Source organism: Pseudanabaena sp. CCNP1317 (genome assembly GCF_034931345.1).
GTDB lineage: Bacteria > Cyanobacteriota > Cyanobacteriia > Pseudanabaenales > Pseudanabaenaceae > Pseudanabaena > Pseudanabaena galeata.
Genome location: NZ_JAYGIF010000062.1, coordinates 1 through 53551, shown reverse-complemented (window position 1 = coordinate 53551; position 53551 = coordinate 1). Strand labels below are relative to the sequence as shown.

Sequence of the window (53551 nt, the reverse complement as noted above, 5' to 3'; positions counted from 1 at the left end):
CTACATTACGGGCTTGGTGTCCCTAGGGGTTGAACGAGTTTATCTCTGCTTTTGCTTTTTCGGATTTGAGTAAAGATTTTATCCTTTACTTTTCTTCCTAGATACAAGGGGTTGAGCATTTGCGCCAATATTTATAAATTATCACTGCAATCTCTATACGCAAATGCTCTACCCTCTTTGCTTTTACCGATCGCTTATCCCTGCGGTTTGGGGATTGTCGTTGATTTGCGAAGGTTAAGGGCAGAGCATTACCGATTTAAATGGATTGTAAAATTCATAAATTGTGGTGGTAATGCTCTGCCCCTACGGGATTTTGTTGTTTGAATTATGAAATTAATCATCAAACGTATATCACAGAAAAATTCAAATTTGTGGGGATTTAGGGGTAGAGCATTTGCGCCGATGTTCATAAATTATCACCGAAATCTCTATACGCAAATGCTCTACCCTCTTTGCTTTTACCGATCGCCTATTCCTGCGGTTTAGGGATTGTCGTTGATTTGCGAAGGTTTAGGGCAGAGCATTACCGATTTAAATGGATCTTAAAATTCATAAATTATGGCGGTAATGCTCTGCCCCTACGGAATTTTATTGTTTGAACCATCAAATTAATCATGAAATGAATATTGTTAAAAATTAAGATTTGTAGGGGTAGAGCATTTGCGCCACAATTCATGAATTATCACCGAAATCTCTATACGCAAATGCTCTACCCTCTTCACTGTTATCTCAAACCATCAATTATACGTTTTAGTTCCCTAATCCGATCCCTAGTTTGACGTTGATCAATCCTTTTAGTTGATCGAATTGTAAATGAAGAATCTTTTGTTTTTTGTCTAATCTCCAACTCTCGCAAAATCTCTGTAACTGAATTGGGTCTCTCCTTTACCCTGTATGCAGTCATCCGATCCAATAACTTCCCAAACTCACCACTCACCACCTTCCCATTCAAAAACTGTCGCCATTGATATTCATTCTCCAAAACGTCATAGAGCGTAAACGGTTCCACATTCGTGAGCAAATGCAAACAAGTCACACCCAACCCAAACAAATCACTCTGAAACACCGACTTACCCAACATTTGCTCAGGAGCGCCATAACTCGGCTTCCCGATCCGTCCCCGTCTTTGCCAATAACGTCGCCGTTGCGTGCTTAGCCGCCCCAAAATCCACCAACACCAACTTTTTGTCACCGCGCCGCCGAATGATATTATCTGGCGAAATATCGCGATGAATTACCGACTTGCCATGCACAAACTCCAAGATTTGCAGCACCTCCACCAACACATCCCGCACCTGCTGCTCACTAAAAGCACCAACTCGCGCTAGTTCCTGCTCCAAAGTCTCACCATCGATAAACTCTTGGATGAGGTACTGCTTACCCTCATGAATTGTGAAAGATAGCAGTTCAGGAATTTGCGGATGCTTACCCAAATCATCAAGCCGCTTTGCCTCCTGCTCAAATAACCTGATGGCGACATCCAAAGTCCCTTGACTCGCATTAGGATTGATCGCCTCAAAAGCAAACTGCTTAATCACACAACGCGGCTGTGATGGCTTCGACTCATCCTGAGCCAAGAAAGTCTTACCAAATCCCCCCTGTCCAATTACCTTCAAAGCACGATAACGCTCTTGAATTTGCAACTTAGCGCCACATTGAGTGCAAAACTTGGTTGTTATTGAGTTTGCGCGATCGCAAGCAAGACAAAGACAGTTACTCATGCTGAATGAAATTTTTTGGAAAGCTATCTTTGATAATTATGACATTTAGATAGGATGATGATCCATCCTCATCAATTACCTCAAAGCGATCGCTGTACAAATAAACTCCAACAAAAAAGAGGAGCAAACAATGTTAGCTCCTCTTTTTTGTCAAATAAGCTCAGTTATTAGTTGAACTATTGGACAACCACTTTGCCTGCCATACCAGCACCACGGTGAGGAGAGCAGTAGTAAGAGAACTCACCAGCTTCGTTGAAGGTGGACTCTAGCTCAGCCTTAGGCTTTTGAGCCAACTTCTTGTGAGAAAGTTCTTCATGACCATCAAACACAATGTTGTGAGGGAAAGCTTTGTTATTGACCCATTTGATGGTATCGCCAACTTTGATTGTGACCACTTTAGGATCAAAAACAAGCTGACCACCATCAGAACCCATCTTCACGGTGACGGTATCCGCCGCCGCAGGAGAAGCTGTCATGAACAAGCTACCAAAAACCAACAAAAGGCTAGCGATCGCTAGACCTAGCTTTTTCGCAAAGGAAGAAATATTCATAATTAACTACCGACTAAAATTCAACTTGACCTGCACTAATTCGACTCGACTCGAACTAAAGCAACTAAAACACGTAGAGAAAAGCTAAGAGCATCAGCTTTTTGAAACTAACCTGTGACTCGACTAAAAGCACAGATTTCTAGTTTAATAATATACCTTGCCGCCGCCCCAGCCGATACCTTTAACCTTAGGTTCGTAGAGGATATAACCTGCAATTAGCTTGAGGTCATTGTCAGTAAGACCACGCATGGTGGGGAAAATATCCGTACTCTTGAGACTGGGGTGAACGTCGTAGATTTCAGTTACACCATCATAGGTTGTAGGATTCTTCATGAAATCTACCAAACCAAGGACATTGCTACGTACTGGATAAGCACCAGCCAAGGATTCAGGGGAAAGGTTAACGTTAGGATTGGTAAAAGTTGCACCGCCCAGATGACAGGTAGCACAGGCATTAGAGAATAATTTCTTGCCCTTAGAAATGTCTTTTTGAGTCAAGACAATGTTGGTAGTTTCGTTAAGGGGAACAGTACGCAGTTCGATGGGAATATCGGCGGCGCTGACGCTAGAAGTAAAAAGCTGGAAGGCTAGCATTACAAATGCGATCGCCACCGCTAAATATTTAAAAGAATTTTTGTTCATAATTACGGACATAACTTAATTTATCTAAGTTTATCTAAAAGAATTTAACCTAATCTCAAAGATTTATTGCGATTTTGCGATCGCGATTACTCTTTAGATTTTTTAGGGATTTTTGGAAGAGATTTTAGAATTTTGGGCTTCGGATGCCATGATTACCGCTTTTGCGTCTTCCAAAGCGAGTTTGGTTTCAGCATCTTGGTATGCGATCCCAAGGCGATCGCACAATTTAAATACAGACTCAAGGGTGAGTTTGTAGTCTTCCGCGATCTCAGCGATCGAATAATCAGCAAAGCCCATAACAATACTCTTATCTAGTTAATTCTAGAGACGTTTGTGCTATTTTCTCATGCAAAGGGGAGACAAAACCTAAAAAGTAAAGGCGGCGCATTACGCCGCCTTTACTTTTTAGGACTTAACTAAAATGGCTTTAACTTATATAGCAAAGCAAGTTTTTCTTACAACCCAAAACCCAAGAAGCGAGTGGCGGCGCGAAGCGCCGCCACTCGCTTCTTGGGTTTTGCTAACTCTTGCAATTAACGAGCAAACGAACCACAAGAAAATTTTTGAAAGTGTTGCAAGGCAACACTTTCAAAAATTTTCTTGGTTTGGGTTTGAGCGCGAAGCGCTGTTAGATAATAAAGACAGTAGTAAACAGTGAACAACAATGACAGACGCTTCTAATAATTCACCTGTTGATTTACCTGTTGATGTTGTAGTTAAGGCGGCGATCGCCGTTACCCAAGCACCTAGTGAAATCGAGATCAATCGTGAAATTGCGATCGCAGGAACCGCAGATTTTTCTCAAGTTTCACGGATTCTGGTCACCTTGCCCAACGAGGCTACCGTTGCGGTGCAACTTAATACCACAACAGGAACTTGGCAAGCAAAAATTGCGGCAGGTTTCCCCACTGCATCAGCTACGTTTTTGAGGGTGCGGGCTATAGGTGCAAATAATCAGCTTTTGACAGAGTTAATCGTTAATATTTTAGTCAAACAGCCGATAATTTCATTGGTTACCAAACAAGCGACGATCTTTAAAACTTCACCTGCGGATTCTTCAACCTTACCACCCAATGCAAAGGTCGAAGTGATGGCTGGACAAACCTTTGAAGTGTTGCGTTATGGCGCTGTCGATGGACATATCAAGGTTTTACTAAAGCAACCGATCGCCCCTGTTGGAGAATTTGGTTATTTCTATGGGCTGCATGTGGATTTACTTGCACCGATTACGCTCACGGTAAAGCAAGACACAGTTTTTAAAATCTCCACAGCATCTTCGATGGCTCTGGCTTTTACTCAGAAGGTATCGGTGAAGGCGGGAACAGAGTTGATGTTGGATGGGAATTATGCGATCGCCGATCACCATATCAAAGTCAAACTTGCACAGCCCTTAGCACCTGTAGGACAAGATGGGTTCTTTTTTCTGCCCCATGTCGAATTATCAAAATTAGGTGAATCCCTCGATTTTGCTGATCCTGATGATGTTAGCAATATTCAGATCAAGGGGGCGATCGCCACGGTAATCACTGACACTTTTTTGAAAGCCTCTTCACAGGATGCCAGCAGACTTTCCAATTCGCAAAAGATCATGGTCAAGGCGGGTACGACCTATCCGATTAGTGGCTATGCTGCGGTTAATGGTCATTTTCGGGTGAAGTTTACCTCTGAGGTTCCGCCCCTTGGGACTGTGGGCTTTTTCTTTGAGCGACATGTCAGCATTACCAAAAATGGCAAAGCGATCGCCTTTGATCCAGACATGAAAACTCTGACCGTCAGACAGAATACAGTATTCAAAAAACGCCCGATCGATTCGCGCCAGTTAGCCGCTAGTGAGTTAGCACCTCTCACCGCAGGCGATATTTTTGGGGTTGAAAGCTATAGTCTCTCCGATATTCATTTTCAAGTCACCTTAAACGAAGATGTACCACCCCTAGGAAAGTCTGGGTTTGTATTTACAGGGCATGTCAATCTCAGGCAAGGCAATAGGGCGATCGAGTTTACGCCCAAGCGCAAGGTTTTAGGTGTTCCCTATTTTTCGCAATTAGATAACCCCCGTGATCCTTTTGTGACCTGCAATGTTACTTCGATCGCGATGGTGTTGGCTTTTCATGGCAGGCGATCGCGCAATCCGCGCCAACAACTAGAGGATGAGCTATATCAATGGATCATCGATCGCTACGGTAGACAGGCGCGTACTGACAATTCAGTTATGCAAAAGCTGTACCAAGCCTATGGATTTGGGGGTGGCTTTAGTACATCTCGCACATGGGCACAAATCAAACAAGAGATCATCGAAAATCGACCTGTCGTCATTGGTGGCTACTTCACCCACGGTGGACATATCATTTGTATCATCGGCTTCGATGAATTTGGCTACATTGTCCATGATCCCTATGGCAATGCCCTCACAGGTTATCGCCAAACTGAGGGGAAAAGTTTGCGCTATCCCTATAACTACATGCGCGACATGTGCGGAGTGGATGGCGATGTCTGGGCGCATTTTATTTTGCCCCGCTAATTTAGAGGAGTCGCTTTGCGACCCCTCTAAATTAGGCGTTAATATACTTGACGCACCCCTCATCCCCCAGCCCCTTCTCCCGCAGGAGAAGGGGAGAAATATTAGATTTCTTGTTCCCCTCTCCTGCGGGAGAGGGGCTAGGGGTGAGGGCTTAGCGCTTTGGTGTGTCAAGTATATTAACGCCTTTTAATTAGGCGATCGCCGATCCATCAATTACATCTTGCCAACGTCCGTTACCCACTGCTCGAATCGCTTCTTTAAGTTGAATATCTCCTGTATAAATCGCTTTACCGACGATCGCCCCTGACACACCAACGGACTCTAGCGAGAGCAGATTGAGTAAATCCGTAATCGAACTAACCCCACCTGACGCGATCACAGGTACATCAACATTTTCGGCAAGTTGACGTAACGCTTCGATATTGGGCCCTTGCATCGTGCCATCACGATGAATATCCGTGTAAATAATTCCTGCGATACCGACAGAAGTCATCCGTTTGGCGAGATCCACGGCCATTATGTCTGAGGTTTCCAACCAGCCTCTGGTCGCCACCTTGCCATCACGAGCATCGATGCCGATCATGATTTGCTCAGGAAATTCTGCACAGATATCGGCAATCAGTTGCGAACGCTCCACAGCCGCCGTTCCCAAAATCACCCGACTCACGCCAGAGTTCAGCACTGACACGATACTTTCGCGATCGCGTAAGCCTCCACCCATCTGCACTCGCATCGGAATTGAACGGGCGATCGCCTCAATTACCTTTAAATTTTTGGGCTTACCTTCCTTGGCTCCATCCAAATCAACCACATGCAAATACTTAGCTCCTTGACTATACCAGCGTTGAGCAACCTCTACAGGGTCTTCACCAAATACTTCAGACTGTTGATAATCCCCCTGATAGAGCCTAACGCAGCGTCCATCTAAAATATCAATTGCAGGAATTACGTCCATAACTTTTACCCACGATCCTAGGAGTCTAATTTTAACTAGATTTAGCGATCGCGGTATAGTACAAATCAAGGAAAAACTAATTTATCTACTATGAAATCGCCTAAGCAGTCAGTATCGCAACGATTAATGTCTATTGGTATCGTGATTAGCGTTGTCTTTTTGCTGATGGCGATTCTTGCGCCGTTCCTGCAAGCCATAGGAGTGTTAACTAATCCCAGTGAATTTCTCAGCAATCCGATCCATCAGCCACCATCCCCACAACATTGGTTTGGCACAGATTTACAGGGGCATGATGTATTTACAAGAACGATCGCAGGGGCAGGTGTGGCATGGCAAGTAACGATCGCCTCAACAGTAATTAGCTTAGCGATCGGCTTACCATTGGGGATGCTAAGCGGATACAAGGGAGGTTGGTTGGATCGCGGTTTAGTATTCCTGATGGATGCGCTGTATACCTTGCCCAGTCTATTGCTCTCATTAACGATCGCTTTTGTGGTCGGTGCTGGTGTCTGGAATGCGGCGATCGCTCTCAGTGTTGCCTATATTCCTCAATATTTTCGGGTGATTCGCAACCAAACCGTAAGTACGAAAACCGAAGTTTATATCGAAGCGGCTCAAGCGATCGGTGCGGATACAAAGACGATTTTAATCAAATATCTCGCTCCTAATGTGATCCAAAGCTTACCCGTAATTTTCACTCTCAATGCTGCTGATGCGATTCTGACTTTGGCAGGTTTAGGCTTTTTGGGTTTAGGCATTCCTGAAGATGTTCCTGAATGGGGGCATGATCTCAAGCAAGCTCTCGATGCGCTCTCGACTGGAGAAAATATCTGGTGGACAACGGTTTTCCCTGGTTTGGCGATTACTTTTATGGCGATCGGTTTATCGCTAGTAGGCGAAGGCTTGACTCAGAAATTTAGTAGCAAGAAAACTGAAGGTTAGCTATAAATTCATCTCAAAGAAAAGACTTGAGTTTCGATTAGAGTACTTAATGACAAAATTTTTCTATCTCTCAGCAATTTATGAAAATAGACTCGAATGATCTAAATACTCAGATAGAGTGCATTGTACAAGACTTGCCGTTACCACCTCGTTCCAAAGATATCTATCGACTAAGAATTGGAATGGACGATGGCAGAGTGAAAACAACTCGTGAAGTAGCTTGGATTTTTAACATTAGTGACTCAACAGTTCGTCGTGAGTACAAAAAAGCAGGGCAGAAAGTTCTTGAAATACTTAGTCAACAGCAGTTTGAACAAGAAATAGCAATTATTGACGTATCAGATGTCATTGAAAAAGCGCAAGAGTTAACACCTTACTTAATCGCATATCTCAAGAATCATGAAAATGATTTGAGGAAATTACCTTGGCAATTGTTTGAACATCTTGTTGCTGAGTTTTTTGCAAGTTGGGGTTACGACGATATATGTCTCGTCGGTCGAAATCCCAAAACAGCAGCAGATATTCTTGCAATGCGAAAGCCTGATGCTTCTGGAGTTAAAATTCGTTATTTTATTGAAGTCAAGCGGTGGAAGAATCGCGTTGGCGTTGAGGTCGTTGATCGAGTAATCGGCGCTCTTTTGACTGAGCGTGAGAAATTTGGATGTCATCTTGGAATGATTGTCACTACTGCTAACTTTAAGACTATGGAAAAATATAATCCATTACAGTTATCAATGATGGGGATAGAACTTCGAGATGGAGATGATGTTCTCCGTTGGCTTCAGGATTATCAATTTAATCAAAAAGGACTTTGGCTCCCCAATCCTTTCAAAGTGTAAATTGTAGCGATCGCCAATTTCGTAGTGTGATTATTTGGAGGACTACCTATGACTGTTGATTCTCAATTAGCTGAAAAGGGTTTAGACGCTAAAGTTTTAGGAACAAATAGATTGCAAGGAATCGCAGAAAAATATAGATTACAAGGATTTGAAGTTGTAATTGAGCCTTCTAAATCCCTGATTCCTTTTGACTTGGAAAATTATTGTCCAGATCTTATTGCGAGAAAGGGGTCGAATGAAGGTTGCATAATCGAACTTAAAAACTCAATTGCTAAAATCTCAGTCGATCGCTATCGAGAAATTGCCGAAATAGTAGCTCAGCATCACGGTTGGAGATTTTTATTGATCACTGGAGAAGATGTCTCTTCGGAAGATCCCAAAAATGATAGTGAGTTAATGACTTGGGATCAAATGTTGCAACGCCAAAAACAGGCTCAAAAGTTTTTAGCGATCGGAGAAGTGGAAGTAGCTTTTTTATGTTTATGGGGGATTTTGGAAGCGGCTATGCGTCGTCAAGCTAAGCAAGTTGCAATTCCGATAGAACGTTTTCCTGCTAGCTCTTTGATTAATCATTTATATTCTCAAGGTGAGCTTTCGATGGAGCAGTTTGATCAAGTGAGAGTAATTCAAACTGTACGCAATCGCCTCATACACGGCTATCAACTGCCTAATCTTGATGAACCTACAAAACAATTGCAAATGCTTGTTAATGAATTAATTGCAATGTGGAAGATCTAAGAAGTCGTTAGGGACGAGCGATTTAATAATGTACCAAAAAAGTAAATCTGGAAATCTGAGGTTTCGTTAAGTTAGTGGTACTTTATTTTCCCGCTCGTCCCTTAGCCAGATCCAAATGTAAACAAGGAAATAAATTCAAAATCATTGAATGGTATACTCTAGGAGCGATTTCGACAAATTACATTTGGGGAAAGACTTATGAACTTGTTTGATCTTCCACTGCTTCAGGGAGAAGCATCTCCGCAAAGTGGCGTTCCTAAAAATATGAGTAACGAGGAAATGCTCTTATATGCCGCATGGTTGCACGGCGTTGAAGCAAATAGTACTGTTCATCGTTTAGCTCTATTTTCCTTTATTCAGTCACACGTAGCAAACAAAAGTGATGAATCATTGCAAACAGTGGTAGAGAAAAGCAACTTTTGGCAGGGAGTTGGAGAAGGTCATTATCAACTTACAGTGGAAGGAGACAAAGAAGTAAAGCGTAAATTTGGTGTGAATTCACATCTTGCTAAGTTTGGCTATGAATATAGTTTCTTACGACGATATAGAACACGAGATATAAAAGTTATCGTTAATGTAAGTAGCCGAAAGTTGATTCCTTGTATTGACAACCTATCTATGACTGGGGTTGAGGCTAATAGAATCTTGAGCAGTCTAGGTGTTGATTTGCCGAAAACTGGCACTTCTCAGCCTCGTAAGGTTTTAAACTGGATTCTTCAAAACAATGACTATATATGGAGTGTGAAATACGCAGACTTACCTAAAGCAATAGTGAAGGTAATTTCTCCCGATCATCTAGTTGAAAATTTTGATAGTGTAGTACCTCCTCCTACTTCCTTTAAGGAAGAAGACGATGAACTAGTGTTCCCTGAAGGAAAAGAAGTTTATCAATTACACAGGTCAAAAGAAAGAAATAAGGCTGTAATCGATTTGGCAAAAAAGAAGGCGAAAGATCGCGATCCTTTGCTATGCTGCTCAGTCTGCGGTTTCTCTTTCTCGAAGGTATACGGCGCTATAGGAGAAGATTTTATAGAAGCGCATCATACTAAACCTTTATCAGAAATCACAGGAGAAGTAGAAACTAAAGTTGAAGATATAGCTTTAGTATGCTCGAATTGTCACAGGATGCTTCACAGAAAAAGACCTTGGCGCTCAATATCAGATTTACAATCAATTTTGAATAGCAAGTAACTTTGTAGTGCGATCGCGTAGGGTGCGTTAATGAAATGTAACGCACCCTTTTAATGTCAATTAAATGAACCTTTTCCTAACTTTTACATAACAAATGTTTGTGCGTTACGCTTCGCTAACACACGCTACGGGAATGGTTATTCGTCCCAAATGTCTTGGGGCTTTTCTGGGATTTCTGTGACTCCCCAATCGGGTGGATATTGACCCTGTGCAATAAAACGATGAATGCTGGAAAATTGCCAATCTTCAGCTTTTACACATAATCCATGTCTTACAGGATTGTAATGAATATAATCGCAATGTAGCGCATAATCTCGCTCATCTCGGATTAGATGCTCCCAAAAACGACGCTGCCATAGATTCTTTTCTTGTCGTTTTTGTCGCGATCGCGAAACTTCTGCATTAATTCCTAATTGCTCGCCATAGTGCTTGGTGACGTAAGTTTTGATTAATCGTAATCTCACCGAAAAATCCTTATCCCCTTCGGGTAAAGTCCACAAACAGTGGAAATGCTCAGGCAATAGAACAAAAGCATTTATTTCAAATGGATATTTCTCGCGAACTTTAGCGATCGCCTCTCGCAACGCTTTACGCCCCAAATCACTACAAAGCCAAGGAATTCTCTGATAGGTAACTTGGGTAATAAAATAAGTTCCGCCTGTAATTGCTGGTCTTCGATAATTTGACATCACCTTTAATCAAATCGAGTAGGGTGCGTTAATGAAATGTAACGCACCTTAAATGCTAAATGTTTGAGTGCGTTACGCTACGCTAACACACCCTACGTGATTTGATTTGTATAGCGATCGCTGATTTTCTCAGAAAGATTAATGGCTATATAATTTGTATAGGGATGTATAGACAAGGAAACAAATATTGTGAGTCAAGCAGAAATTACAGAATCTTTGCAAACTAGCACAGGTTTTTATAGCCTATTTCAAACCTTACCATTAGAAATCCGACAAGGCTTTCTACAACTTTTATTTCAAAATAATTCCACCGAATTAGAGGACTCTATCCTATATTTAGCTTGTAAAAACTCCCGCAATGAAGGCTTTTAAACAGCCTCTGGTTTTTAGTTTATGCCTAGCTTTTACAGCGCTTTGCGCTCAAGCCTAAGCCAAGAAAAACTTAGAAAGCGTTGCTTTGCAACGCTTTCTAAGTTTTTCTTGTAGCTCGTTTGCTCGGCAGTTGCTTTATGTCCATCTACTTAATTTCCAAAGCAATCATTCCTAGTGGAATTGTAATTATACAAGTTGTTCCTAATCCTTCACCGCTATGGATTGTAATATTTCCATGATGTAAGTCCACACATTTTTTGACAACAACTAAACCTAATCCAGTTCCAGAGATTGCCTTGACATTTTTACCCCGATGAAACGGCTCAAACAATTGCTTTTGATCTTCCCATAAAATCCCAATACCTTGATCTTGAACTTTGATCATGAAATATTCTAATCCAAACTCTAGAGAAAGAGAAATATTGCCACCCTGCGGCGAATATTTAATCGCATTGGAAAGTAAGTTAGAGAGCATCGATCGCAATAATTTTTCGTCCAGACATACGTGCTGCGATTTACCATGACAACTAAACGTAAGCTGGTGTTGATTGCCCGCATTGAGTTGCATTTCCTCGATAAAATGACGGCAATATGCTTCTAGGGCGATGGGTTTAGGATTAAAGGCGAGTTTACCCGTTTCAGCGCGATTGATGGTCAAAATATCATCTAGCAACTGCACCATATTCCTCACCGCATCTTGAATCCGATGTAAATTGCGTAATCGCTTTTCCGTATTGTCCCATTCCTGCTGAGAATTTTCGAGAACTTGCGCTGCTGCTAATGCTGTACTTAACGGCGTGCGAAACTCATGGGAAGCCATTGAGAAAAATCTTGTTTTTAAGGCGCTTAGTTCCTTTTCTCGTTCCAAGGCAAGCCGAATTTCATCTAGACGTTTTCGTTCGGTGATATCGCGAGCATTCACCATCATCTGCATGACATCGGTGCTATCGACAAAGGGCTGACTAATAGCTTCCAGAATTCGCCAAGTTCCATCTTGGTGCCGATGGCGAAATTCAATGGGAATTTGTAATTCCTGTGATGCGATATTAGTCAAGTGATCGATTGCGATCGCCCAATCATCGGTATGGATAAATCCCTGTATATTTGCGCCCACGAGGTCGGTAACACCATAACCCAAAACCTTGACAACCGACGGACTAACATAACTGATTGTGCCATTAATCTCCAAAATCATGATGATATCTAAGGCATTTTCGATTAGCGATCGGAAGCGTTCTTCACTTTGGCGCAGCGCCTGCTCGACTTTTTTGCGCTCAGTTGTATCGCGTTGCACCGCAATCCAATGGGTATACCAACCCTTAGCATCAGCCACAGGCACTAAACTAAACTCGTTCCAAAATTCTGAACCATCTTTGCGATAGTTGATTACTTCAACTGTGACGGATTCCCAAGCGGATAGAGCTTGACGGACTTTCTGTAGTTCTGCGCGATCGGTCTTGACACCTTGCAAAATCCTTGGGGTTTGTCCTAATACTTCGTGGGGTTGATAGCCAGTAATACTTGTAAATGCTTCATTTACATAGATAATCCGATGTCCTAGCCCCTTAGTTGGTTCCGCTTCAGTGACGATGATCGCATCATTGGTATTGACTACAACCGATTGAAGTAAACGCACTTGTGCAGCTTGCAGTTTTTGTTCCGTGATGTCGGCGATCACCGCCACGATACCATTGATTTGTCCATTGTTATCGAGTAGAGGTGCTGCTGAGAAGACAATATCGATCGCCGATCCGTCCTTTCTTTGACGAGTCATTTCTACTCTAGTATAGGTTTTACCTTGCAGCAGACTACTTTGCAGAGTTGTCAAATCTTCTAGTCGATCGTCTAATAGAATTGGACTAGGGCGATCGATCACTTCTGCTTCTGTCCACCCAAACATTTGTTCAGCCGTTGGATTCCAGATCTTAACCTTCCCTTCTAAATCCAGCATAAAAATTGCACGAGGGGAAGCACTGACAAGGGCTTGTAATGTTTCATTGGTATGGCGTAGAGCGATTTCAGTACGCTGACGCTCAGAAATTTCTGCTCTTAGGGACACATTAACCGTGGCAAGTTCAGTGGTACGCTGTTGGACACGCTCTTCTAGTTGCGTATTGAGATGTTGTAATTGCCGATAAAGTTCTGATTGTTGAATGGCGATCGCAACTTGGGTGGCGAGTTGCTTCATTAGTTCCACTTCCCAATTTTCCCATTGACGGGGGAGATCGCATTGATGGGCAATCAAAAGACCCCAAAGATAGGGCTGTGAGTTTTGTGAATGATCGCTTTGACGATTTTCCTGAATGATTGGTACGACTAACTTTGCTTGAACTCCAAATTGCTTCACAAAATCCGCTAGACAGGACTCTATATCAGCCTGTTCGATATTGCCAATAGAGCGAGCTTTGCCCAAGGAGTAGGCCTGATGATATTGCTTAGGAAAAACTTCTTCGGGAAATACCTGCCCTAAAATGCTGGGATAGGGCGATAAAACAGTTTCATGAATGGCGCTACCAGTGCCATCGTCCCAGAGACGATAGATTAAGACGCGATCGGCTTGCAGAAATAGTTGAACTTCTTTAACGGTTGTGGCGAGAACTTGATCGAGATTGAGGGACTGGCGAATTTGATGGGCAATTTGCGTAACTAGTCTTTCGCGATCGCTTTGCTTGCGTAATAATTTTTCTGTTTGACGACGGCGAATCTCCTCTTTGCTCCAGAAGAAATAACTGATCAACACAAGCAGAAAGTTAAGGCAAATTCCAATCGCATACAAACTGGTCATACTTTCAACTATCCCAATTAAGGATGTAGTGCAAACGCGCTAACTTAAACACAAATAGTGTTAAAAAAGCCTTGCAACGCAAGGCTTTTTTAGGATTATTTAAGATTATAAGGTCTACAACCCAAGTAAAACTGCTATTATCAGTAAACCAACAAACCCAGCCCCAGCATAGGTAATCCCTGCGCCGATCTTGCCGATAATTGCGGGGGGGGTCTTTTGCCAATCCCAACGCAGATAATCCAATCTAGCAGCGCCTCTATTGCCTTTAAAGACTTGTTTCGGCAAGCGATCGCGATAGTCCGCACCATACCTTGTCATGTGAGCAAAGGTAACATCGCCCTTAGTGCGCTGAGGCAAGATCCGCCGACGTTGGTAGGGAACGATGCTATCACCAAAATTATTGAGATATTCTTCGCTATTGAGCAGTTCATCCACAAAAGCTTGGATGCCTTTGGTGGCAATCACAATCGACCAAGCAATCTTTTCGCGATCACTATAGACATTACGACCCAGAATTCGCTGAATGCAAATCTCCGCAAAGCGATAGTTATTATTGCAGTCAAAGGTTAACCGTCTGAAGGAGTCAGATAATACTAAGCCGCGAATAAATCCCCTCACCGTAATTTGCCCCGATCGCAATTGAGACTCTAGGTTTACTTGACGGTGGCTTGCTAACATCTGTTGTTCATTACAGATTTGACGATAAGCCGCACTGATTAGGAGATCTAGCTCAAAGCCAGATAGCAAATTGTCAGTGCTATAAATCCGAGGTTGCTCATCACCTGCGACTTCAAAACCATCTACGCGCTGATTTTGGGATAAGGGTTTATATTCTAATAAAGGAATTGACATAAATATTATTTTGATTATTTTGTGGAATTAAGAGTTGAATTAATTAATATGGCGACTTCTCACAAGCCTTTCTCACAATGAGCCTTGATAATCCCATATCAAAAGTAAGGAAACTGGTTAGGAAACTGTAAAGAAAACGGAAAGATTGTTCCTAGGTAATAAATCTTGATATTGTGTAACATTTATTTGAATTGGCTAGCCTCAATTTGTGATAAATCGATTTGCTTAATCTAGGTAGAATCGTATTTTGGTAACAAATTTTTGTAGAATCAGGTAAGTTTGACCGCATCTCCCCAAAAAATCCATTCTATGAGGATTCTTCTAGTTGAAGATGACATCCGCCTTGCCGAAACCTTGGCAGAAGCGTTAACTGACGAGCGCTACGTTGTGGATATTGCTGCTGATGGAAAATCTGGGTGGCATCAAGCTCAGTCTCTAGACTACGATTTGATGATATTAGATCTGATGTTGCCAGAATTAGATGGTATAAGTCTTTGCCATCGCTTGCGATCGCACGGTTTCAACTTGCCTATCCTCATGCTCACCGCCTGCGATACGATCAATGATGAAATTAACGGGTTAGATGTAGGAGCCGATGACTACATTGTTAAGCCAGTGGATTTACAAAAACTCTTTGCGCGAATTCGCGCTTCGTTGCGTCGAGGCAACCTAAGTGCATCACCAATTTTGGCATGGGGGCAATTACATCTCAACCCTAGTACTTGTGAAGTAGGCTATGGTGAAAATCCGATCCATTTAACCCCAAAGGAGTATGCCCTTTTGGAATTATTACTACGCAATGGTCGGCGAGTCTTGAGCCGCAGTGTGATGATTGAGCATGTTTGGTCTTTAGAATCACCCCCAGAAGAGCATACCGTCAAAGTGCATATTCGCAGTCTCCGCCAAAAGTTAAAAGCCGCAGGAGCTAACGAAGATTTGATTGAGACAGTTCACAGTATGGGCTATCGACTCAATCGTAGCTAAGTAAGCCTGAGTTAGACAAAAGCGCAAATAGGTAAAAAACATAGAGATATTGCTAAAATTAATACCTAGAGTCACTTTGTTAGCTTAGGGTATAGATTAAATGACCAGTCTGTTTCTGGAACGTCTTCACAGCAGCGATCGCCCCGTAATTGTTTTTGATGGTGCGATGGGTACAAACTTGCAAGTGCAAAACCTCACCGCCGAAGACTTTGGCGGTGCAGAGTATGAGGGTTGCAACGAGTATCTGGTGATGACGAAACCCGAAGCAGTAGCCAAAGTACATCGGGATTTCTTGGCAGCAGGGGCAGACGTAATCGAGACGGATACCTTTGGCGGGACATCAATCGTCTTGAATGAGTATGACCTCGGACATCTCGCCTATGAACTTAGTAAAAAAGCTACAGAATTAGCTAAGTCCGTCACCGCCGAATTTTCGACCCCTGAAAAACCACGTTTTGTCGCTGGCTCGATCGGCCCAACCACCAAGTTACCAACTTTGCTGCATATCGATTTTGATACGATGAAGCAGTCATTTATCGAACAAATCGAAGGTTTGTATGATGGCGGTGCAGATTTACTACTAGTTGAAACCTGTCAGGATGTACTGCAAATTAAAGTTGCGTTAAATGCGATCGAAGAGTTTTTTGCCAAAGTAGCTAAGCAGGGCAAACCTCGAATTCCCGTAATGGTATCGGTGACGATGGAAACTACTGGCACAATGCTAGTTGGCTCCGATATTTCGGCAGTAGTAACCATTTTAGAACCCTACCCTATTGATGTGTTAGGACTGAACTGTGCAACTGGCCCCGACTTGATGAAAGAGCATATGCAGTATTTAAGTGCTCATTCTCCCTTTGCTGTATCCTGTGTTCCCAATGCAGGCTTGCCTGAAAATGTAGGCGGTCATGCTTTTTATCGACTCACTCCTGAAGACTTGCGAGGACATCTTCAGCATTTTGTTGAAGATTTAGGTATTCAAATTATCGGTGGTTGCTGTGGCACGACTCCCGCTCACATTAAGGCTTTGGCGGATGCTGCAAAAAACCTTAAACCCAAGCTCAGAGAGCCTCTCATAGTCCCTTCAGCAGCTTCTATTTATAGTTCTCAACCCTATATTCAGGATAATTCTTTTCTGATTGTCGGCGAGAGATTAAATGCCAGTGGCTCTAAAAAAACTCGTGATTTGTTGAATGCGGAAGATTGGGATGGGTTGGTAGCGATCGCGCGATCGCAGGTAAAAGAGGGAGCACATATCCTTGATGTGAATGTGGACTATGTGGGACGCGATGGCGTGCGCGATATGCATGAACTGGTATCGCGCCTAGTGACCAATGTCACTTTACCTCTGATGCTGGACTCCACCGAATGGGAAAAAATGGAAGCAGGGCTGAAAGTTGCAGGTGGTAAATGTATTCTCAACTCTACTAATTATGAAGATGGTGAAGAACGTTTCTGTAAAGTCGTTAGTCTCGCAAAGCAATATGGAGCAGGGATCGTCATTGGGACAATCGATGAAGAGGGGATGGCGCGAACTGCGGAGAAGAAATTTGCGATCGCTTCCCGTGCCTACAAACAGGCTACGGAAGAGTTAGGAATGCCACCTAGTGAGATTTTCTTTGATACTCTCGCTTTACCAATTTCCACAGGGATTGAAGAGGATCGCCAGAATGCGGCGGCTACAATTGAATCTATTCGGCGCATTAAGGAATCAATGCCTGAAACCCATGTGTTACTGGGTGTTTCCAATGTGTCCTTTGGTCTCAATCCAGCCTCTCGCGTGGTGCTTAATTCCGTGTTTTTGCATGAAGCGATGAAAGTGGGTATGGATTCATCCATCGTCAATGCCAGTAAGATTGTGCCGCTTAATCGGATTGGCGATCGCGAAAAAGAAGTAGCGAGACAGTTAATCTATGATGAGCGTCAGTTTGATGGTGATATTTGTATTTACGATCCGCTCGGCGAGTTTACCAAACTATTTGAAGGTGTTTCCGCAAAGCGCGTCAAGGTTGATAAGGCTGATACTCCCATTGAGGAGCAACTCAAAAACCATGTTATCGATGGCGATCGCATTGGTTTAGATGACGCGCTCACTGAAGCCCTCAAGAAATACGAGCCTCTCGATATCATCAACAAATATCTCCTTGATGGCATGAAAGTAGTCGGAGAACTGTTTGGCTCTGGACAAATGCAACTTCCCTTTGTATTGCAATCTGCGGAAACTATGAAGTCTGCCGTTGCCTTCCTAGAGAAGTTTATGGAGAAGGTCGAAGGTTCAAATAAAGGCGTATTCCTGATCGCTACAGTGAAAGGCGATGTCCATGATATTGGCAAAAACCTTGTCGATATCATTCTCTCCAATAATGGCTACAAAGTTGTCAATATTGGTATCAAGCAACCCGTTGAGAATATTATCAAAGCCTACGAAGAGCATAAAGCTGACTGTATCGCCATGAGTGGTTTGCTGGTGAAATCCACTGCTTTTATGAAGGATAACCTGCAAGAATTTAATAATCGTGGCATTACTGTGCCTGTGATTTTGGGTGGTGCGGCACTAACACCGAAGTTTGTCTATACCGATTGTCAGAATGTCTATCAAGGCAAGGTGATCTATGGCAAAGACGCTTTCTCTGACCTCAACTTTATGGACAAATACATGCCCGCTAAAGCTGAAGGTAAATGGGAGGACTCTAAGGGATTTTTAGATGAGAGTTTAGCCGTTGATGACTTAGCGATCGCTAATGATAATGGGATAAGCGCATCTGAGGAGAAAGCTAAACAAGAAGCTCTACTAGCCGAGCGCTATCTCGATATTGAGCGCTCTGAATCTGTAGATATAAATATTCCTCGACCTACGCCTCCATTCTGGGGAACTAAAATCCTCCAATCTGAAGATATTCCCTTTGAGGATCTGTTCTGGAATCTGGATATGCAAGCTCTCATTGCTGGTCAATGGCAGTTCCGTAAACCTCAAGATCAATCCCGTGAAGAATATGACGCATTCTTGCAAGAGACTGTCTACCCAATTTTAGAAACTTGGAAAGCTCGAGTCATCCATGAGAAATTGTTAGTGCCAACTTCAGTGTATGGCTATTTCCCTGTATTAGCTGAAGGTAATACAGTCTACGTTTACAACCCTCAAGATCTCAATAATATTCAAGCAGCAGAGCCGATCAATTCCTTTGTATTCCCCCGTCAGAAGTCTCTGCGTCGTCTCTGCATTGCCGATTTCTTTTCACCTAAGGATTCAGGAATTATTGATGTACTGCCTTTGCAAGCAGTCACTGTCGGACATATAGCAACTGAGTTCGCTCAAGGGCTATTTAAGGCTAATCAATACACCGATTATCTCTATTTTCACGGCTTAGCCGTGCAGATGGCAGAAGCGATCGCTGAATGGACACATACACGCATTCGCCATGAGTTAGGTTTTGGAGCCGAAGATCCCGATAATATCCGAGATATTCTTGCCCAACGCTATCATGGCTCTCGCTATAGTTTCGGCTATCCTGCTTGTCCTAATATGCAGGATCAGTACAAGCTTTTGGATTTACTTGATGCGAAGCGTGTTGATTTGATCATGGATGAGAGTGAACAACTCTATCCTGAACAGTCAACGACTGCATTAATAGTGCATCATCCGATCGCCAAGTATTTTAGTGCTTAGCAGAGATTGGGGCTTGCAGACCAAGCCCCTACCTGTACAAGAATGTCAGAGCGCGATCGCTACTTCACTTCTTGCAAATCTGGCTCCTTCTCTACTGGTTGAATCGTTGTTAACGTTTTGGGCTGAAGTACAGGAGGATTGGCAAGATAATCAGCAAGTTGAGACTCGATCTGTTCACGCACAATCGAACGATATTCGAGGAAATGCTCACCTTGGGCGCAAACCGAGAGATAGCTGGTGACCACGTTTGGATAACGTTTCATCAAGTCAAATAGGTTGCTCCAGAATTGGAAACGGGTTTTGCGAACAAAACCTTGTCTCCAGCAGAGGATCAGTAAGGCTCTAATCGCAGTCCAATCAGTTTTCTTCTTCTGATCGGTTTTCTCTCGCTTGATGCGCTTGTACTGAGACTCACCTAGAATCAAGAAATGTCGATAGGTGCGATTGAGAAAGACAAGGGGATCGTAAAGAGTCCAAAAAGCATGAACATACTCTGTCGCAATGTCTTCTAAAGGACGAGTAGGCATGAAGTTCATCAAAGTGGTTTGATGCCCATTGCTATTCTGGGTAATCATTCGCCCTTCTTTATTCAACCGATGCCATAGCCCTGTGTCAGGCAAGGCTTGCAGCATACTAAAAAGAGCCGTGGGAACCGCAGTTTGCTCGACAAATTGAACAATGCGATCGCCTGCTCCTTTCTTTTCACCATCAAAGCCGATGATAAAACCTGCCATTACTCGAATTCCTGCTTTGGCGATATTAATCACTGATTCTGAAAGCGGATCGCGATTATTTTGGAACTTCTTAGTGAGAGCAAGGCTATCAGTATCAGGAGTTTCAATTCCAAGGAATACCGAACCAAAGTTGCATTCCACCATCATTTGCATCATTTCAGGGTCTTGGGCAAGATCGACCGAGGCTTCCGTGGCAAAGGAGAAGGGATAGTTACGTTCCTTCATCCAAGGTTTTAGCTCTTGGAGCATCACCTTCACGTTGCGCTTGTTGCCGATAAAGTTATCATCAACCATGAAAATACTGCGTCTCCAACCGAGATCGTACAGCCGTTGCAGCTCAGCAAGGATTTGCGCGGGAGTCTTGGTACGCGGTTTACGCCCATAGAGAACGATGATGTCACAAAATTCACATTGGAAAGGGCAACCACGGGAAAATTGTACAGACATTTCCGCATAGCGGTTCATTTCTAGGAGATCAAAGCGTGGGATAGGCGTATCTGTAACCGCAGGTTTTTCGCCATTGGCTCTCAAAATGCCTTTGCGATCGCCTCTTTCGATAGCCGCCACAAACATCGGTAAAGTAATTTCGCCTTCGTCAAGAATTAAGAAATCTGCACCTGAAACTTTGGCTTCTTCAGGCAAGGCTGTGGGGTATGGTCCTCCAACTGCCACTAATTTACCGCGCTTTTTCGCCTCTTGAATTTGAGCAAGAAAATCATTTTTCTGTACAATCATTGCTGAGAGGATCACCACTTCAGCCCATTCCCACTCGGCTTCGGTGATATCTCGCACATTGCGATCAACTAACTTAAATTCCCAAGTTTGGGGCAAGATCGCAGCAACAGTAACCATACCAAGGGGCGGAAGCTGAGCCTTAAAACCAACTAATTCCAGTGTTTTCTCAAACGACCAAAAGCTTTTTGGAAATAACGGATAGACGAGTAAAACACGCATTATTTATAGTTGGGGGGTTGTTTCTAATTAATTGTGAACTGTACATATTATAAAGGGCGGCGCAATGGGTAGCCTTTGGATTGAAGAAAAGATTCTTACAGCGCTTTGCGCTCAAACCCAAACCAAGGAAATTTTTGAAAGCCTTGCAACGCAACGCTTTCAAAAATTTCCTTGTGGTTCGTTTGATCGGTAATTGCTATAAATTAACCTCAGTTCGGGTTAATTTCAAACTAGCTCCTAGAGAGGGTTCGCAGCGCGAACCCTCTCTAGGAGCCAAAACAGTAAAAGCCTCGCTTCGCGAGGCTTTTACTGTTTTGGCTTTTAAAATTTTGTAGCTTATCTCGAACTCACGTTAAATTAAGTTTTTGCTAAATTTCAACAAAGTTTCCAGATTGGTAAATAATTTGTTTGATTTTAAGTTTTTTTTCGATGATGAATCATCACCGCATCATCAATTGCTGTAAAACAAAAAGGGACGCTTTGCGTCCCTTTTTGTTTTTTACTTCAGGATGGCACTAAAGTCAGCGAGTTTGCGGCTGTAGTTGCGGATAATACCTAGCAGATTCAGGCGGTTTTGACGTACTTGTGGATCTTCAGCCATGACCAGCACATCATCAAAGAACTTGGCTAGAATTGGGGCGATCGCCTTAATACCCTCCATCAACTGCTCATCACTAGGCTGACTGGGTAAAGCGGCGATCGCCTGATACAAGTCCTGTTCTGCTGGTTCGGTTAAGGTTTCAGGCTTGATTACAGCTTTCACGTCAACGGTCACGCTATCGAGATCACCCTGAACCGCAAGGCGAGAAGCTCTCACAATTGGCTCATAAATGGCGCTAAGGGTTGCCCCATCACGGGATTTTTGCAGGAAGTGGGCGCGTTCTTTGATACGCGTGAGATTACTTAAACCTTGCAAGGTATAGGCGAGATCCTCAGTACCTGAAACTGCATTCACAAGATCGTATTCAATGCCCTGATCCGCCAAAATCGTCTCGTAGCGTTGCTTAAACCATTTATAAAGATTTTCAAGGACAGTTTCCGCAGGTTGCGCTAGTAAATTTTTCTCGGCATAAATGGCGATCGCCTCCTGCAAAAGTTTGGGCAAATCAAGGGCAAAACCGCTTTCCCATGCAATTTGGACAACACCAGTGGCGGCGCGGCGCAATGCAAATGGATCAGAGGAGCCTGTGGGAACAATACCTAAGCCGAAAATTCCGACGAGGGTATCAATGCGATCGCTAATGGCGATAATCTGCCCCGTTAAGGTTGTGGGCAAAGTGTCGCATGCACCTTTGGGTTGATAATGCTCACGAATGCCCGTCGCCACCGCCACAGGTTCATTACTGGAGAGGGCATAGTAATAGCCCATTTGTCCTTGCAGTTCAGGGAATTCCTTAACCATCTGCGTAACTAGATCGGCTTTGGCAAGTTGAGCAGTGCGATCGATCAGCGCATGATCGGCTTCAGTGATTTCTAAATTGGCAATTGAGGCACTTACGGATTTAGCGATCGCCCTAATCCTATCTACTTTCTCCGCAACCGAGCCAAGTTGGGCTTGGAATGTGACTTTTTCTAGTAGTGGCAAGAAAGTTTCTAAATGTACGGCGCGATCGCTATCGTAGAAAAATTTACCGTCGGAAAGCCGCGCTCTAATAACGCGACCATTGCCCGCCGCAATCAAACGTGATTTATCGGGGTCACCATTGGAAATCGTGATAAATCGTGGCAATAATTGATCAGGATTTTTGCTCGAATGCACAGGGAAGTAGCGCTGATGACTGACCATTTCGGTCTTAATTACTGGCTGCGGCAGTTCTAAAAACTCACGCTCAAATTCACCAATGACGGCGGTGGGAAATTCCACTAAGTAAGTAACTTCTTCTAATAAATCCTCAGAAATTTCCGCTTTACCACCAAATAATTCCACAATGCTATGAATTTGGGTAAGAATATGCTTTTGGCGTTCTTTGCCATCGACTAAAACAAAAGCTTCGCGCAGAGTCTCGACATAATCTTTGGCAGTGTCAATCACTACCGATCGCGGATGCAATACGCGATGCCCTTGACTGAGGCGATCGCTCTGCACATTTTCTAAAGCGATCGGCAACAGCTTGGAATTAAATAATGACACCAACCAACGGATCGGACGGGGAAACTTGAGATCACCATGTCCCCAACGCATCAAACGCTTACCTTCCAAACCTGTAATCCAAGTCGGGGCTAATTCTTGCAAGATATCCGCTGTCTCACGACCAATAATTTGCTGATTAGCAAATACAAACGCGCCCTTATCCGTCTCTTTAATAACAATATTTTGTAAATCTATACTTTTAGACTTGGCAAAACCCAACAAAGCCTTAGTTGGCTCACCTTGAGGATCGCCATTTACAAAGGCTGAGCCAACTGCTGGCCCCTTAATCTCAAGACTGCGATCGCTTTGTTGTGTCGGCAAACCCTCGATAAGTACAGCCAAACGGCGAGGTGTACCATAGACACTGACCTTACTCGTAGTTAGTTGGTGTTCATCTAAATTCTTGGGGATGCGCTCTTGCCATTGGCGCAAAGCATCAACAATAAAGCTAGCAGGTAGCTCTTCAGTACCAACTTCTAACAGAAAACTTGCCATAACCACGAGTTGAGGGACACTCTTCAGTTTAACGCTTTGGCGTATAAAAAACTAAAACTTAGACAAGGTGTTGACTACAAAGCTTGATCGCACCTTTATGGGTTTTAATTTTATTGCATAGTCCACTTAGCATAAAATAGCAAGAGATTAACTTTTATTGAGCAGGGATATTTAAAGAGGCAAAACATGGGGCAAACACTCGAAGCTGTAGCGATTGACTATCACACAGAAAACTATCGCGATGCCTACAGTCGAATCAATGCCATTGTCATTGAGGGAGAAGCTGAGGCGTACAGCAACTATCTCCAACTAGGAGAGCTACTGCCCGAATTCACTGAAGATTTTACCAGACTTGCCAAGATGGAGGATCGCCACAAAAAAGGCTTTATCGCCTGTGGTAAAAACCTCAAGGTCACTGCTGACATGGACTTTGCAGAAAAATTCTTTTCTGAATTGCACGGCAATTTTCAAAAGGCCTTTGCTACAGGGGATATCGTTACCTGTCTGCTGATCCAATCACTCATCATTGAGTGCTTTGCGATCGCTGCCTACAACATCTATATTCCCGTAGCCGATCCTTTTGCACGCAAGATCACCGAAGGCGTAGTCAAAGACGAATACTTGCATCTCAACTTTGGTGAAGAATGGTTGCAAAATCATTTTGACGATTCCAAAGTAACTCTAGAGCAAGCCAATCGTCAAAACTTGCCCATTGTCTGGAAAATGCTCAACCAAGTCGAAGCCGATGCCAAAGTTCTTGGCATGGAAAAAGAAGCTTTGGTTGAAGACTTCATGATTCAATATGGCGAAAGTCTGGGCAAAATCGGCTTTAATACTCGCGACATCATGAGAATGTCTGCGATGGGTTTGGTAGCGGCTTGATTTAGTTGGTAATTGGTAATCGGTGATTGAAAATTAGCTTTTTAGGTAAAGACGTAATAAATACTACTTTTCTAAAAGCCAAACACCAATCACCAATTACCAATCACCAATCACCGCAAATTAATAACTGACAACTGTAACTGGTAACGCAATCGATGTTTGGTCTTATAGGGCATTTGACAAGTCTTGAACACGCTCAGTCTGTAGCAAGGGAATTAGGCTATCCCGAATACGCCGATCAAGGTTTGGAATTTTGGTGTAGCGCCCCGCCCCAAATTGTCGATCGCATCAAGGTTACGAGTGCCACAGGTCAGCAGATCGAGGGACTATATGTAGAGTCCTGTTTTTTACCTGAAATGTTGGCAGGCAGTAAAATCAAAACTGCCATTCGCAAGATCCTCAATGCAATGGCTCTTGCTCAAAAGAATGATGTGGATATCACTGCTTTGGGAGGATTCTCCTCGATTATTTTCGAGAATTTCAATCTTAGTCAGATGTCGAGTGTGAGAAACATTCAACTAGAATTTAATCGCTTTACTACGGGGAATACGCATACCGCCTATATCATATGTCGTCAGATCGAAGAAGCAAGTCGTAAATTTGGGATTGACCTAGCTAAAGCCACGGTCACAGTCTGCGGCGCAACAGGTGACATCGGCAGTGCGGTTTGTCGATGGCTGGATGCGCGGACTAATATCAAAGAATTATTGCTAGTTGCTCGTAATCGGGAGCGATTGCAGGAGCTACAAGCTCAACTTGGTCGCGGTAAGGTTTTAGAGATTGATGAGGCGCTACCGCAGTCTGACATTATTGTGTGGGTGGCGAGTATGGCTAAGGGGATGGCGATCGACCCTGCCACCCTCAAGCATCCTTGCATCCTGATTGATGGCGGCTATCCTAAAAATATGTCTACTCTGGTTCAAGAAGAAGGTATTCATGTGATTGATGGGGGCATTGTTGAGCATAGTCTGGATATTGATTGGAAAATCATGAAAATCGTAAATATGACAGCTCCTGCCCGTCAGCTTTTTGCCTGTTTTGCGGAAGCGATGCTTTTAGAATTTGAAGGTTGGCACACTAATTTCTCTTGGGGACGCAACCAAATCAGTATCGAGAACATGGACAAAATTGGCGAAGTGTCAATCAAACATGGATTCAGACCATTAATCAGCTAAAAAGTGGCGGCTCTGCCGCCACTTTTTAGCTGATTAACTGATAAATAAAATATCCATAGGAGTATCTTGTTGCTTGCCAATAGTCCATAGCCGACTAAAGTGTGTCGGATGCTATAGCAAAGCAAGTTTTGCTTAGGACATACATCCCAAGAAGTGAGGTGCGGCGCAAAGCGCCGCACCTCACTTCTTGGGGTTTGATTTATACTAGCTACTACCAAAACATAAAATGGCTATGCCATTTTGTGTTTTGGTATAAATTAATGTGAGTAACTTAGTGGCTCATCACTAAATTATTAACTGGGAAGGTAGTATGATCAGACTTAGGGATAAGGGGGAGTTTAACTAAACTAAGATCTGTGACATTTAAGCCATAAAACTTATTTTTAGATGATATAAAAATATTGTCTGAAAAGCGATTATATGACTTTCTAAATATTAATTCCATGATAAGTAGCTCATTCTACTTAAACCCAAAAATTAGAGCTTTAGACATCCGATGCTCGGTTATCTAGAGCTTCCCGCTTTTTTAGTTTACCTATGTCTAAATACTTATTTAATCCAAGTTGCTACCTATTATCCCAAAGCTCAAAATGGGTGCGCCATTTTATGTCTTTAAAACCCTTACAGGGTTTGGCTTTTAATTCTCTAAAGTGTTGTCACACTTCCGTGAATTGGTATTAGTAAGGTGGGGCTTGCCCCACCTTACTAATCTTATTTAGATATTTTATATAGATATTTTTTTTGGTAAATACTCTTGAACATATCTAACCCAAAACTACTTGAACTGAAGTCAGCAATTGTTCATAACCCTTTAGTCGTTACGCCCCATGCAACCGTTATGGAAGCGATCGCCCAAATGGTTAGTGCGCGATCGCCATACCACGAGACTAATGGTTTTACGCCTCTACTTAATCAGTACAACGCAGAACTGAGGGCAGGTTGTGTTCTGGTAGTAGAAGATGGCAAAGTGGTTGGGATTTTTACTGAGGCTGATGTAGTCCGCCTTAGCGCCCAAATGTTACCCCTAGATTGTTTGATCATCAGAGATGTCATGACCTCAGCGATCACTTTGCGCGAGTCAGACTGCACAGATTTATGGTCAGCCATCAACTTTCTTCGGCAACATCATTTACGCCATCTGCCCATCGTGGATGAGCAAGATCGCATCGTGGGAATGCTCACCCATGAAAGTTTGTGGCAAATCTTTCAATCAATTGGCGTTGATCTAGAGAGACAAGTAGAAGATCGAATTGTCTCCTTACAGATGATTGCAAAACGCGATCAACTAGTCGCAGAAATTGCCGATCGCATTCGTAGTTCCCTCAATCTCCAAGAGATTTTGGATATTTGTGTTACAGAAGTCCGTGCATTTTTAGAATGCGATCGCGTGTTGGTATATCAATTTCAATCTGACTGGAGCGGGATCATCATTGCTGAATCCGTTACAAATAAGTTATTTAAGTCCTTGGGCAAACACATTCAAGACTCTTGTTTTCAGGAGAAATCTTCCAACCTATACAGCCACGATCATCCAGTCTTTGCCAACAATATTTACACCGCAGGCTATACCCCCTGCCATATCAAGTTGCTAGAACAGTATCAAGTCAAAGCAAATCTTGTCGTGCCAATTCGGGTATTAGGACAACTATGGGGGCTTCTGATCGGACATCAATGCCAAGAAGATCGCAATTGGCAGCCAGAAGATGTGAGACTATTGCAGAGGATATCTGTTCAATTTGCGATCGCCATTCAGCAATCAAACACTTATCAGCTACTCCAAAATGAACTAACAGAACGACAACGCGCTGAAGAGTCATTACAGCAAATTGAAGCCCATCAACGCGCCTTAATCAAAGCTATTCCCGATCTATTCATGCGGATGAATCGGGATGGCATTTACTTAGAATTTGCGCGGATTCCTGAAACCCATCGGATTATTGGCGATCGCTCTCAATTAGAGGGAAATCATATATCCAAAACACTTCCTCCTGATATTGTCAAACAACGCCTCGAATTTGTGGAGCGTGCTTTAGAAACCAACTCTATCCAGATTTATGAGCAGGACTTTTCCGATGGCGATAAGATTCATATTGAGGAGGTACGCATCTTTCCCTATGACGAAAATGAAGTTCTACTATTAGTACGAGATATTAGCGATCGCAAACAATCGGAAAATGAGTTGCGGCACACTGAAAAACTCTTCCGAGAAGCCCAACGAATCGCGAACTTAGGGAATTGGGAATTGGATCTACGGACTAACTCTCTTTGTTGGTCAGATGAAATATTTAAGATTTTTGAGATTGATCCACAGCAATTTGACTCAACCTATGCGGGGTTTCTCAGTGCGATTCATCCCGATGATCGGGATATGGTTAATGCTCTCTACCAAAAACATCTAGTTGATCGCACTCCCTACAATGTAGTCCATCGTGTGCTCCTATTTGATGGATATATTAAGTATGTGCAAGAAAAATGTGAAACCTTTTACGATGCAGATGGCTCGCCGATTATGTCCCGTGGCACAGCCCAAGACATCACTAAACTGAAGCAAGCAGAAATCCGACTCCATCAACTCAATCAAGAGTTAGAAGCTAGAGTGGAAGAACGGACGCATGAACTTTTACAAGTGAGCAGTTTACATCGCGCTATTCTCGATAGTACCAATTACGCAATCATTTCCACTAATTGCCATAACATTATTCAGACCTTTAATGCTGGTGCGGAGAATATGCTGGGTTACCGTGCTGACAAAGTGGTTGGCATAAATAATCTTCAAGATTTTTACGATTTTCAAGAGTTAATTGATCGAGCCGCTTCCCTCTCTGTAGAACTTAGACAAGATATTTCTGAACAAGAAGTATTGGTTGCTAAAGCAAGACAAGGACTAGTCAGCGAAGAAGAATGGACAGTTATTTGCAAGGATGGCTATCGTCTTCCCATATCGCTATCAGTCAAGGCTATCAAGGATCACAATGATTGCATGATCGGTTTTGTCTGTGTTTTTAGAGATATTAGCGCTCAGAAAGCAGCCCAGCACGAGCATCAACTTGCGGAGGCGGCTCTGCGAGACAGTGAAAACCGTTTTCGACAGGTGTTTGAATCGAATGTTGTGGGGATGATGTTTACGAGCTTTGATGGTCAGGTTGACGAGGCTAACGATCGCTTTTTAGAGATGATTGGCTATAGACGAGAAGAACTCGATACTAAACAAATAAATTGGGCAACCATTACTCCTCCTGAATATCAACAGCTAGATCTAGATGCGATCGCCTACTTAAAAATGTATGGCAAAATCGATCCTTGGGAAAAAGCCTACTACCACAAGAATGGCACTCTTGTGCATGTACTCATTGGTGTAGCCATGCTGACAACAGATGATTGTGTTTGTGTAGTGGTTGATATCACCGATCTCAGGCAAGCACAGCAAAAACTTGCTGAGACTAATCATGAGCTAGAAGTCTCCAACGAAATTCTGGTTCGTGCTACGAGGCTTAAAGATGAATTTCTGGCAAATATGAGTCATGAACTCCGCACTCCTCTTAATGCCATTCTTGGCATCACCGAAGGTTTACAGGAAAAAGTCTTTGGAGCAATTAATCCACAACAACAGAGAGCATTACTCACAGTTGAACGTAGCGGTAACCATCTGCTAGAGCTAATTAACGATATCCTCGATCTCGCAAAAATCGAAGCAGGCAAGGTAACTCTAGACTATGCATCTAGTAATATTAGTCAGCTTAGTCAGGCCAGTTTGGTATTTGTCAAACAGCAGGCAAGGCAAAAGAATATCAATCTGAATATTAAGTTGGCTCCTGTTTTACCTGAACTAATGGTTGATGAACGTCGGATTCGTCAAGTATTAATCAATCTGCTGAACAATGCCGTGAAATTTACTCCAGAAGGAGGCAGCATTACCTTAGAAGTCTCCCTAAATGAGGCGATCGCTTCTTGTGAGAAAGATATTACGCATTGGGTCAAGTTCGAGGTGATCGATACAGGTATAGGTATTTCTCCTGAAAACTTAAAAACTCTATTCCAACCTTTTATCCAAGTTGATAGCGCTCTCAATCGTCAATATGATGGCACAGGGTTGGGCTTAGCGCTTGTTAAAAGAATTGTCGAACTGCATGGTGGTCGTGCTAGTGTCACCAGTGAGGTTGGTGTGGGTAGTTGCTTTGCGATCGAGCTTCCATTCAATGAATTGGTCTTACCGCTTCCCAAAAAGTCATTGGCTAATATTTCATCACCTAACATTTCCGTCAAAAATGATGATGAGACAATCTCTCTTCCCTTAATTTTGCTCGCAGAAGATAACGAAGCGAATATTATGACAATTTCTAGCTATCTTCAAGCCAAGGGATATCGAGTCATTCTTGCTAAAAATGGACAACAAGCGGTGACTCTAGTACAATCAAAGCAGCCCGATTTGATCTTAATGGATATTCAAATGCCAGAGATGGATGGACTAGAGGCAATCAAGTATATCCGCAACAAACATGTTATGACCCCGATTATAGCCCTTACAGCTCTGGCGATGACAGGAGATCGCGAGAAATGTCTGCAAGCTGGTGCTAATGATTATTTGAGTAAACCGATTAAGCTCAAGCAACTGACCACAGCGATTCAACAGTTTTTAAACTAAATAGATGTTAGGTAGAATGCTACGCTGAGATTAGGGCTTGGAGACCAAGCCCCCTACCTTTACAAATATAGCTATAGCCACCTGTATCAGGACAAGTCAAAACCCAAATAATGTGAGGTGGCGCTTCGCGCCGCCTCACATTATTTGGGTTTTATGTCCTAACAAGAATGGCTATAGCTATATGTAGGGATTTAGTCTGCAAATCCTCTTTTAAGAAGACACGGAAACATGATAACGATCTTTGTTCCATGTAACATCAGTAATACCAATTCACACAAGTGTTGCTATACTTTCGTGAATTGGTATCAAATATTTTTCGGGAAAGCACTATCAATTGCGTAAATTGCGTAATTTTTAACCTTAATGTTTACCATAGATACTAAGCTTAATGAACTAAAGCTAGCAATAGTTAGTAATCCTTTAGTAGTTAATTCTAACGAGCGCGTCATTGATGCGATCGCTCAAATGATTGTCGTGCAGGACAAAGGTCTTCGTCCAAGTCATTTAGAGCAACTGTACCTAAAGGCAAGATCAAGCTGTGTATTGGTGGTAGAAGATGGGCAGGCGATCGGAATTTTGACTGAGCGGGATGTAGTGCGATTGACGATTGAGCGTCAACCGCTTGATCGCTTGTTGATGCACGAGGTAATGAGCCAGCCAATAGTTACGGTCTATGCTAAAGAATCGCTCAATGCTGTACAGCAACTAATGGAACAGCGAGATATCCATAGACTAGTGGTCATAGGTGATCAGAATGAATTAGTGGGGATTGTGACCCAGACGCTCTTACTCCAATTTCTAAATTTGCCAGAACTAGTCAGATTAGAAGCTGAAGCTTTGATGGTAAGTCAGCGAACTGCGCTAGAAGAAAGTAATGCCTTATTAGTAAGGACAAGTGAAGATTTGCAATGCACGATTGAGGAGTTGAGAAGCAGTACTGAAGAACTAATTGAGAAACAACATCATCTGGAAGACGAACAGGTACGCTACCACAATTTATTTATCTTTTCTCCCGATGGCTATCTCGTTACTGACGTATCTGGCAACATTAAAGAGGCAAACCAAGCAATCTTAAACCAATTAGCGATCGACCGTGAGTTGATTGTAGGTAAGCCATTCATTGTTTTTTTTGCCCCTAACCAAAGCGAGATTTTCTATGGCCGACTCAATCATCTGCTAACGTCAGTCATTACTAATGCAAATTGGGAAACTACGCTGGTATCTCGACAGGGAAATTCTTTTCCTGTTGAAGTTACTGTCACAAAAAATATTAGTCTCGCTACTAAGGAAATTCAATTTTTCTGGATTGTCCGTGATATCAGTGATCGCAAACATGCTGAAAAAGCATTGCAACAACAACTTTCGGCGATGGAAGCAGCAATCGATGGAATTGCGATTTTACAAGAGAATAAATACATCTATTTGAACCAAGCGCACCTAGAAATGTTTGGTTATAAAAAGGCTGAAGAGCTTATAGGCAAATCTTGGACACAGTTGTATGCACCAGAGGAACTTGCTCGATTTGCACGGGAAGTATTTCCTGTACTAGGACGCGATCGCAGTTGGCGAGGAGAAGCGATCGCTATCCGTAAAGATGGAACTACTTTTACTGAGGGATTGTCGCTCACCATTACAGAGGATGATTTGTTGATTTGTGTATGCCGTGATATTAGCGATCGCAAACAAGCCGAGCAAATCATTCGCCAACAATTGCGTCAGCAGCAAATGTTGGAGGCTCTCACTCAACAAATTCGTGAATCATTAAATATCCCTGAAATCTTGGCAGCAGTAACTCAACAGGTCAGAGATTTGTTTGATGGCGATCGCGTGATCATTTTTCAACTATTTAATGATGGTCGCAGCCAAATAGTTGAAGAATCTGTGAGCGATAATTTTCCAAAACTCAAATCCCGTAGTTGGGAGAATGAAGTTTGGGCGCAGGATATTCTCGATTGTTACTGGCATGGCAAACCTCGCATTGTTCCTGATGTCATGAATGATGTCTGGACAGATTGCCTCATTGAATATTCCCTCGAAGGTCAGGTTAAGTCCAAGATCGTCGCCCCAATCCTCCAAGATTTGCATGGGATCGAAACCCATCAATGGGTTTCACCTACGACAACTAAAAAGATCTGGGGTGTTTTGGTTATTCATGCTTGTCAAACCAAACGAGTATGGCTAGAGTCTGAGGCGCAACTGCTACAACAAATCGCTAATCAATTAGCGATCGCCATTCAACAAGCCAGTTTGTTTGAACGATTGCAACAAGAACTATCGGAACGCAAACAAGCGCAACAACAATTAATCGAAACAAATCAACAACTAGCCATATCTAACCAAGAACTAGCGCGTACTACTCGTCACAAAGATGAGTTTCTCGCCAATATGAGTCATGAACTTCGCACTCCTCTCAATGCAATTCTGGGCATTACGGAGGGGCTAATGGATGAGGTCTTTGGTTCACTTAGTGAAGAGCAGAGAAGAATATTACCAATCATTGAAAGGAGCGGCAATCATTTACTAGAACTAATCAATGACATCCTCGATCTCTCCAAAATAGAAGCAGGTAAATTGGTCTTGGATTGCTCCTTAACCGATGTTAATCGGCTTTGCCAGTCCAGTATGATGTTTGTCAAGCAGCAGTCCATGCAAAAAAAACTGCATTTAATTATGGAGGTCGCGCCTGTCCTTCCTGAAATGATGATCGATGAACGTCGCATTCGCCAAGTGTTAATCAATCTGCTCAACAATGCTGTGAAATTTACGCCAGACGAGGGGCAAATCACTTTAGAAGTGACACTCGAATCTGTAAATGCAGATAATGATATTAAACCCACTCACTGGTTACATTTTGCTGTCATCGATACAGGTATCGGCATCGCCCCTGATGCTCTAAAAACACTATTCCAACCCTTTGTCCAAATCGATAGCGCTCTCAACCGTCAATATGATGGAGCGGGGTTGGGGTTAGCGCTAGTCAAACGCATAGTCGAACTACATCATGGATACGTTAATGTCACTAGTGAATTAGATGTTGGCAGTCGTTTCACCATCTCACTCCCCTATGACAGCACCTCGATTCCTTTTCCTCAAGCATCACCAAAGTTAGATTCAGAAGCGATCGCCTTAACTAATGACCCGACCGATTCTTCGCCGCTAATTTTGCTAGCCGAAGATAATGAAGCGAATATCATGACAATTTCTAGCTATTTAGAAGCCAAGGGCTATCGGCTGATTATTGCCAAAAATGGACTGGAGGCAATTAACTTGGTGTTGTCAGAGCAGCCAAATTTAGTCCTAATGGATATCCAAATGCCTGGTATGGATGGACTTGAAGCGATCAAACAGATTCGCGCTCAGAATTTAATTGATGTCCCAATTGTTGCGGTGACGGCACTTGTCATGGAAGGCGATCGCGAGAAATGTTTGGCGGCTGGAGCCAATGAATATCTCAGTAAACCGATCAAACTCAAACAACTAGCCACTTTAATCCAACAGTTTCTATAGTAGTAAAAGATTTACTGAAAACCCAAAATAAAAGTGGCGGCGCGAAGCGCCGCCACTTTTATTTATAGCTAGCTTTTTTCGGTAATTCTTCATGAGGATACGAGAAACTCTAGCTGTAGCTGACTATATAGTAAATTTATAAAGCTCGATCAGCTTTATAAATTATAGGTATGACTCAAAAGATTGCATTTCTGGGTTTAGGCGTAATGGGTGGTGCAATGGCTGCCAACTTAGTCAAACGAGGATATTCGGTACTAGGTTGGAATCGCACTAAAGAGCGTCCCACAATCTCTACATTTACGAGTGTAGGCGGCACATTAGCTAATTCCTTAGAAGATGCAGTCAGTTTTGCCGATGTGGTTTTTTCTTGCCTCGGTGATGTCCCTGATGTCAACGAGGTGTTAATCGGCGATCAGGGAGCCATGCATTTTGCCAGAGCCAACACCTTATTTATCGATACCAGTACCATCGGCAGTGATGCAGCAAAAAATATTGGCAATGCTTTAATGCATGACGGTTTGAGATTTTTGGATGCACCAGTTTCAGGCGGCGATGTGGGCGCACGCAATGGTACATTGACTTTTATGGTGGGTGGAAATCCTGAAGATTTGCAAGAATGCCTACCTCTATTTGAAGCCATGGGTAGCAATATCAAACATTGCGGGGCGATCGGTAGTGGTCAAGCCGTCAAGCTCTGCAATCAAACTCTTGTATCTGTGTATATGATGGCTCTCTGCGAAACCATGCAGATTGCCGAGAAAATGGGTGTTGATCCCCAATTAGTAGTTGATGTCTGTGGTAGTGGGGCGGCTGGCTCATGGGCTTTAAATAATCTAGGGCTGAAAGTTGCCAAGGGGGATTATCAAGCGGGTTTTGCCATCAAGCATATGCTCAAGGATTTGCGACTGGTGCAAGAAATCAGCGATCGCCAAAATCTTGATTTTTCCGTAGATTTACCTGCGATCGCCTTGGCCATGCAAAACTTCTATAAAGTGAGTCAACTCGATGATGGGCAAGGTGCAGAGCAAGGCACACAAGCGATGATTCGCGCTTATCTATAAGGCTTTGCGTACTTTCAAAAGTAGTGGCGGCGCTTCGCGCCGCCACTACTTTTAGGGTTTAAATCTTAAATTGTTAAAAATCTATCAAACTCTAGCAAGTATGCTTTGATACAATGCGAAACTAATCCCATAAAGATGCCTCCGCTCCTCCAGAAAACATGCAACTGGCAAAAAGACTTCGTAATATTCAGCCTTCCTTAACTCTAGCGATCGACGCAAAAGCTAAGGCAATGAAGGCTAGTGGAATTGATGTTTGTAGCTTTAGTGCTGGCGAACCAGACTTTGATACACCCGACCATATCAAGGCTGCTGCTAAGACCGCACTCGACCAAGGCAAGACTCGTTATACTGCTGCCGCAGGTATACCCGAACTCAAACAGGCGATCGCCGCCAAGCTCCTGCGCGATAATCAAGTAACCTACAAGCCCGAACAAATCATCGTTACTAATGGTGGTAAGCACTCGCTTTATAACTTGATGATGGCAATTCTTGATGAGGGGGATGAAGTGATTATTCCTGTGCCGTTTTGGGTGAGCTATCCCGAAATGGCAAAACTTGCCGATGCAACTCCAGTATTTGTGATTACCACTGAGGAAACTGGCTACAAAATCACCCCTGAGCAATTAGAAGCAGCAATTAATCCCCAAACCAAACTTTTTGTGCTGAATACGCCTTCTAATCCCACAGGGATGGTCTATTCACCTGCGGAAATTAAGGCTCTTGCTGAAGTTTTGGAACGACATCCCCATGTGTATATCGTCTCCGATGAGATTTACGAAAAGATTCTCTACGATGGTGCAACCCATATCAGTATTGCTTCAGTAAGTCCCGCAATGTACGATCGCACCTTAATCAGTAGCGGTTTTGCCAAAGCTTACTCGATGACAGGTTGGCGAGTTGGCTATTTAGCGGGTTCACCTGAAATCATCAAGGCAACGACGATGATTCAAGGACATAGCACCTCAAATATCTGCACCTTTGCTCAGTATGGAGCCGTAACTGCGCTCAATGATTCCCAAGAATGCGTAGAAACAATGCGGAAAGCTTTCGCTGAGCGTCGTGATGTCATGTATGACCTGTTAACTTCCATTTCAGGACTGACTTGTCCTAAACCCGATGGAGCCTTCTATCTCTTTCCTAGCATTAAGTCTTTTGGAATGCCTTCTCTTGAGTTTTGCGACAAACTACTAGAAGAGTTTCAAGTAGCTGTAATTCCGGGAATTGCTTTTGGTTTAGATAACTGCATTCGACTGTCCTATGCTACTAATTTAGAAACGATTCGTGAAGGTTGCGATCGCATCCGTCAATTTGCTGAAAAACATTTTTAATCCAAAATGTCAAAAAGGAGGCGGCGCAAAGCGCCGCCTCCTTTTTGGGCGAATTCTTTTTAAGAGAATAAAGTGATGAACAAAATATACTTCGCTATAGCTATTTTGCTAATCCTTGTCAGTGGATCTTTTGGGCTAATTTTCTGGTTGCAGAACAATAATCAACCATCAGCCATCACTGACTCTCCAACCGATCGCTATGGATTGAATATGTATTCTTCTAGTCCCATATCAAATCGTGATCTCAACAAGCCCTTAGTCGTATTTTTTGGGGACTCCCGTGCGGTGGCTTGGCCAGCGATCGCCAATATCCCCTTTGAATTTGCCAATCGCGGCATCAATGGACAAACGACTGACCAAGTACTAGGGAGGCTATCAGCCCATGTTGCCTCGTTATCACCCCAAATCGTCGTTGTCCAAGTCGGTGTGAACGACCTAAGAGATATTGCTGAATTCCCCAATCAATCACAGAATATAGTCAATAATTGCAAACAGAACATTCAAAAAATTGTTGATCGATTAACTCAAGAACTACAAGCAACCGTAATTCTGTCTACGATTTTCCCGACTAGTGAGTTATCTCAATCGGTTCGAGCTTATTGGCCAGAAGAAGCCGATCGCGCAATTATTGAGATTAATCAATTTATCAAATCCCTCAAAAGCGATCGCGTTATTATTTTAGACGCAGCAACACTTTTAGCGGATGAGAGTGGCAAGGTTCGCCCAATCTATAGCCGCGACATTCTGCATCTCAATAACCAAGGCTATACAATGCTTAACGAGGAGTTATTGAAAATACTCACCAATTACAAAAATATAGCTGTCGCCAAGAAGTGAGTGGCGACAGCTATATTAATTCACGAGGATTGGATAGTTAAATAGTTAAACAGATGTCTAAATTTTACGATCGCATTACGACCGAGTTGCAAACATTCATCGAAGCTCAACATATTTTCTTTGTGGCAAGCGCTCCGAACGAGGGGCGGGTGAATCTATCTCCTAAAGGAATGGATGCTTTACGCGTAATTAGCGAGTCCGAAATCGCCTATCTTGATCTCACAGGAAGTGGTAATGAAACCGCCGCCCATCTCCTCGAAAACAGTCGAATTACAGTCATGCTTTGTAGCTTTACCGAAAAGCCTCTCATTCTGCGCCTCTATGGTCAAGGTGAACCAATCCGCCCCAGAGATGCAGCATGGCAAGAATATTTATCGCTATTTCCTGCGATCGCGGGTACTCGCCAAATTGTGCGCGTAAAGGTGGAATCTGTACAAACATCTTGTGGTTTTGCAGTTCCCTTTTATGAATTTTCAGGCGATCGCCAAGTTTTAAAAGAATGGGCTGAGAAAAAAGGTGAGGAAGGTGTGTATGAATATTGGGAAAAGAATAATCAACATAGCATCGATGGCTTACCAACTGGACTATTAAAATAATCAAGGCAGACAGCATCAGTCCAAATTATGATTAACTCTGCTAGACTGGCTTTCTAGTTCGTAAGATTAATTGTATGAGTGTCCCAGCCAAAATCTCTGAGTTAGTTCAGCGCTTTCAGCAAAATGAGACTGAATATCGTTCAATTAGCTATAACGAAACTCAGACAAAAAACGACTTTATCACCCCATTTTTTGAAGCGTTGGGTTGGGATATTCGTAACGAAAAAAGATCCTCTGAAGCATATCGAGAAGTGATTTATGAGTACAGCGTCAAAATAGGCGACACCCATAAAGCCCCAGACTATTGCTTTCGGATTGGTAAATCTCCTCAATTTTTTGTAGAGGCAAAAAAGCCATCCATCAATATTGCTCAAAATACTAAACCTGCATTTCAACTTCGACGTTACGGTTGGTCAGCAAGTTTACCCGTTAGTATTCTCACAGATTTTGAAGAATTTGCAGTATATGACTGTCGCATTCAACCGAATGTTAAAGATCTACCAACTGTCGCTAGAATCCTCTATTTTAAATACACAGACTATATAGATAAATGGGATGAAATAGCCGCCTTATTTTCGCGAGAGGCGGTTTTGGCGGGTTCTTTAAACCAATTTATTACTTTACAAACAATCCATAAAGGCAATCAAACCGTTGATGATGCTTTCTTGAATGAGATTGAGAATTGGCGTAGTATTTTAGCTGCAAATCTGGTGTTTTATAATCCTGAAATTACATCTCGTGATCTCAACTTCGCCGTACAAATAACTATCAATCGCCTCATCTTTTTACGCATTTGTGAAGATCGTGGAACTGAAAACTATGGCAGATTAGAAGAACTACAACAAGACAGTAATGTTTATGATCGCTTATGTCAAATTTTTCGAGAAGCTGATGATCGCTATAATTCAGGCTTGTTTCATTTTAAAGATGAACGTAATAGACCTGATTTTGATAATTTCACCTTAACTTTAATCATTGGTGATCTTCCATTAAAAAATATCATCAAGAATCTCTACTATCCCAGTCCCTACGAGTTTTCTGTAATTCCCATTGAAATTATTGGACAGGTGTATGAGCAGTTTCTTGGGAAAATAATTACTCTAAGCACACTCGGTGTCACTGTAGAAGACAAACCCGAAGTACGAAAAGCGGGAGGCGTTTACTATACTCCAGTTTATATCGTTGATTACATTGTTAAAAATACTGTTGGCAAATTATTAGAAGGTAAAACTGCTAAACAAGCCGCGAAATTAAAAATTCTTGATCCTTCTTGTGGTTCAGGTTCTTTCTTGATTGGAGTATATCAATATTTACTAGAATGGTATCGCGATTATTATTTAAAAAATCCTACTCGTAATTCTCCCATTTATGAATCAATATCTGGGTGGCAACTGACGACAACTGAAAAGAAAAAGATTTTATTAGACAATATTTTTGGTGTAGATATCGATGCTCAGGCAGTTGAAGTCACTAAGTTATCTTTGTTATTAAGAGTTTTAGAAGGTGAATCTCAAGAAAGTGTTACTAATCAATTAAGGCTATTTAAAGAAAGAGCATTACCTGATTTAGATAATAATATTAAGTGTGGTAATTCCTTAATTGACTCTGGCTTTTACGACAAAGTGCAGATGAGTTTGTTAAGAGAAGATGAAGTCTATCGAATTAATGTGTTTGATTGGCAAAATGAATTTTCATCAATCATGAAATCAGGTGGCTTTGATGCAGTAATAGGTAATCCACCCTATATTCGCATTCAAACTCTAAAAGAATGGGCAGCAAGAGAAACCGAATTTTACAAGCAAACTTACTTGGCGGCAAGCAAAGGAAATTATGATATATGTGTTGTATTCCTCGAAAAAGGATTAAGCCTATTAAATAAAACAGGTAAATTGGGATATATCTTACCTCATAAATTTTTTAATGCCCAATATGGGGAACCAATTCGCAAAATTATTTCTACTGGCAAACACCTATCAGAAGTTGTCCACTTTGGCGATCAACAGGTTTTTACAGGTCCAACCACTTACACTTGTTTAATATTTTTGGATAAAGTAGCTGCTTCTGAATGTGAAATTAAAAAAATAAGTAATATTTTAGAATGGTGTGAATTCGCTAGTTCAATAGACACTAAAATAGACGTGGAAACTATTACTTATAAAAATTGGAATTTTCCTGTTGGCAGTGATTTAAGTTTATTTGAACGGTTAAATAAAATGCCTGTCAAGGCTAAAGATATAGTAGATAAAATCTCTCAAGGTATTCGCACTAGTGCAAACAAGATATATGTTTTAGATTTAATTGAAAAAAATGAAAAATCTGTTGTTGTTTATTCTAATAAAATTGACAGTACATTTGAAATTGAATCCCAGTTAGTATCTTTGTTTTTAAAAGGGAAAGAAATTAAAAAATATAGAACAATTCCTTCTAATCAAGTTGTGATCATTCCTTATCTTTTAGAAAAAGGATCTGCCAAACTCATTACTGAAAATGAGATGTTGTTATCATTTCCAAAGACATTTACATATTTGTTGCAAAATAGAGAATATCTATCAAATCGTGAAAAAGGAAAGATGAATAATTCCAATTGGTATGGATATGTTTATCCTAAAAATCTTGAGTTGATGAAATCGCCTAAAATACTTGTGCCAGATATAGCAGATAGAGCTTCTTTTGCAATGGACAAAATTGGTGAATATACTTTTACTAGTGGCTATGGAATTACTTTTAAAAATACGATTAGGGAATCACCCGAGTATATTTTAGGACTTTTGAATAGTAAGGTATTGAATTTTTATATAAAAAATGTAAGTACTCAACTTCGTGGGGGCTTTTTTCGCTATTTTACGCAATTTATCGAACAGCTTCCTATTCGTTTAATTGATTTTGAGGTAAAGAACGATCGCGAAAATCACGATCGCATGGTTTCTCTAGTGGAGCAAATTACGTCACTCCATAACAAGCTCAAGCTAGTCAATTCGCCAAATGAAAAAAACATGATTGAGAAGCAGATCGAAGTGATTGATTGCCAAATTGATCGCTTGGTTTATCAATTATATGAATTAACAGAACAAGAAATTGCGATCGTTGAACAAAAGGAATCCTAGGTAACTGAAATATAAACCTTAAATACTAGTAGCGTTATTTTAGCTTTTTTTGATTAATACAACGCTATATATGTGCTAAGCTCTAAAGTATTTTGCAATTGTTTATGGTACAAGAACTCAAACTGATCTCCAAAGAGGTCAGATTCCCCGATAGCGCTCCTGCCGCATATCCTGTATTTTTCAGGACATATAGCCGTAAATATAATAACAAACGCGAAAGCTGGGCTGAAGTATGCGATCGCACACTTACAGGTTTAAAAACTTTAGGTAAGCTGACCCAAGAACAAGCTGACCTGATCGACAAGATGCAAAAGCAGCTTAAGTCCCTTACCTCTGGGCGCTGGCTTTGGGTCGGTGGTACGGAATGGGTAGATCGCCCCGAAAATTTCTCTGGCTCCTATAACTGCACCAGCACCAACGTAATCGACTGGCGAGCCTTTGGGTTGATGATGGATCTCGCGATGCAGGGATCGGGTACAGGTGGCGTATTAGAGCCGCAGTACATTAGCCAACTGCCCGTAATCCGTAACCAGTTGCAAGTAAATGTGATCGGTGCGATCGGTGATACTCCCGTTGAAAAACGCCGCCACAATACCGAAGTCGAATTTGACTATGCCAATAATGCCGTCAAATTCTATGTGGGCGATAGCCGTCAAGGTTGGGTCAAGTCCTACCAATCGCTATTAGAGCTATGCAGCGAAGAAAAATTTGATGCAGCTAAGCCCGTCCAAGTCACCGTTGACATCAGCGATGTGCGCCCCAGTGGTGAAGCCCTCAAAGGTTTCGGCGGCATGGCAAATCCTGTCAAGTTGCCAACCCTCTACGATCGCTGTGCCAATATTTTAAATAAAGCGATCGGTCGTCAACTCACCTCCGTCGAATGCTGCATCCTCATTGATGAAGCCGCAGTTTGTATCGTAGCTGGTAACATCCGTCGCAGTGCGGGGATTCGTCAGTTTGCCTCAGAAGATGCCCTTGGCGCTGCTGCCAAAGATAATCTCTGGCAACAAAATGAAAGTGGCAACTGGAGTATCGATCCTGAGCGCGATGCACTGCGGATGGCAAACCACACGAGAGTATTTCACCGCAAACCCACAGAGCAGGAATGTGTTGATGCAGTCCGCAAACAATATTATTCAGGTGAAGGTGCAATTCAATGGGCAGGTGAAGCGATCGCCCGTTCTAATTCTGACATCTTGACTACTACCAATCTGAAGAAAGAATTTCTTGCTCTTTATGCACAAGGAATTGCCAAAGCTAAAGAATGGCTGTTGTCACTACAACCAAATATGTCCAAACGAGAACTTGATCATCGTTTTGAGCGTTATGGTTTGAATCCTTGCGGTAGCCGTTAGTTTTGCCGCTCTATTCAGGAATGAATAGACAAATCAGTGGGTGAATTGTCTGGAAGCCCTAACGTTAAGCCGAGGGTAATCAGCAGCCAAGTCTAGAAGGGTATAAGTTTCTAGAAAGGTTCAGAGACTAGAGAGTGAGTCCCAACAATAATCTCTCAAACAGCGCCCACCATCCAGAACGGATGAAGATATAGTCCGATCCTCTTGGAAACAGGAGAAACGATGGAAATCATCGGCTCAGGGTTTCATTGCAACCTCTCAGAGGTGCATCTAAACCAAATCGATCCACATAATCACAAGGAGCAAGAACAAGCCTTTAAAGCAGGTGCTTTATCTGTTGCCGCTTTGCTCAATCATCGCTTTCTGGAAGAGCGTTATCAATTTAGCCGTGAAGTTGACCCAATTGTGGGCGTATCCTTCACAGGACTATTTGACTTCTTCGTTCATGCCTTTGGTGTGGAATGGTTGCGCTGGTTTGAGGCAGGTCGTCCTGACACTGTGCAGGGGCTAGACTTCAAAGAGAAAGAAGCGAATTATCTCAATCGCTGGCGCGAAATCGTCCATCAGACGGTTTGGGAATATTGCGACTCGCATGGGTTACGCCGCCCGAATCGTTGTACGACAACTCAACCTGCGGGATGTCTCGATCGCACCGCTTTACGCATCTTTGATCAAGGTCTGCTCTATGCCGATGAGATTGTCGAGGCGGGTAGTGGCGAAAGCAAAGGTTTAGATTTGAGTGTGCGGAATGGCATTGCTACAGATACAGCGATCGCTAATCAGCCTCTAAATTTAGTGCGGGTCACTCTTGAAAATGGTCGCGTTTTGCGGATGACTCCTAATCATCGTCTGGCGATCGCTAATCAATGGGTGAGAGCCGATCACCTTGAACTTGGCATGGATATTGATTATTCATTAGGCGAATATCGTCACACAGAAGATGCTCTATTGCTAAGTCTCAATGCTGCTCAATATACTTGCGAAGGTCGTAAGGAAATCTTAGGGCATGGTCGCGGTGTGCTGACTGCGGAAATCACGACACCAACTACACTAAATCCCGAATTGGGCTATTTCTTGGGTTGCTTGTTTGGTGATGGCGCAATGAGTGAGGGCAAAGATCGGGTGCGGTTTGCTTTCAATGAGAAAGAATTAGATTTGGTTGAGCGTTTGCAGGCGATCGCCCAAAGCCAGTTTGGACTCACAGGCAAAATCAGCCATGATCCTCGCAATGGCGGTACAAGAGGCGAATTAAGTTTTGCCTCTGGACAGTTGTTTGATTGGCTGAAATTGAACCAATTGCAGAAAGGTATTAGCAAGGATCTAGATCGGATTCCTCTCGCAATTCGTAAATCCTCTCGCGAGACAATTCTTGCCTTCTTCTGTGGCTTGATTGACACCGATGGCTGTGTTCGCGAGAAAGGTTCTCTTTCCATTGACTCATCGAGCGAAGCCTTTATTCGTAACTTGCAACAGATCGGTGAAGCCGTTGGTTTGTGCTTTGGTATTTTCCATAATACTCAAGGTGAGAACTTCCAAGGTCAAAAGAATATGTGGGGCTTATCTCTGAGTCGGATGTTGTCACAGCCTGAATCCTTGGCATATCTCAACACCTACAGCCGCAAGTGCCAGCTCCGTCCATTACCAGAACCTAAACGTCAGTTTGCCTTCCATCCCTATCGCGTCACCAGTATCGAGTTTGAAACTACTCCCGACTACAGCTATGACTTTGCGGTATCGGGAATTGATGATGACGACTCATGGTACTGGCAAGGGGCGCTGAAGTCTCACAATACCAAGTCTCTATTGACAGGGGCTTCCCCAGGGTGGCATCCTCCGAAGGCACAACGCTTTATTCGTCGGATTACTTTCCGTAAGGAAGATCCTGTGGCGCGGGCTTGTATGGACTATGGCTATAGCATCATTCCTTCGCAATCTGATAAGGATGAGAATGGACTATTGCTCAATGATCCCTTCGATCCGAGATGTACAGAATGGCTGGTGGAGATTCCTGTGAGCGTGTCTTGGGCTGACCTTGACGGTGCGGATCAGGTGGAAATCAGTAAGTTCGATGTGATGGCGCAGTTTGATTTCTATATGCAGGTGCAGAAGCATTACACCCGTCATAATACTTCCGCAACCTTGGAGTTGCGTGAGGCGGAAATTGAGCCTTTAGGAAAGAAGATTTACGAAGCGATTCGTGATGATGAGGGTTATATCTCGGCGGCGCTGTTGGCGCGTTTTGATGACCTACAAACTTTCCCCCGCTTGCCTTTTGAGCCAATCGATAAGGCTACCTATGAGAAGCTCAGTGCTGAGGTGCTAGTACGTCGCCAGTCTGATGATTTTTACGCAAGTTTGTTGCGTTATGATTCGGGTGAGTTGATGGATGCGGGCCCTGCGGGTTGTGATTCTGATAAGTGTATGTTCCCTGAACAGAAGCCATAGTTTCTAAGTGATCGCCTATGCCTATCATCACGATTTGGCTAGGCGATCGCTCAATTGCAATGACGAGACAGCCCAATGATGATGTTTATCGCTAGGCATCAGGAATGCTACTAAAACCCCTGTATCGAGAATGACGTTTTTTTGCATTATTTGCCAAATCCTTCCATGTATTTGGGGTTATAGGATAAGTCTTCTAGATTGCTATCTAAACAACCGATAAAGTCTTTGGCAGCTTCAGCAAAAGAAATATCCTTCTCTTCTGGTTTTATCTTTTCTTGGCTATCAATAGGTTTACTAACTTTGAATTCTAAGTACTCAATAAATCTAATCACTTCGTTGTGCTGTTCGGCAGGTAAGCTTTTTATTTTGGCGATCGCAATTTCTAAGGTGGTCATTGTGTCTTTACTTAGGTTGTTTCTAGTTTAGCAAACCTCAGTATCTAAGGCGATCGCCTAAGTCTATCATTACAAATTAGCAAGGCGATCGCTATAGGTTGCTTTAAATAGTCCAAGGATTCACAATGGTTACTTCTATCCCTGCAAAATCTTTTTCATTACGAGTAACTAGAGTTAAAGAGTTCTGGAGCGCGATCGCGGCAATGAGAGAGTCCATCATCGGCAGTGGTCGCCCTTGTTTTTCAAGTTTTCCAACTAATTCACCCCATAACAACATGGTTGGAAGGTCGATGTCTATAATCCTTCCCGTAAAACGATAGGGAAGAGTTTGCTTTAGCCAAATATCTAGATCTTCTTTGCGGCGAGATGGTGTGAGTTTACTAATGCCCTTGGCAATTTCACCCATCGTAATCACGCTTAAATAGAGTGTTTCAGGGGATTGGGTATCTAGCCAGTCTAAAACCTGTTGATTTGGTTTCTTGGCGACTAATTCGGAGATTAGGCAGGTATCAAGGAGATAAGTCATAGAATAAATCGATCAGGCGATAGACTTTTATCGCGGCTGAGGTCTAACTCTCCATTGGCAGTAAGTTCCACAAGGGGAGATTGCCGAAAAAATTCGGAGAGTTTGGTGGGTGATTGATTAACTCTATATGTTTGCTTAGTTGATCGCCAAACCTGCATAAATTGGATTAGTGACGCTTCAGGTGTTTGCTCGATTTCGCGGATCAGTTGTTCTTTGATTGTCATAACTTAAGCCTCTTTGTTGTTTAAGCATACCTCAATAATTTTGTGCATAGGTAGCGATCACCTAAGTCTATCATTACAAATTAGCAAGGCGATCGGCTAAATTACTTTGCTGGAGCTAGTTTGTTAGATTTAGTTTAGAATGTATATAGCGCTCCTAAATGAGTTGTAAGATTTTGAGGTTTGTGAGAGTGCGCCCCTTCGGGGCGCACTCTCACAACCTATTTAGGATTGCTATACACAAGCAGCAAATATAAAACGATGCAAGCAATTCGTTTAAATCAAACTATAGAAAAAGATGGTGAAATTCATCTAAGCGATCTGCCTGTTTTTCAAGGGCAATAGGTTGATGTGGTAGTTTCGCTTTCTCCTTTGCCTGAGCCTAAAAAAAACTTTTACTGCGCGGCAATTGCTGAATTCTGGGTTGATTGGTGTGTGGGAGAATCGGACGGAGCTAAGTGAAAAATATGCTGATTAAGGAAAAGTCAAGTAATCTTAAAGTAATTGCTAAATCTATAGATGCTCTCAATCTAACTGAGCAATTGTGGCTTTTGGAGCGTATAGCGCATCAAATTCGGATTAGAAATGAACTAGTGGCAATGGCACAAGATCCGCAAATTCAAGCTGAGCTTTCTCAGATTCAGCAAGAGTCTGCTGTTACAGATTTTGATGGTCTTTGAAACATGTCTATATTGCGATCGCAAATCTATTTTGTAAATCTCAACCCGACTGCTGGCAGGGAGCAAAGTAATTTCTCAAAACGATGAATCATCCATTAAAAAATCTATCACTCATAAAGTAGACCTATGAATCCCTCAAAAGATGCCTTAGATGAAAAACTTATTGCCCTTGAAACATTAATAGATGTTTCTGAATATGATATTAAGCTGGAATTAGGACTGCTGAGAGATAACAACAACGAAGAAATAGAACCTTGTCAGGAATGGATATACGAAATAATGGCATTCTCTTTTTACGAGAATGCTGCTAATCACAACAGTGGTTGGGGAACATATTTTGGACCAATGATGACCGCTCCAGAAAAAGATGGAAGAATGATGGAAAGTCCTAGTATTCAACGAGTTAATGCAAAGGTTATTTCCTATTGGACTCAGAGATTTCAATCAACAAGTAATTCGCTCATGCAAGCACGTTACGCAGGGTTAGTGTATGATTTTACTCAAAAAGTAACTGGTGAAAAGCCTCATCATTATCATTCAGTAGCAACTACATATTGTCAGGCACTACTTAAAGTAGCTAAAGAAAGAAATCATGATAATGAGGTTGACATTATCCAGAAGCTTGAACGGGCTTTATTCATTGCAACTTCCTTTAAAAAACAAGAACTAATTACAAGTGCAAAAGAAATAATTTTAGATTACGAGCGTTTTATCGCTGAAGATTCTAAACCAAATCTCTGGGGTTTCAGTTTCGATTTACTCATTGATAACAAAAAAGTTTTTCTTTCCACAGACGAAGAGAAGGGAGTGATAGAGTGTCTCGAAGATAGACTAAATAGACTCAAAGATGGAGAAGAACCTTGGATATGCGAAAAAGCTGCTGAAAGACTAGCTCGCTATTATCGCTCAAAAAAACTTAAAGAAGAATGTTCTCGTGTCATAAGAACACTGGGGTATTCTTTTGAAAGTGCTGCTAGTAAAGCAGAGCCTCTGATCGCTTCTGGTTGGCTAGAACACATGCATCATGTCTATACAGAATATGAGCTTGTCAATGATGCAAAGCGTATTTTAAGAATCATCCAAGATATCAGTCCTAGGGTATACGATGATATGAAATTAATATCCTATGAAATGGAGATTTCTCATAATGAAATCGAAAGTTATATTGAGCAAATGTTAGACGGTGATCTTGAAAAGTCTCTTACTCGCATTGCAATAAAGCATATTCCACAACGTTGTGAGATTAAGAAACAGTTACAGGAGCTTGCGGAGAAGGCTCCTATTAGCTTTCTCTTTACAAAGGAAATAACTGACGAACAAGGAAGGATAATTGCGACTGTAGGTTCTTTAGAAGAGGACTTGGATGGAAATATTGTGAGTCAAATGTCTCAAAGAATGGATATATCTGCGATATTTTTAAATGCAACTATATCCAGAGTAATAAACCAATTTGGTCTTGATTCTGATAATTTAGTTAGCTACTTATTTAAGTCTCCAGTTTTTGTAGACAACCAAAGAGATTTTTTACTTAAAGGAATTCAAAAATATCTTGAACAAGATTATGTAGTGGCTACTCATCTACTCATTCCACAGATTGAGGCAACTGTGAGAAAACTGGTGGAAATTTCTGGCGGGACAGTTTTAAAGCGTGGACGAGGTGGTGGTTTTCACTTGATAACACTTGATGATCTTCTCCGAAGTGAACAGGTAAAACAGGCATTAGGTGAAGATGCTTCTCTTTATTTTCGAGTAGTTTTAACCGATCAACGAGGCTGGAATATCCGTAATGATGTTTGTCATGGCATTTCCATGCAACATAAATGTTCCCAAGTTGTTGTAGAAAGGCTAATTCATATTCTTCTTGTATTAGGACTTTTAAGGCATAAGCAACTTTAAGCAACATCCAAAATATTGATTGGTAGCGATCACTAATCACATTGGCAATTTATTAGGCGATCGCATTGCAGATCAGAGAATAGGCGATCGCTTTCAATACTTGTTAAAATAGCCTCATGAAATATGAGTGGGACGAAAACAAAGCAGTCAAAAACTTGGCAAAGCATGGAGTTTCCTTCGCAGAAGCGAAAACTATCTTTGACGATCCGCTTTATGTTGACTTCTATAGCGCTCCTAAATGAGTTGTAAGATTTTGAGTGTTGTGAGAGAGCGTCCCTTCGGGGCGCTCTCTCACAACCTATTTAGGATTGCTATATGACCTAGAACACTCAGAAGACGAAGAACGTTTTATCTAATTGTCGGCGAATCAAATCGAGGACGATTATTAATCGTTTCCTATACAGAGAGAAGAGATTCAATTCGGATCATCAGTGCCAGAGAAGTTACAAAATCGGAGCGTGAAACATATGAAGAAGGCTGACTTAGAACTAGAAGACGACCTTAGACCCGAATATGACCTCAAAAGTCTGCGTGTCAGAAAACTAGGCTCAGGACGTAAAAGCTTTGGTGGCTCAACTGTGCGTCTAGAACCTGATGTTGCCGCAATATTTCCAAACGCCGATGCAGTTAACGAAGCCCTAAGATTCCTAATTAGAGTGGCGCAACAGAACCAATCCCCTATGAATACAACATTGCCTAACACTCAGGGAAATACCCCCTAGGGTGGTAGGGATATTTCAATTTATTAGGCGATCGCCTCATCAAATATATTTTAACGTCAGTTCGACGAAAGCGAAAAATGGGAAGAATCGCTAAGCGATTCTTCCCATTTTTCGCCATTTGCGTCGTGCGAAGCACGACGCAAATAGCTATATCGAACTCACGTTATTTTAGAATCAATATTTGGAGAATAAAAAAATGCCAATCTCCATTCAGGATGCATCCTTCAGCAAATAGAAATAATTGCCTTTACTCTGCTTCCAGAGGAGCCATCGTTAAGCCCGCCTGTTTGAGCTGGGCGTGATAAAGCTCAGCTTGCTCCATTGGTCCCACCCAAACGATCGCTAAGCCTTCAAAATGTACTTGATTGGTTAACTCCCAAGCCATCTCCTCAGTCATATTTGGAATATACTTCATCAGGCATTCAGAGACATGCTCAAAGGTATTGAAATCATCATTTAACACAATTACCTTATATTTCGGGTAAGGCTTGCGTACTATTTCTTTGACAGTATCTTTGACTTTTTCGGGGGTTTGAACAGCAGCAAAAATAGCCATAATCTCAACTCACGCTTTATACATTATTATCGCAAAAATCGATCATAGTTGTGCATATATAGCAACGCAAGAGATAGAAAGGACAAATCAAAACCCAAAAGATGAGTGGCGGCGCTTTGCGCCGCCACTCATCTTTTGGGTTTTATCTCCTAAGCAAAACTTACATTGCTATAAAACGCAACCCAGAAGATGAAAGCGCTGCAAAGCGCCGCCTTCATCTTCTAGGTTGTGAAAAGCAAAGCCCGATCGCGGTTACAATCGAAAATATCCCAACTACGAGTATGAGGTTTTTCAGCGTGCTAATGACCTTGAGTAAATAGTACTGAAACTATGGAACTTGAAGCCCTCCGATCGCACCAGTGGTTTAAGCTCATTTGTGGTGCAAGTTATCAACATTTACCCTCAATTCGTCATCTGGCGCTAATTTATACATTGGCTGGCGCTGATTGCATTGATATGGCTCCCGATCCTGCCACGATCGCTGCTGCAAGGGAAGGCATCGCCGCCGCATTAGAGTTAGACCCAAAGGCGATCGCCCCTTTAGTGATGGTCAGCTTTAATGATGGCGAAGATCCCCATTTTCGGAAAGCTTTTTTTGATCCTGAGCTTTGTCCAAGCGATTGCAGCCGACCTTGCGAAAAAGTATGCCCCACCACTGCAATCAAGTTTAGTAATGATTTCAATGGGATCATGCCAAGTCTTTGTTATGGGTGCGGTCGTTGCTTGCCCCTATGTCCAGTGCAGATTATTCATACCCGCGAACAGGTCTATGTCCCTGAAGATATTTTTGATGAAGTACTTAACCAGTCAGTTAATGCGATCGAAATTCATACTCAGCCCAATCGCACTAAAGAATTTGCCGCATTTTGGCAGCGCTTGAGTCCGATTATCCCTAAGCTCAAGTTGGTAGCTGTAAGCTTCCCAGATTGTGAAGATTTACAGAATTATCTGATGTCGTTGCTCGATGGGATGAATCCCCAACCGCGATCGCTGATCTGGCAAACCGATGGCAGACCGATGAGCGGCGATATTGGTGATGGTGCAACCCGTGCGGCGCTGCAACTTGGGCAGAAGGTTCTGGACTTCAAACTACCCCTTGGCTTTGTGCAACTGGCTGGTGGCACAAATGCGAGTACTGTCCCCAAATTGCGCCAAGCAAACATCCCTGTGGCTGGGGTAGCCTATGGCAGCTATGCTCGTAAAATCGTGATTGATTTTCTAGAAAGTCTAGGAGAAGACATCCCCGATCGCCTTGAAGATCGTCCTTGTTTGCTCTGGCAAGCTGTAGCGATCGCCCGACAATTAGTTTCACAAATTAAACAAAGCTAAAGGTTTAGAGATTTCATTTTGACTACGGCAAAATGAAATCTCTAAACCTTTACTAAGATTGATTTTTTGTTTTCAAATGAGTATACATTCATTTGAAAATCGCTATATAGCTATAGCCACCTGTATCAGGACAAATCAAAACCCAGATAGTGTGAGGCGGCGCTTCGCGCCGCCTCACACTATCTGGGTTTTATGTTCTAACAAGAATGGCGACAGCTATAGCAACGCAAGAGATAGATAGGACAAATCAACACCCAAAAGATGAGTGGCGGCGCAAAGCTCCGCCACTCATCTTTTGGGTTTTATGTCCTAAGCAAAACTTACATTGCTATACAAATAAATTAACGTGAGTTCGATATAGCTATTTGCGGCGTGCTTCGCACGCTGCAAATGGCAAAAAATGGGAAGAATCGCTTAGCGATTCTTCCCATTTTTTGCTTTCGTCGAACTGACGTTAAATTACAACAATCTATCGTAAACATTTATCTTTAACATTCCCAAGGATTGACAAGAGTTAGATGACAGTCACAAAAATCTGCAATATTCCGAGTTGCTAGTACAGCATTTTTAGAAAGAGCGATCGCTGCAACTTGAGCATCAGCTTGGGCGATCGGTTTACCAATTTGTCGCCGCAATGAGGCTAACTTTGCATATTCCAGAGCCGCCACGCTATCAAAAGTCAAAATCCGCTCTAAAAAATCCTGCTCAAACATTTGCTGCACTGCTCTCTCCATATCACTACAACGTTTTCTTGTAGGCAAAAGCGCTAGACCGTAATATATCTCCGCCTGTGTAATTGTGGTGATAAAGACTTGTGATGGAATTTGCTGCGCGATCCAAGCCATAACCATAGGATTGGGAACTGCTCTCATAAATTTGGAAAGCACATTTGTATCGAGAATAATCATGATTGCTCGAATAGTGACTCGAATAATGGGCGATCGCGAAGCAGTGCAAGGCGATCACGCTAAAAATAAGTCATGGAGGCGATCTCCTAAAAATTAAGATATATCTGGCATTTGTTGAACGATCGCCATTGTCCTCACGCTGACGGTGCAAACTCTTTGCAGTAAATCGATTACCTGTTCTTTGTAGTCTGCAAATTTGTATGTGTTGAACAGCTTGGCAATGGTGGGATCTTTGGGTTTCTTTTCTTTGTATTGATCGAGTATCCATTCAAGGGCGGAACGGTTGCCGAGTTTGTATTCCCATGCGATCGCTGGTACACCAATTAACTGTGTATTATCATCAAGGATGATCGCGCCGTTAGGTTTATCGGCTTTGAGTTTGGCTTTGGGGTTGTCTTTGGTGGCAATTTCGACTCGTTTTAGTCCGTAGGGTTCGATGGTTTCGTAGTTGAGGTGTAAGTCCATTAGGGCTTTTCCCCATATCGCCCATTGATGGAAGTCTTCGTAAAAGGGAAGTCGGGGAAATTCGCGTTTGAGGTTGAGTTCGTATTTGGTGCGGTAGGCGGGATGGTGAAGGACAGCGTAAGTGTAATGGAAGATGTCGAGTTTGGTGATTTCTCGTACAGTTATCTCAATCTCAGGCAAGGGGCTTAAGCCCCTTGTTCCCAGAGTCTCATCGCTGTTAGGCAAGGGGCTTAAGCCCCTTGTTTTAGGGTCACTGCAATTTTGGACAATCTCTGAAATAGGTCTTAATCCCTTCTCAGGTAGTCCGTTTTCCCACGTTGAGATTAATTCTTGTCCCCAACGTTCAGAATGCTTAATGTGATTGTTTGATACATACTCAAGAATGTTAGTTAGAGCATCTTCATCTTCAATGAGTTGACGATTAAATTTTTGCGCCCAGACATTTTGACCCTTATCAAATTTGCGCGATCGCTGGAATTCGTGAGAACTAAATCCTTTTATTTTACGGATGTGTTCGTTAAGTTTCTTTTCTGTTTCAGCAGCAATGACCATGTGAACATGATCGGGTAAAACATTAAAAGCGGCGATCGTTATTTCATAACGCTTTGACGCTTCTGCTATTTTTTCAGCAATAAAAATTTGATCTTCATCTGTAAAAATCAGTGGTTCACCGACCTGTACGCCATAAGTGACCATCCGTTCTGATATGCGTGAGTTATGTGTAACAAACGTCACGAACCATAGTTGTCTATCCTCTACTACTGCTGGTAACAAGGGGCTTAAGCCCCTTGTCTCTTCTGAGGAGGGATCTGCTGGTAACAAGGGGCTTAAGCCCCTTGCCTGAGTTTTGGTTGTTGAGTAATGCTCGCGGAACCTCTCCAAAGCCCAATCAGTAATATTCTCAATGCGATCGCCTTTTTTATCATAACGATAGAGAGATACTCCATGAGAGCCACGAGAGCCTATACCAGCATCAAACAAGTGACGAGAAGCTTGAACAACAAAAGGAACTTGCTTGTGCATTGTTAGGCAAATCGCTTAGTGGTGCAGAAAACTCAGGAGAGTCTCAAGATGAGACAATGGTAATACGAGCAAATTCGATACGAAAATCTAACTTTTCGCGTTTGGCAATAGAAGCACAGGCAGGTGGAGGATTAGTTCTAG

At 42.5% G+C, this 53551-nt stretch carries 38 protein-coding genes and 4 pseudogenes; 25 read left to right on the top strand and 17 right to left on the bottom strand.

What is annotated here, in order from left to right; all coding sequences use genetic code 11:
* Positions 1–724: 724 nt before the first annotated feature.
* The 5 genes from VB775_RS13865 to VB775_RS13845 form a co-directional block, all read right to left on the bottom strand.
* Entirely contained in the window at positions 725–1081 is a 357-nt protein-coding gene (locus VB775_RS13865) for a hypothetical protein (RefSeq protein ID WP_281007131.1), read from the bottom strand.
* A 4-nt stretch (positions 1082–1085) separates the two neighbouring features.
* On the bottom strand, positions 1086–1721 hold the full coding sequence (locus tag VB775_RS13860; RefSeq protein ID WP_281007130.1) for a protein kinase domain-containing protein: 636 nt from the start codon (positions 1719–1721) through the stop codon (positions 1086–1088).
* Positions 1722–1897: 176 nt separating this feature from the next.
* On the bottom strand, positions 1898–2272 hold the full coding sequence (petE, locus tag VB775_RS13855; RefSeq protein WP_281007129.1) for a plastocyanin: 375 nt from the start codon (positions 2270–2272) through the stop codon (positions 1898–1900).
* Between the two features lie 144 nt (positions 2273–2416).
* Entirely contained in the window at positions 2417–2914 is a 498-nt protein-coding gene (psbV, locus tag VB775_RS13850) for a photosystem II cytochrome c-550 (protein ID WP_281007128.1), read from the bottom strand.
* A 102-nt stretch (positions 2915–3016) separates the two neighbouring features.
* Positions 3017–3211 (bottom strand): translation initiation factor IF-2, encoded by a 195-nt coding sequence (locus VB775_RS13845; RefSeq protein ID WP_281007127.1) that lies wholly within the window; start codon positions 3209–3211, stop codon positions 3017–3019.
* A gap of 124 nt (positions 3212–3335) precedes the next feature.
* Between VB775_RS13845 and VB775_RS13840 the strand changes: the two genes are divergently transcribed.
* Positions 3336–3572 carry a hypothetical protein gene (locus VB775_RS13840; protein WP_281007126.1) on the top strand — a complete coding sequence of 79 codons (237 nt, stop codon included), beginning with the start codon at positions 3336–3338 and terminating at the stop codon, positions 3570–3572.
* 6 nt (positions 3573–3578) lie between these two features.
* Positions 3579–5432, top strand: coding sequence for a C39 family peptidase (locus VB775_RS13835; RefSeq protein WP_281007125.1), 1854 nt, complete (start codon positions 3579–3581; stop codon positions 5430–5432).
* 190 nt (positions 5433–5622) lie between these two features.
* Here the strand turns inward: VB775_RS13835 and hisA are convergent, their stop codons facing one another.
* On the bottom strand, positions 5623–6387 hold the full coding sequence (hisA, locus tag VB775_RS13830; protein WP_281007124.1) for a 1-(5-phosphoribosyl)-5-[(5-phosphoribosylamino)methylideneamino]imidazole-4-carboxamide isomerase: 765 nt from the start codon (positions 6385–6387) through the stop codon (positions 5623–5625).
* 90 nt (positions 6388–6477) lie between these two features.
* Between hisA and VB775_RS13825 the strand changes: the two genes are divergently transcribed.
* From VB775_RS13825 to VB775_RS13810, 4 genes are all read left to right on the top strand, one after another.
* On the top strand, positions 6478–7329 hold the full coding sequence (locus VB775_RS13825) for an ABC transporter permease (protein WP_281007123.1): 852 nt from the start codon (positions 6478–6480) through the stop codon (positions 7327–7329).
* Between the two features lie 80 nt (positions 7330–7409).
* Positions 7410–8168 (top strand): restriction endonuclease, encoded by a 759-nt coding sequence (locus VB775_RS13820; protein ID WP_281007122.1) that lies wholly within the window; start codon positions 7410–7412, stop codon positions 8166–8168.
* 48 nt (positions 8169–8216) lie between these two features.
* Positions 8217–8906 carry a hypothetical protein gene (locus VB775_RS13815; RefSeq protein ID WP_281007121.1) on the top strand — a complete coding sequence of 230 codons (690 nt, stop codon included), beginning with the start codon at positions 8217–8219 and terminating at the stop codon, positions 8904–8906.
* A 198-nt stretch (positions 8907–9104) separates the two neighbouring features.
* Positions 9105–10097 carry an HNH endonuclease gene (locus tag VB775_RS13810; RefSeq protein ID WP_281007120.1) on the top strand — a complete coding sequence of 331 codons (993 nt, stop codon included), beginning with the start codon at positions 9105–9107 and terminating at the stop codon, positions 10095–10097.
* 137 nt (positions 10098–10234) lie between these two features.
* Here the strand turns inward: VB775_RS13810 and VB775_RS13805 are convergent, their stop codons facing one another.
* A complete protein-coding gene (locus VB775_RS13805) occupies positions 10235–10786 on the bottom strand; it encodes an REP-associated tyrosine transposase (RefSeq protein WP_281007119.1) in 552 nt (183 codons plus the stop codon).
* A 189-nt stretch (positions 10787–10975) separates the two neighbouring features.
* On the opposite strand from VB775_RS13805, the gene VB775_RS13800 reads away from it, so the two are divergent.
* The gene (locus tag VB775_RS13800) at positions 10976–11158 is read left to right on the top strand and encodes a hypothetical protein (protein ID WP_281007118.1); all 183 of its coding nucleotides are present in this window, start codon (positions 10976–10978) and stop codon (positions 11156–11158) included.
* Between the two features lie 145 nt (positions 11159–11303).
* On the opposite strand, the gene VB775_RS13795 is transcribed toward VB775_RS13800, so the two are convergent.
* Both VB775_RS13795 and VB775_RS13790 read right to left on the bottom strand, forming a co-directional pair.
* A complete protein-coding gene (locus VB775_RS13795; protein ID WP_281007117.1) occupies positions 11304–13943 on the bottom strand; it encodes a PAS domain S-box protein in 2640 nt (879 codons plus the stop codon).
* Between the two features lie 114 nt (positions 13944–14057).
* Positions 14058–14795, bottom strand: a complete 738-nt coding sequence (locus VB775_RS13790; protein ID WP_281007116.1) for a phycobilisome rod-core linker polypeptide — start codon at positions 14793–14795, stop codon at positions 14058–14060.
* Positions 14796–15104: 309 nt separating this feature from the next.
* Between VB775_RS13790 and VB775_RS13785 the strand changes: the two genes are divergently transcribed.
* Complete coding sequence (locus VB775_RS13785; protein WP_281007115.1) at positions 15105–15779, top strand: response regulator transcription factor; 675 nt, start codon at positions 15105–15107, stop codon at positions 15777–15779.
* A 100-nt stretch (positions 15780–15879) separates the two neighbouring features.
* Positions 15880–19443, top strand: coding sequence for a methionine synthase (gene metH, locus VB775_RS13780; RefSeq protein ID WP_281007114.1), 3564 nt, complete (start codon positions 15880–15882; stop codon positions 19441–19443).
* 59 nt (positions 19444–19502) lie between these two features.
* On the opposite strand, the gene VB775_RS13775 is transcribed toward metH, so the two are convergent.
* Positions 19503–21131 (bottom strand): B12-binding domain-containing radical SAM protein, encoded by a 1629-nt coding sequence (locus VB775_RS13775; protein ID WP_281007113.1) that lies wholly within the window; start codon positions 21129–21131, stop codon positions 19503–19505.
* 499 nt (positions 21132–21630) lie between these two features.
* Positions 21631–23757, bottom strand: coding sequence for a glycine--tRNA ligase subunit beta (gene glyS, locus VB775_RS13770; RefSeq protein WP_281007112.1), 2127 nt, complete (start codon positions 23755–23757; stop codon positions 21631–21633).
* A gap of 186 nt (positions 23758–23943) precedes the next feature.
* Between glyS and VB775_RS13765 the strand changes: the two genes are divergently transcribed.
* From VB775_RS13765 to VB775_RS13715, 11 genes and pseudogenes are all read left to right on the top strand, one after another.
* On the top strand, positions 23944–24639 hold the full coding sequence (locus tag VB775_RS13765; protein ID WP_281007110.1) for an aldehyde oxygenase (deformylating): 696 nt from the start codon (positions 23944–23946) through the stop codon (positions 24637–24639).
* A 155-nt stretch (positions 24640–24794) separates the two neighbouring features.
* Positions 24795–25814, top strand: coding sequence for a long-chain acyl-[acyl-carrier-protein] reductase (locus VB775_RS13760; protein WP_281007109.1), 1020 nt, complete (start codon positions 24795–24797; stop codon positions 25812–25814).
* 754 nt (positions 25815–26568) lie between these two features.
* The gene (locus VB775_RS13755; protein ID WP_281007108.1) at positions 26569–30456 is read left to right on the top strand and encodes a PAS domain S-box protein; all 3888 of its coding nucleotides are present in this window, start codon (positions 26569–26571) and stop codon (positions 30454–30456) included.
* A gap of 363 nt (positions 30457–30819) precedes the next feature.
* Entirely contained in the window at positions 30820–33963 is a 3144-nt protein-coding gene (locus VB775_RS13750; RefSeq protein WP_281007107.1) for a PAS domain S-box protein, read from the top strand.
* A gap of 170 nt (positions 33964–34133) precedes the next feature.
* Positions 34134–35024 (top strand): NAD(P)-dependent oxidoreductase, encoded by an 891-nt coding sequence (locus tag VB775_RS13745; RefSeq protein ID WP_281007106.1) that lies wholly within the window; start codon positions 34134–34136, stop codon positions 35022–35024.
* A 158-nt stretch (positions 35025–35182) separates the two neighbouring features.
* Entirely contained in the window at positions 35183–36352 is a 1170-nt protein-coding gene (locus tag VB775_RS13740) for a pyridoxal phosphate-dependent aminotransferase (RefSeq protein WP_281007105.1), read from the top strand.
* Positions 36353–36427: 75 nt separating this feature from the next.
* A complete protein-coding gene (locus tag VB775_RS13735) occupies positions 36428–37189 on the top strand; it encodes an SGNH/GDSL hydrolase family protein (RefSeq protein WP_281007104.1) in 762 nt (253 codons plus the stop codon).
* Between the two features lie 53 nt (positions 37190–37242).
* Positions 37243–37785 carry a pyridoxamine 5'-phosphate oxidase family protein gene (locus VB775_RS13730; RefSeq protein ID WP_281007103.1) on the top strand — a complete coding sequence of 181 codons (543 nt, stop codon included), beginning with the start codon at positions 37243–37245 and terminating at the stop codon, positions 37783–37785.
* A gap of 74 nt (positions 37786–37859) precedes the next feature.
* Positions 37860–40889, top strand: coding sequence for an Eco57I restriction-modification methylase domain-containing protein (locus VB775_RS13725; protein WP_281007102.1), 3030 nt, complete (start codon positions 37860–37862; stop codon positions 40887–40889).
* A gap of 104 nt (positions 40890–40993) precedes the next feature.
* Positions 40994–42235, top strand: a pseudogene (gene nrdJ / locus VB775_RS13720) (ribonucleoside-triphosphate reductase, adenosylcobalamin-dependent); the annotation flags it as partial.
* 258 nt (positions 42236–42493) lie between these two features.
* Positions 42494–44689, top strand: a pseudogene (locus VB775_RS13715) (LAGLIDADG family homing endonuclease); the annotation flags it as partial.
* 146 nt (positions 44690–44835) lie between these two features.
* On the opposite strand, the gene VB775_RS13710 reads toward VB775_RS13715, so the two are convergent.
* From VB775_RS13710 to VB775_RS13700, 3 genes are all read right to left on the bottom strand, one after another.
* Positions 44836–45084, bottom strand: a complete 249-nt coding sequence (locus VB775_RS13710) for a hypothetical protein (RefSeq protein WP_281007100.1) — start codon at positions 45082–45084, stop codon at positions 44836–44838.
* A 103-nt stretch (positions 45085–45187) separates the two neighbouring features.
* A complete protein-coding gene (locus VB775_RS13705; protein WP_281007099.1) occupies positions 45188–45610 on the bottom strand; it encodes a type II toxin-antitoxin system VapC family toxin in 423 nt (140 codons plus the stop codon).
* A complete protein-coding gene (locus tag VB775_RS13700; RefSeq protein ID WP_281007098.1) occupies positions 45607–45834 on the bottom strand; it encodes a hypothetical protein in 228 nt (75 codons plus the stop codon). The genes VB775_RS13705 and VB775_RS13700 overlap by 4 nt, the downstream gene beginning before the upstream one ends.
* A gap of 464 nt (positions 45835–46298) precedes the next feature.
* Here VB775_RS13700 and VB775_RS13695 point away from each other — a divergent pair, with 464 nt between their 5' ends.
* The 4 genes and pseudogenes from VB775_RS13695 to VB775_RS13680 all read left to right on the top strand — a co-directional run bounded on the left by VB775_RS13695 (position 46299) and on the right by VB775_RS13680 (position 49129).
* The gene (locus VB775_RS13695; RefSeq protein ID WP_281007097.1) at positions 46299–46511 is read left to right on the top strand and encodes a hypothetical protein; all 213 of its coding nucleotides are present in this window, start codon (positions 46299–46301) and stop codon (positions 46509–46511) included.
* A gap of 126 nt (positions 46512–46637) precedes the next feature.
* Positions 46638–48407 (top strand): DUF4209 domain-containing protein, encoded by a 1770-nt coding sequence (locus tag VB775_RS13690; protein ID WP_281007096.1) that lies wholly within the window; start codon positions 46638–46640, stop codon positions 48405–48407.
* Between the two features lie 116 nt (positions 48408–48523).
* Positions 48524–48888 (top strand): annotated as a pseudogene (locus VB775_RS26485) (BrnT family toxin).
* On the top strand, positions 48875–49129 hold the full coding sequence (locus tag VB775_RS13680; RefSeq protein ID WP_281007094.1) for a hypothetical protein: 255 nt from the start codon (positions 48875–48877) through the stop codon (positions 49127–49129). Before VB775_RS26485 ends, VB775_RS13680 begins: the two are co-directional and overlap by 14 nt.
* Positions 49130–49376: 247 nt before the next feature.
* On the opposite strand, the gene clpS is transcribed toward VB775_RS13680, so the two are convergent.
* A complete protein-coding gene (gene clpS, locus VB775_RS13675; protein ID WP_103667074.1) occupies positions 49377–49685 on the bottom strand; it encodes an ATP-dependent Clp protease adapter ClpS in 309 nt (102 codons plus the stop codon).
* A gap of 330 nt (positions 49686–50015) precedes the next feature.
* Here clpS and VB775_RS13670 point away from each other — a divergent pair, with 330 nt between their 5' ends.
* On the top strand, positions 50016–51014 hold the full coding sequence (locus tag VB775_RS13670) for an LdpA C-terminal domain-containing domain (protein WP_281007093.1): 999 nt from the start codon (positions 50016–50018) through the stop codon (positions 51012–51014).
* Between the two features lie 488 nt (positions 51015–51502).
* Here VB775_RS13670 and VB775_RS13665 read toward each other — a convergent pair whose 3' ends face one another.
* Complete coding sequence (locus VB775_RS13665) at positions 51503–51922, bottom strand: type II toxin-antitoxin system VapC family toxin (RefSeq protein ID WP_281007092.1); 420 nt, start codon at positions 51920–51922, stop codon at positions 51503–51505.
* Positions 51923–52015: 93 nt separating this feature from the next.
* Positions 52016–53275, bottom strand: a pseudogene (locus tag VB775_RS13660) (type ISP restriction/modification enzyme); the annotation flags it as partial.
* Positions 53276–53551: the final 276 nt, after the last annotated feature.

Coding starts and splice junctions, on each gene's coding strand:
- VB775_RS13695 (WP_281007097.1), top strand. CDS start 46,299: ATGCTGATTAAGGAAAAGTCAAGTAATCTTAAAGTAATTGCTAAATCT.
- petE (WP_281007129.1), bottom strand. CDS start 2,272: ATGAATATTTCTTCCTTTGCGAAAAAGCTAGGTCTAGCGATCGCTAGC.
- VB775_RS13690 (WP_281007096.1), top strand. CDS start 46,638: ATGAATCCCTCAAAAGATGCCTTAGATGAAAAACTTATTGCCCTTGAA.
- VB775_RS13845 (WP_281007127.1), bottom strand. CDS start 3,211: ATGGGCTTTGCTGATTATTCGATCGCTGAGATCGCGGAAGACTACAAA.
- VB775_RS13745 (WP_281007106.1), top strand. CDS start 34,134: ATGACTCAAAAGATTGCATTTCTGGGTTTAGGCGTAATGGGTGGTGCA.
- VB775_RS13810 (WP_281007120.1), top strand. CDS start 9,105: ATGAACTTGTTTGATCTTCCACTGCTTCAGGGAGAAGCATCTCCGCAA.
- VB775_RS13750 (WP_281007107.1), top strand. CDS start 30,820: ATGTTTACCATAGATACTAAGCTTAATGAACTAAAGCTAGCAATAGTT.
- VB775_RS13775 (WP_281007113.1), bottom strand. CDS start 21,131: ATGCGTGTTTTACTCGTCTATCCGTTATTTCCAAAAAGCTTTTGGTCG.
- VB775_RS13825 (WP_281007123.1), top strand. CDS start 6,478: ATGAAATCGCCTAAGCAGTCAGTATCGCAACGATTAATGTCTATTGGT.
- VB775_RS13740 (WP_281007105.1), top strand. CDS start 35,183: ATGCAACTGGCAAAAAGACTTCGTAATATTCAGCCTTCCTTAACTCTA.
- glyS (WP_281007112.1), bottom strand. CDS start 23,757: ATGGCAAGTTTTCTGTTAGAAGTTGGTACTGAAGAGCTACCTGCTAGC.
- VB775_RS13840 (WP_281007126.1), top strand. CDS start 3,336: ATGGCTTTAACTTATATAGCAAAGCAAGTTTTTCTTACAACCCAAAAC.
- VB775_RS13735 (WP_281007104.1), top strand. CDS start 36,428: ATGAACAAAATATACTTCGCTATAGCTATTTTGCTAATCCTTGTCAGT.
- VB775_RS13795 (WP_281007117.1), bottom strand. CDS start 13,943: ATGACCAGTTTGTATGCGATTGGAATTTGCCTTAACTTTCTGCTTGTG.
- VB775_RS13860 (WP_281007130.1), bottom strand. CDS start 1,721: ATGAGTAACTGTCTTTGTCTTGCTTGCGATCGCGCAAACTCAATAACA.
- VB775_RS13710 (WP_281007100.1), bottom strand. CDS start 45,084: ATGACCACCTTAGAAATTGCGATCGCCAAAATAAAAAGCTTACCTGCC.
- VB775_RS13820 (WP_281007122.1), top strand. CDS start 7,410: ATGAAAATAGACTCGAATGATCTAAATACTCAGATAGAGTGCATTGTA.
- VB775_RS13700 (WP_281007098.1), bottom strand. CDS start 45,834: ATGACAATCAAAGAACAACTGATCCGCGAAATCGAGCAAACACCTGAA.
- VB775_RS13765 (WP_281007110.1), top strand. CDS start 23,944: ATGGGGCAAACACTCGAAGCTGTAGCGATTGACTATCACACAGAAAAC.
- VB775_RS13865 (WP_281007131.1), bottom strand. CDS start 1,081: ATGTTGGGTAAGTCGGTGTTTCAGAGTGATTTGTTTGGGTTGGGTGTG.
- VB775_RS13665 (WP_281007092.1), bottom strand. CDS start 51,922: ATGATTATTCTCGATACAAATGTGCTTTCCAAATTTATGAGAGCAGTT.
- psbV (WP_281007128.1), bottom strand. CDS start 2,914: ATGAACAAAAATTCTTTTAAATATTTAGCGGTGGCGATCGCATTTGTA.
- VB775_RS13815 (WP_281007121.1), top strand. CDS start 8,217: ATGACTGTTGATTCTCAATTAGCTGAAAAGGGTTTAGACGCTAAAGTT.
- VB775_RS13790 (WP_281007116.1), bottom strand. CDS start 14,795: ATGTCAATTCCTTTATTAGAATATAAACCCTTATCCCAAAATCAGCGC.
- clpS (WP_103667074.1), bottom strand. CDS start 49,685: ATGGCTATTTTTGCTGCTGTTCAAACCCCCGAAAAAGTCAAAGATACT.
- metH (WP_281007114.1), top strand. CDS start 15,880: ATGACCAGTCTGTTTCTGGAACGTCTTCACAGCAGCGATCGCCCCGTA.
- VB775_RS13680 (WP_281007094.1), top strand. CDS start 48,875: ATGAAGAAGGCTGACTTAGAACTAGAAGACGACCTTAGACCCGAATAT.
- VB775_RS13835 (WP_281007125.1), top strand. CDS start 3,579: ATGACAGACGCTTCTAATAATTCACCTGTTGATTTACCTGTTGATGTT.
- hisA (WP_281007124.1), bottom strand. CDS start 6,387: ATGGACGTAATTCCTGCAATTGATATTTTAGATGGACGCTGCGTTAGG.
- VB775_RS13760 (WP_281007109.1), top strand. CDS start 24,795: ATGTTTGGTCTTATAGGGCATTTGACAAGTCTTGAACACGCTCAGTCT.
- VB775_RS13705 (WP_281007099.1), bottom strand. CDS start 45,610: ATGACTTATCTCCTTGATACCTGCCTAATCTCCGAATTAGTCGCCAAG.
- VB775_RS13725 (WP_281007102.1), top strand. CDS start 37,860: ATGAGTGTCCCAGCCAAAATCTCTGAGTTAGTTCAGCGCTTTCAGCAA.
- VB775_RS13805 (WP_281007119.1), bottom strand. CDS start 10,786: ATGTCAAATTATCGAAGACCAGCAATTACAGGCGGAACTTATTTTATT.
- VB775_RS13670 (WP_281007093.1), top strand. CDS start 50,016: ATGGAACTTGAAGCCCTCCGATCGCACCAGTGGTTTAAGCTCATTTGT.
- VB775_RS13730 (WP_281007103.1), top strand. CDS start 37,243: ATGTCTAAATTTTACGATCGCATTACGACCGAGTTGCAAACATTCATC.
- VB775_RS13785 (WP_281007115.1), top strand. CDS start 15,105: ATGAGGATTCTTCTAGTTGAAGATGACATCCGCCTTGCCGAAACCTTG.